The following is a 57,671-nucleotide window of genomic DNA, read 5'->3' on the forward strand; positions in this document are numbered from 1 at the left end:
GCCACTGGAGCCACTGGAGCGACTGGAGAAACTGGAGCCACCGGAGCCACTGGAGCGACTGGAGTCACCGGAAATACAGGAGCCACCGGAGCCACTGGAGCGACTGGAGCCACCGGAAATACAGGAGCCACGGGAGTCACAGGAGCCACTGGAGCGACTGGAGTCACCGGAGCCACTGGAGCGACTGGAGCCACTGGAGCGACTGGAGAAACTGGAGCCACCGGAGCCACTGGAGCCACGGGAGCGACTGGAGAAACTGGAGCCACCGGAGCCACTGGAGCCACTGGAGCGACTGGAGTCACCGGAAATACAGGAGCCACCGGAGCCACTGGAGCGACTGGAGCCACCGGAAATACAGGAGCCACGGGAGTCACCGGAGCCACTGGAGCGACTGGAGTCACCGGAGCCACTGGAGCGACTGGAGCCACGGGAGCGACTGGAGTCACCGGAAATACAGGAGCCACCGGAGCCACTGGAGCGACTGGAGTCACCGGAAATACAGGAGCCACGGGAGTAACAGGAGCCACGGGAGCCACTGGAGCCACGGGAGCGACTGGAGTCACCGGAAATACAGGAGCCACGGGAGTAACAGGAGCCACTGGAGCGACTGGAGTTACCGGAGTGACGGGAAGTACAGGACCAACAGGTCCAACCGGAAGTACCGGAATGACCGGAGTGACCGGATCCACTGGAGCCACGGGAGTGACGGGAAGTTCAGGATCAACAGGACCCACGGGAAGTGCCGGATTGACCGGAGTGACTGGAGCCACTGGAGCGACGGGAAGTACAGGACCAACAGGACCCACGGGAAGTGCTGGATTGAACGGATTGACCGGACCCACCGGAGCCACTGGAATGACAGGAAGTACAGATTCAACAGGACCAATGGGAAGTACTGGAGTTACTGGAGCCACGGGAGCTACTGGCACCGGAGTTCCTGGATATTTGTTTGTTTATGATACGACTACCCAAATGGTCCCTATTGGTGGGAGTGTTTCCTTTAATACAAACGGTCCAATTTCTGCTCCATTTACTCACATAGCAGGAACATCAACTATCATCATTGGTGCTACAGGTGTTTATCAAGCTGAATTTCGTCTCTCTGCTCGTGAAAACAACCAATTTTCCTTCTTTCTAAATGGATCACCTATTCCGGGAGGAAGGTTTGGTCAAATGGCAAACGATAATATAAATTCAGGGATAACCATTTTTACTGTTACTATTGCACCAAGTATATTCACTTTAGTAAATAATATTTCTTCAGCACCTGGGACTATTACTCTCGACCCAACTGAAGGTGGAATACTATTAGGAGATTCTGCAGCTGTTACCATTATAAAATTAGCTTAGTCTATTCTTTGAAAGAACAGTGATATAACTTATTGCTGTTCTTTGTGTTTCTCCCTAGATTTGAATATGGGGCTTTGCCATTTTGTAAAGCTGAAAAGTAAGCTGAACGAACATCAACCTTCCCCTAAAGTGAGGAAGATTGATGTTAAGTCGAGCTACATCTATTTGATGTTAGCCGGAATTTCCAGATAGTGGAGGTTGTGCATGATTCCCAAAATGTTTCCAAATGTGTTGACTACAGAAGCAGTGATAAATCCTGAAGAAGACAGCAGTTAAAGCTGAGAGGGCAGAAATGGGAGCAGTCTATCTTCTCTTAACTGCCTGCATTTTTATTGCTAGAATGACTTCCTCGTGTAGGACTACGGGTCTAAGCTTGTTCCATTTCTTTGAGCTGTTTATGGAATCCTCCATCTCTAAGTGTTAGCCGTAGTTTGAGAAGAGTGTTCAAAACATTCTTATGTTTTGGAGCTCGCAAAAGCAGAGAATATCCCTAGAGTAATATATAAATAACCAGTTATCTGATTCTGTAACTTTGAACCCGTTTTATTCCTCAAAATCCGCTTTCTAATACTTGCTGCTAAATACTCCTTTCCGTTGTTCACGCATCCACTGAGCAACCAGTATTTCTCCTTGATCATTTGATTTTTCAAGCTCTGAAACAATCGATTTGTAATCGGTATCATTGCGATTCTGACTCATTTTGGATGCAGCTTGAATAGAGGTGATTTCAATTTCAAAGCCAATTATTCCTTTTATCGCCCTCTCAAGCAACTTTGGATCAAATGTATCCCAGATCCGGCCATTTTCACGGTGAGACTCATAGTGATTCAGCATCGTATCCAAAGCCGATTTCAGCTCGTCTCCTGTGATTACACGTGATGTTCCATACGCATGTACAGCTAGATAATCCCATGTAGGAACTTCTTCGAGCTGATACCAACTTGACGAAATGTAAGCGTGCGGCCCTTGAAAAATGAGTAACACATCTCGATTAGTGTCTAACGTTTTTTTCTGCATGTTTCCGTATGCAAGGTGCCCAGTCGCATAGATTTTCCCATCATCTTCTCGAATTTCTAAAGGAATATGCGTAGCCAACGGACGTTGTTCATCAACAGTAATCAATAAGGCAAACGGATAAGACTTCATCATTTGAACTGCCTCATCAAGATCCATCTGATATTGCTTAGGAATATACATACTAACCATCCTTTCGACTGTATATGAGTTTTTAAAATGTAAGCATAAAAAATAAATATCCGACAAAAAAATAATAAGATACAAACTGACATATAAAAAGGTACAATATGAAATAAATATACATGTCAAAGGGAGGTAGCAGATGAAAAATACCATTTTTACTTTTAAAGGTGACACTCCTAAATACAAACAAATTTATGAGCAATTTAAATTATTTATTGAACAAGGTGACTTACTTACTGATGAGCAATTGCCTTCTATTCGTCAGCTTGCAGGCTCCCTTCAAGTAAGTCGTAATACGACATTAATGGCATATGAGCAGCTTGTAGCGGAAGGTTATATTCGCGGAGAAGGAAAAAAAGGTTATTTTGTAAATGAATTAGAACCTTATATTTTCCAAAAATCGTCAATCTCTCCTGACAAAAAACAAATAACATCAGTGAAACCTTATAGCGTTGATTTTCGGGCGGGTGCGGTAGATCAAACACATTTCCCTTTGAAAACTTGGAGAAAAATATCCAATCGAATATTAAATTTAAAAGAGAGCTTTTTTTATGGGGAACCTTTTGGGGAAGTGAATCTACGCCAACAAATAGCTGTATACTTGCTTCAATCCCGCGGGGTGAAAACAGATGCAGATGCCATAATTATTGGTAGCAGTACGCAACAGTTGCTTCTCTATCTTGGGCATATTCTGAAGGATGATGTTTCTAGTATTATCGTAGAGGATCCTGGATATGATGGCGCCAGAGAGGCTTTTCAATTAAATGGTTTTAAGCTTGAGACCCTAGCTGTTTATGAAACAGGTGCTGATTTTTCATCATTGGAACGAATGAAATCTCGACTCATCTACGTAGCACCTTCCCATCATAGTCCATACGGGGTGAGCATGTCCATTCAGCAACGACATGCGCTTATACATTGGGCTAACAGAAGGCATGGATACATTATCGAAGACGATTATGATAGTGAATTTCGCTATACACAACAACCATTTCCCGCTCTAGCATCAATTGATTCAGCAAGAGTGATTTATCTAGGGAATTTCTCCAAGTCCTTTCTTCCAGGAATTCGTTTAAGCTATATGGTGTTGCCACAGCCTCTGTTACATCGTTACAAAAATCAATTCCTTCATTTTGAAAGTACCACTTCTATTCTTAGCCAACTCACCATGGCTAAATTTATGGAAGAAGGAGAATGGAGTCGCCACATTAAACGTATGCGTCTTGTCTATAAACGAAAAATGCAGCACTTCGTATCTGTATTAAGAAAAGAATTCGAGCAAAATATATCTATCATTGGTGAGCAGTCTGGTTTGTACGTATTAATCAAAGTACACTTGAAACATTCAGAAGAATGGCTAATACATCGTGCTTCTTGTCATGGGGTGAAAGTGTATCCTACCTCGATTTACTTCATTAAAAATAATTCAGATGAACCAATGATTAAACTCGGTTTTAGTAACCTTTCTTGTGATGAGATGGAACTTGGTGTCGAGCTCTTAAAAAAGGCATGGATGTAATGAAAGGCAAATAGTTAAGAGGAAGGTACATACAATTTTAAAATATAGTACAATTTCTAAAAAAACGAAACGGCTTTAATCTCTTTAAAATTCAGGGATAAAGCCGTTTCGTTTTTTTATTTTTGTCCATTAATAGACAGAGGAAGTTCACCTTTAGTTCTGAATTTACTTCCTGATAAACGATCAAGCTTATGCTTTAAGCCCATTAAAGCAGGTAGTAGTACTGGAATACCAATGAGACTCAGTAATAACAGCCCAACGATAACAACAGATGCTACTTGGATAAGTGTTAACACACCAGAAGGTATTAAAGCTGCAAAGGTACCTCCCAAAATAATAGCAGCAGATAGTACTACTCCACCAATGTGACGAGAGGCATCTACCATTCGTGTTGCAAAATCTCCTTCAAGTTCGTTATACCGCATTATCCAGAAGATGCTATAGTCAACACCTAAAGCAACGATCATAATAAAACTAAAGAACGGAACATTCCAACTCATGATTTCTACATGTAAAAGATGGGAACTTATCCATTCCCCAATACCAAGAGAGGCAAAGTACACTAGAATTAAGGAAACAATAATCGATATGGAATTCGAGACAGAGCGAGTGATGACCAGAAGGACAAGTGCTATACCAATTAACATAATCGTTGCGGTACGCAAGAAATCTTTTTGGGTTACATCTTTTAAGTCCACATTTTTAGCTGTTGTTCCTCCGATTGCCACTTTTGCATCTTTTAAATCAGATCCACTTCGTTCTGCATCTACTTGTTTATTTATTTCTTTAATAATAGGCATAGCTTCTTGTGAATATGGGTTTACATCTAAAATGATTGTCATTTTAGCGGTTTTCCTATCATCTGACATATACGTATTCAAGGATTTCTGGAAATCTTTACTTTTTAATATTTTAGTTGGAACATAGAATTGTTCAGCACTATCCGATTTGCTTAAACCATTTAAATACTTTTGCGCATCTTTTAGACCATTACTTACTTTACTTAGTCCTTTCGTGCTGGAAGAAAGGCCGTACTGCAATTGTTTCATATTTGCTTGTAAATCTTTCAATCCATGTAATAATTGTACCTGACCATAATTAATTTGAGTTAACCCAGATTGAAGTTCACCTGTTTTACTCGCAATTTGACTCGAACCAGCAGCACCTTGGTTCAATCCTGTCTTCAAATCGGTTGCACCTTGATATAACTGAACAACACCTTTTTTCATTTGTTTTAAACCATCGTTTACTTTAGCTAGTGATTGATTCGCTTTTCGAAACGAAGCCATGGCCGATTGATGTTTGGCAGCAAGTTGATTCAATTGGCTGGATAGTTGATTCAATTGTACTTGTGCTGATTTCGCAATGCCTAGTGTCCGTTGCACGTTAGGGTCGTTTGCTAAGTCTGGTCTTGTTTGGATTAAGTTATTCATGGATACTTCGATCTGTTGGTACCCATTCTTTGCACCTTCGATTGCTTGAGAGATGCTATTGAAATATTGATTATAAGAACTCAATCCATTTTCTAATTGGTTGTAACCCGAGTATAGTTGGGAAGTGGCAATAGAAAGCGTATTGATATTTTGGCTTAAGGAAGCTAAACCGATTTCTAATTGTTTGGCTCCTGCTGCACCACTATTGATCCCAGTTGTAAGTGTATGGATGGCATCTCCTAATTTAGATACACCATTTTTTGCAGTGTTTGTTCCGTCAATCAATCTCTGTACATTGGAAAGGCCACTCATATCGCTGCTATTCATTTGATCCTTTGCAGAAGTTAATCCTTTGTTAATCTTTCCAATTCCTTTATTGGAAGCACTTAACCCTTTATCTAGTTCGTTTGCCTGCTTTTTTATATATAATTCCTTTATTTTATCCCCAGTTGGACGAGTAGGGGAGTAAACTTCCGCAACACCGTTGACTTTTGATATTTTATCCGCTAATTCATCTAACGTTTGTAAATAACTTGCTTGGTCCAATTTTTTGTTGGATTGAATGACCAGTGTTGCTGGAGAGGAAAACCCGGATGGAAATTGGTTTTCGATGATGTTAATCCCTTGCTTGGATTCATATTTATTGTCTACTTCCCACAAGTCATTGTAGTTAAGCACTCGAGAATAACTCAAAATAACCGAAATGGCTAAAGTAACAATCAGAACGACAGACATAAACGGCCTAACCACCGAGTTTTTCGCCAAAAATCCCCATAATTTACTTTCTCCATGTCCTTCAAATTTCTTAATGGGGTAGAACATCCCTTTTCCTAGCAATACCATAAAAAATGGATTCAACGTAGTCAATACAAGAAGCAGAACCCCGACTCCAATTGCTACTCCAGAAGTAGCTTGATACAATTTGAAATTAGCCAATAGGAGAGAGGCAAAACCGATAAAAACAGCTAAACCGCTGTATAGTACGGTTTTCCCTGCTGATTGAAAGGTTGCTTTTACAGCCGAATGTACATTTCTTTGTTTGCTGAGTTCTTCTTTAAATCGGGTAAACAACAAGATGTTATAGTCTGTGCCGACTCCAAACAGTACCACAACTAAAAATACTTGTGTGAAATTAGAAAATGGAAAATCAAACTTATCTACTAGATGAGCAATTGCTCCCAATGAAACCAAATAGGAAACTCCGACTGTCAAAAGAGAAATAATAGGAACAATCGGTGAACGGAATACAAGGATTAGCACAACAACAATGAAAATAATCGCAATGACCTCTGTCTTTTTTACTCCTTCTTGGGTCGATTTTGTAAAATCATCGTTGATCAAATCGCTTCCCGTTAAATACGTTTTCACACCTTTCATTTTAATCATATCGTTAAGTTCTTTAGCGACTTTTGATATGTCCCCCTGCTTTTTGTCTATGGAGATTTGCGTCAATATCGTAGTATTATCCTTTGAAACAAGTTGCTTTTCGATTTCTTTACTATCTAAATGCGAAACAATTTCGTTTATTCCCAGTTGTTTTTGCTGGGTTTTTAACTTATGGATAGCAGAGGCGATCTCTGCTTTTTGTTTGCTAGTCAAAGCTTTTTTACTTCCACTGGAAAAGACAGCTATTACGTCATATTTTTCTCCGCCCTTTTTATCCATTTGTTTGAGCATCTCATTCGCAATGTAACTTTGTTCCGTTTTTGGAGTTGTCACTTGTCCTTTTTCTTTCACCAGCTGATTCAGATTCGGCATTGTGGTTAATATAAGAGCAGTAACCATGATCCATAAGACAAAGGATAGTGTTCTCCAACTTTTTAACTTATTCAATGACATCACCTTATTCTTGTTGAAATTCGGTTTAAAGAGCAACGGAATGAATATTCATTCCGTTTATTCCAGAGCTATTGAATCAAATGACTCGAATAGCATTCCAAGAACTTTCTTCCAGTTGTTGTAGTAACTCTGGGGTTTCATTCAATTCCCCACATTGAAAAAGCTTAAATAACATCACACAAGATCCGTAAACAATGGCGATCAAAGCAGGGGAAGGTAATGGACGAATCATTTCCTTCTGCTTTCCATCTTCTATGATTTGGACAATAAAGTTTAAAAAATCCTGAAATGTTGTTTTGCTTTTCTCATTAAGGTAATAACCATCATGATGGGAATTGATAAACAGAAACGCTTGGTCATTGTCTTTTGCAAATGCAAACATCCGATAAAAAATGTGAGTAAACTTTTCACGGGTAGTGGAATGAAAAGGAAAATTATTTTTTAATGCATCTGAAAATTGAAGCACACATTTCACAAATAAAGAATTGACAAGTGATTCTTTATTATCAAAATAACGATAAATGGTCCCAGCGCCCACTTTTGCTTTGTCAGCTATCATCGGTATCGTTGTACCATCGTAGCCACGTTCAGCAAATAAAATCATTGCTGCTTCAAAAATATCCTCTTGTTTATTTTTAGACATTTATTTTCACCTCACTTAAAGGAATGAATGTTCATTCCGGATACTATTTTACTTTGTATATTACAAAAGTCAAGTGTATGAGAAAGATGTTCTTTCTTTGTTTAAATTTAAAACAGTTGGTTTTGGAAAAGATATAAATAAATTCATGACATCAGCTGCTGATAATTTTCGTTTACTTTCAGATTTATGAGTTAAGAAATAATATTTTTTTATCTAATGTTGTCAACGTATAAGAAAATTATTAGGAATTGTAATTCCTGGTAAGGGGCAGGATGGCAACGAGCAAGTCATGAAACAAATTTAGAAAGGATGCTTTTGTAATGGATGAAGCTAATATAATTCCGCAGCCTAAAACTTATGGTCCACTTGGGAATATACCACTAATTGATAAAGATAAACCAATTCTATCCTTTATGAAACTAGCCGAAGAATATGGCCCCATTTTTCGGCTTCAAACTCCAGGAGATTCAACCATTGTTGTTTCGGGGCATGAACTAGTAAAAGAAGTCTGTGATGAGTCTCGTTTTCTTAAAAGTGCAGAAGGACCTTTGGAAAAAGTTCGTGCCTTTGGGGGAGACGGATTATTCACTAGCTGGACTCATGAACCGAATTGGAGAAAAGCTCATAACATTCTTATGCCTACGTTTAGCCAGCGTGCGATGAAGGATTACCATGATATGATGGTGGACATTGCTGTTCAGCTTATTCAAAAATGGATAAGGCTTAATCCGGATGAAACGGTTGATGTGCCAGATGATATGACCCGTCTTACGCTAGACACCATCGGATTGTGTGGTTTTAATTACCGTTTTAACAGCTATTATAGAGAAACGCCGCATCCTTTCATAACAAGCATGGTTCGTGCCCTTGATGAAGCAATGCATCAAACTCAGCGCCTAGATTTGCAAGACAAGTTGATGATAAGAACAAAACGTCAGTTCCAGCATGATATTCAAGTGATGTTCAGTTTAGTAGATAGCATTATTGCAGAGCGTAGAGCTGGTAAAAATCAAAAGGAAAATGACTTGCTTTCTCGTATGTTGAATGTAAGTGATCCCGAAACAGGAGAAAAATTGGATGATGAAAATATCCGATATCAAATTATTACGTTTCTAATAGCAGGGCATGAAACAACAAGCGGTTTATTGTCATTTGCTCTTTATTTTCTATTAAAAAATCCTGATAAGCTGAAAAAAGCCTACGAAGAAGTAGATCAAGTACTCACAGGTTCCACTCCAACCTACAAGCAGGTTTTGCATTTAAAATATGTTCGGATGATTTTAAATGAAGCACTGCGCTTGTGGCCAACAGCCCCAGCATTTAGTCTTTATGCAAAAGAGGATACCATTATCGGTGGAAAATATCCTGTTAAAAAAGAACAAGAAAGGATAACAGTGTTAATTCCTCAACTGCATCGTGATAAAGAGGCATGGGGAGAGGATGTAGAGGAGTTTCGTCCAGAACGGTTTGAGGATCAAAATAAAGTACCACACCACGCTTATAAGCCATTTGGAAACGGCCAACGGGCATGTATTGGGATGCAATTTGCTCTTCACGAAGCAACACTTGTTTTAGGAATGCTTCTAAGACATTTTGAATTTATCGATTATAAGGACTATCAGCTCGATATTAAACAAACCTTAACATTAAAACCTGGGGATTTTAACATACAAGTTCAGCCGCGCAATCAGCCTGCTTTTCAGCAGTCTGTTTCGGTGACAGAAGATGTGGCAGCCGAAAGCAAGATGGAGATGAAGCAGGTCAAGGATCATTTTGATCAAAAATCTACCATTCAGGGGCTTAATAACCGCCCGTTGCTTGTTCTTTATGGATCAGATACAGGGACTGCTGAAGGGATAGCACGAGAACTGGCTGATACCGCTACTCTTCACGGTGTTCATACAGAAGTGGCTACTCTTAATGAACGGATAGGTGAGCTTCCTAAAGAAGGAGCAGTCTTAATCGTGACTTCTTCCTATAATGGAAAGCCTCCAAGTAATGCTGGCCAGTTCGTACAATGGTTAGAAGCGGTTCAAGCAGGCGAACTTTCTGGAGTTCAGTATGCGGTGTTTGGATGTGGAGACCACAACTGGGCTAGTACTTATCAGGATGTTCCAAGATTTATTGATAAACAGCTCGCTGAAAAAGGAGCAGTTCGATTCTCTGCACGGGGAGAAGGTGATGTAAGTGGAGACTTTGAAGAACAGTTCGATCAATGGAAAGAAAAAATGTGGTCGGATGCGATCGAAGCCTTTGGTCTGGAGATTAGTGATGATGTGAAAAAGGATCAAAACACACTAAGTCTTCAGTTTGTAAAAGGAACTGGAGGATCTCCTCTTGCGCGGTCTTACGAAGCGGTTTATGCCAAGGTGGTGGAAAACCGAGAATTGCAATCACCTGACAGCGGCAGAAGCACTCGTCATATTGAGATAACTCTGCCAAAAGGTGTGTCCTATCAAGAAGGAGACCATCTTGGAGTATTGCCTGCAAACAGCAAAGAAAATGTTCATCGTGTTCTTCAAAAGTATAAATTAAACGAAAACGACCAAGTGGTACTTACAGCAAGTGGACGCAGTATGGCTCATCTGCCTTTGGCTCAAGAAGTCAGTCTTCGTGATCTTCTCCTATATAGTGTGGAGTTACAGGATGCGGCCACCCGAGCACAAATAAGGGAACTTGCTGCTTTCACCGTTTGCCCTCCACATAAACGGGAACTGGAAGCCCTGCTCGAAGAAGGGATTTATCAGGAGCAAGTATTAAAAAAGCGTATTTCTATGCTAGATTTGCTGGAAAAGTATGAAGCGTGTGAAATGCCATTTGAGCGGTTCTTAGAACTTTTGCATCCCTTGAAACCGAGATATTATTCCATCTCCAGTTCACCACGACTGAATTCGGAGCGAGCGAGTATTACAGTGGCGGTGGTACGAGGTCCTGCTTGGAGCGGTTTGGGAGAATATCGCGGAGTAGCTTCTAATTATTTGGCTGACTGTAAGCCGGGCGAAGATGTCATGATGTTCATCCGCACTCCAGAATCCAACTTCCAGCTACCGGAAGAGTCTGAAACACCGATCATTATGGTAGGTCCCGGTACAGGATTGGCACCATTCCGAGGTTTCCTGCAAGCTCGGGATGCCATGAAACAAGAGGGAAAAACGTTGGGTGAAGCATACCTTTATTTCGGATGCCGTAATGAGGCAGATTTCATTTACAGGAAAGAACTAGAACAATATAAAAAGAACGGGATTATGACCCTTTATATTGCATTTTCCCGGAAAGAAGGAATTCCGAAAACATACGTGCAGCATGTAATGGCATCAAATGCAGAATCGTTAATTCGAATTCTCGATCAAGGTGGCCGGCTTTATATATGTGGAGATGGAAGCAGGATGGCACCAGAGGTAGAAGCTACACTGAAAAATTCCTATCAAGAGGTTCATGGAGCAGGGGAACAAGAAGCCTCCCAATGGCTAGAAAAACTTCAGAAAGATGGACAGTATGCCAAAGATGTTTGGGCTGGATTGTAAAGAACATTTTCATGCTTTCACCAAACAGTTTAGAAAAAAGTAAGATACAAAATTGTTCCTCTCTCATCTTCTTTGACTTCTTCTCTTTTGAATTCTACAAAAAAATAATAAAAAAGAGGAATCTTAATAAGGGATTTCCTCTTTCCTGTTATAATAGGTATTTGTACTATCTATTTTATGGGGAAGATATTGAAGCATGGGGGATGTAAATGAATCAAAAGAGATGGCTTGTGAACAGTTTATTGATGACGATGTTTTTATTAGCGGCTTGTTCTTCGAATTCTTTGAATGGATGGGAAAAGCCTGAGAATCTGAAGGAGTTTGAACAAGCTGCAAAAAAGGAATTAACAAAGCAATATAAGGAATCATTTGTTATTAAGTCATCCAAAAAGGAATGTATTGCGCTAACAGAGCAGGAAGAAAAGGAATGTAATAGAGAACTTTTTACCGCTGAAGCTTCACCTCAGTCCAACCCCAGCATTGTGTTTACAGTTGATTATCATCGCAGCTATGGGGGATCTTTTGATAATAATTATTTGGAGCAATATATGGACTATGACCTCCAGCAGCTTGTGCAATCACGTTTGAAGATCAAAAATATGATTTTGCAAGTGAACGTATCATACCATAGTACGGATAATAATCTTGTAAGTTATATAGGATCAGTAAAAGACTACCAAAAAATACTAAAGAAGATTCCCTCCCATACGTCTGTTTATGTGTATTTATTGGATGGGAAACAGAGTTTGGATCAGAAGGCAGAACAAATCTATCAGATCTCTCATATTCCACAACTTCAGACACTGGTAACCAACTATACTGTTAACTATTATGCAAATTTGCCGCAAAATCATAGGAATCCATACAGTCAAAATCCTTTGAGCTCATTTTCATTCACAATGAAAGATCTGGAATCAGTGCAATCGATTAAAGAAAAGCTAAAAATTTCGAACGGATACATAAATAGTTGAGAAACAACAATTTGCTGGTTTAGATAATATAGGGTAAAAGTGTTCCTTCTAGAATCGATGCAAGTGCAAAGTGTTGCGATTTTCTTAAATGATAAAGAAAATGCTGCGAATAACTACTAATCCATCAAAACATTGGCATAATAGATTTATAAATGGTTGAAGAATAGGATGTTTACTTTTTGAAAATATGAAAGCGGATACACGAAAAGGAGTGTGTTTTGTGAAGTATATAATAGGCATAATAGGTCTCATCATTATTTTAGGTATCACATGGCTTGCTAGTAATGATAGAAAAAAAGTCAAATATCGTCCTGTGATAATAATGATTGTATTACAATTTATTTTAGGTTTTGTGCTATTAAATACAAGCCTAGGAAATGTACTCATTGCTGGAATTGCTAATGGTTTTGGACAATTGTTAAAGTATGCTGGAGAAGGGATTAATTTTGTATTTGGCGGTTTGTTAAATCAAAAAGAATTCTCCTTCTTTTTAGGTGTATTAATGCCGATTGTGTTTATTTCAGCTCTAATTGGTATTTTGCAGTACATTAAAGTATTGCCGTTCATTGTGAAGTATATTGGTTTAGCTTTAAATAAAATAAATGGTATGGGAAAACTGGAATCATACAATGCTGTAGCTTCCGCCATTTTAGGACAATCAGAGGTGTTTATTTCTGTAAAGAAGCAGTTAGGTTTACTTTCTGAAAGAAGATTGTACACCTTATGTGCATCTGCGATGTCAACTGTTTCGATGTCTATCGTTGGTTCATATATGGTTTTATTAAAACCACAATATGTTGTAACTGCTCTAGTGCTTAACTTGTTTGGCGGATTTATTATCGCGTCCATTATCAATCCTTATGAAGTTACAGAAGAAGAAGATATGTTAGAAGTGCAAGAGGAAGAGAAGAGGAGCTTTTTTGAAGTATTAGGAGAGTATATAATAGATGGCTTTAAAGTTGCTATTACAGTAGCGGCTATGCTGATCGGATTTATTGCTCTTATTGCTTTCATAAATGCTTTGTTTAAAGGCATAATTGGTATCTCCTTCCAAGAAATTCTCGGTTATGTATTTGCTCCATTTGCCTTTATTATTGGAATTCCTTGGCATGAAGCGGTAAATGCCGGTAACATTATGGCAACAAAACTGGTATCAAATGAATTTGTGGCTATGACAAATTTAACGCAAGGAAATTTTCATTTCACAGAAAGAACAACCGCTATTATATCGGTGTTCCTAGTTTCATTTGCAAATTTCTCGTCCATAGGAATTATCGCTGGTGCGGTTAAAAGCTTAAATGAAAAACAAGGAAATACAGTAGCGAGGTTTGGATTAAAATTGGTTTTCGGAGCAACTTTGGTTAGCTTTTTATCCGCAACGATTGTTGGCTTAATAGTTTAAAAGGAGGGCTCATCAAATGAGAATAGTAGACATTATTGGGAAAAAACGAGATGGGAAAGAACTGACAACAGAGGAAATCAAATTTTTTATAAAAGGGTATACAGACGGAATAATTCCTGATTATCAAGTAAGTGCCCTTGCAATGGCTATTTATTTTCAGGATATGTCTGATCAGGAACGTGCTGATTTAACGATGGCCATGGTTGAATCTGGGGATACGATTGATTTATCTGCGATTGAAGGAATTAAAGTAGATAAACATTCAACTGGTGGAGTTGGAGATACGACAACATTAGTTTTAGGCCCTTTGGTAGCTGCATTAGATGTACCAGTTGCGAAAATGTCTGGACGAGGTTTAGGGCATACGGGTGGTACCATAGATAAATTAGAAGCAGTAGAAGGATTTCATGTTGAAATTACAAAAGAGCAGTTTATTGATATCGTAAACCGTAATAAAGTTGCGGTTATTGGACAATCAGGAAATTTAACGCCTGCCGATAAAAAGTTATATGCATTACGTGATGTGACGGGAACGGTAAATTCTATTCCATTAATCGCAAGTTCTGTTATGAGTAAAAAAATTGCCGCTGGTGCGGATGCAATTGTCCTCGATGTGAAGACAGGTGCTGGAGCATTTATGAAGACAGAAGAAGACGCGAGAGAATTAGCGCATGCAATGGTTCGGATTGGCAGTAATGTCGGTCGCCAAACAATGGCTGTTATTTCAGATATGTCACAACCTCTAGGTTTTGCGATTGGAAATGCTCTTGAAGTGAAGGAAGCAATCGATACATTAAGAGGAGAAGGTCCAGAAGACTTAACGGAATTGGTACTTGTATTAGGAAGTCAGATGGTTGTTCTCGCTAAAAAAGCGGATACATTAGAAGAAGCACGTGAAATGTTAAAAGAAGTGATGAAGAATGGCAAAGCAATTGAAAAATTTAAAGAGTTTTTGCGTAATCAAGGCGGAGACAGCTCTATAGTAGATCATCCAGAAAAATTACCACAAGCGAAATATGTAATGGATCTACCTGCTAAAAATTCAGGTGTTGTTTCTAACATTGTGGCAGATGAAATTGGCATCGCTGCGATGCTTTTAGGAGCAGGTCGTGCAACAAAAGAAGATGAGATTGATTTAGCTGTTGGCTTAGTGCTGCATAAAAAGGTTGGCGAGGCTGTAAAAGAGGGTGAATCATTAGTTACTATTTATGCAAATCGCGAAAATATTGAAGATGTAAAAGCTAAAATTTATGAAAATATTTCAATATCAAACAAAGCTGAGGCACCTAAATTAATTCATACGATTATAACTGGATAGCTGGGTTACATTCAGAAAAACATGGATTTACAATGATCTTATTTAAGGTTAGAGCAAAAAAGGTAAATCATGTTTTTTTGCTCTAAAACAGAAAAAGGGTGGTCCACTATGGAATGGAAACAGCTTATTGATGAAGCGATATCAGCGAGTAAACAAGCCTATGTCCCATATTCAAATTTCAAAGTAGGAGCAGCACTGTTGACAGCGGACAATACGATTTATCGTGGGTGCAATATTGAAAACGCCTCATATGGTCTGACAAACTGTGCAGAAAGGACAGCAGTGTTTAAAGCTGTTTCAGAAGGTGTAAAAAAAATCCAAGCGATTGCGGTTGTGGGAAATACAGACGGACCGATTTCACCATGTGGTGCATGCAGACAAGTCCTTGCTGAATTTTGCGGAGATGACACACAAATTATTTTGGCAAACTTAAAAGGAGATTTTGTTGTCAGAACGATCAATGACTTGCTGCCAGGGCATTTTTCAGCAAAAGACTTACAAAATAGTTAGCTATTCTATATTTAGTGGAATAATAAGATTTCTATCGTCCTTGTGGATTAGCTTTTCTAAACTGCAAGACGTGTGTAGCGAGCTCATTTTTATTTTCAAGAAGCCATTTCGGATAGCTACTAGGTGAAACAGATTGATTAGAACTGTGAATGGTATAAAAAGTGATAAAACGAACGCATCGAGTCAATCGATTCGATGCGTTCGTTTTCATGTTTCCTGCTGTTCTGGAAACCAATCCAATATTTTGCAAATCCCCTATTCTACTTTCTATAGTATAATACAGTCTAGTTCCCATGATCAAACAGATGAACCAATTAAAATTACTATCATTATTCGCGAAATATACACACAATAATCAATAGACAACTCATCAATTGAAATTTAACATGAATGGAAGGAATCTTTATCATTTGTATTGTCTAGGTTGATTCTAAACTTTGTTATTGTTAAACTCTGACGTATGCAAAGATACAAGATCTATTATGTTGGAAAGTGAATGTATAAAAGTTATCGAACGGGATCAACATTCATTTTATTTTGAATAGAGAAAGAAGGTTAGCAATATGTATGCAAGTACATCCACTGGGAAAAGAACACCTTCTCGAATGAAGAAATTGCACAAGAAAAATAAAAAGAAATGGATGATTCGAAGTCTAATTATTTTCTTTGTTATTCTTATTGGGATTGGTTGTTATATCTTTTTTACTTTCTGGAATGCATTGGGTAAAGGGTATAAAGATGCCCCTATCTCTCAATATCGTTCAGCTCCTGTAACCTTGGACAAACCATTTACTTTATTACTCATGGGGACAGATAACTATAATTCCGATAAAAAGAAACTAAATAATCCAGAAGCATTTGGAGAACGTACGGATGTGTTAATGTTACTTGCGGTTAATCCAGAAAAGAAGCAAGCGCTGATAGTAAATATTCCACGTGACACAATTGTACCTATTGCAAATACAAATGGAGTACGTACGAAAATCAATGCTGCTTATAACTACGCTTTTGGAGGCCTTACGAATAAAAAAGTAGATCCGACTCAAAATGTGCTTGATACGGTTTCCAATTTTTTGGGAGGAGTCGCTATCGACTATTATGCTCATATCAACTTTAAAGGATTTATTGATCTTGTAAATGCAGTTGGTGGGGTGGACGTATATGTCCCATATAGTTTTCATATTAGTACTTTTGATCGGGTTTGTAGGTTTAAAACGGGTCCCATGCACTTAAATGGGGAATGTGCTCTTCCTTATGTACGTCAACGTCATAATGATCCCAATGGAGACCACGGCCGGAATATTCGACAACAACAAGTGATTGAAAAACTCATCTCCAAACTAGGAAGTTTTAGTTCTCTTACAGATGTATCTGGAATTGCTAATGCAATAGGAGATAATTTATCTTATGATATTCCGCCGTCTAACTTCTTACCTTTGGCAAGCTTATATAAGTCTATTCCTAAGAAAAATATAGAACAGTTCCAAGGTGGTGTTTTGGGAGGAACTAGTGCGAATAATGGAGTTTCGCTTGGAAAGTCTGACTATGTAGTGATCAAGGCCTCAGATAAACAGAAATTATATGAGAAATTAGTGGAAATGGGAATTCCTCATGGAGCTAAGCCTGATTTTGTAACTTATAAGCATCCGTCATCAGGGAAGTAATTTAAAAAAAGGATAAAGGAAGCTATTATTATGTAGCTTCCTAAAAATAAATATCGGAAAATTATAATTAATTTGCGGAATGAGGTCCGTCCAGAACCTTAAGAAACCATCATCTCTATGCTTTCGTAAAGATGAATGAATGTTCATCAGCTAATGTCTTTTTTTTATCAAACTAGTTTATAATTAAATTCATAGTAATAATACATTTGTCTTTAAAGGTGTTTATCTACATAAGGATTAATGAATGATAAAATCAAAAAGTCTAGATTAATTTATTTTTTGTACCTAGGAGTGTGCTATTCATGACAGTGAAAAAAGGTTTGTCAAAAGAAATAACTCCACAATCTGAAGATTTTTCACGATGGTATATTGATACGATTCGAAAAGCAGATTTAATGGATTATACACCTGTACGAGGTTGTATAGTCTTTAAGCCTGATGGATATGAACTGTGGGAACGTATCCAACAGGCAATGGATAAAAGATTTAAAGCGACTGGTCATCGAAATGCTTATTTTCCTATGCTCATCCCAGAGTCATTTTTTGAGAAAGAAAAGGAGCACGTAGAAGGATTTAGTCCAGAATTACCTTGGGTTACAGAAGCTGCAGGAGAGAAACTGGAAGAAAAACTAGCACTTCGTCCTACCTCTGAAACGATGATTGGACATATGTACAGTCAATGGATACAAAGTTATCGGGATCTTCCTGTCTTGATCAACCAATGGGCTAACGTTTTTCGTTGGGAGAAAAGGACATTACCTTTTCTTCGTACATCCGAATTCCTTTGGCAGGAAGGGCATACTGCGCATGCGAATGAAGATGAGGCTCGTCACGAAACTTTGCAAATGTTGGAGATATATCGTGAAGTAATTGAACAAGAACTTGCTATTCCTGTTTGGATGGGACAAAAGACACCTAGTGAAAAATTTGCCGGAGCAGTAGATACTTATTCAGTAGAAGCAATGATGAAAGATGGAAAAGCAGTTCAAGCTGGAACTTCACACTATCTGGGAGATAACTTCGCCAAGGGATTTGATATCAAGTTTCTCGATCGTGACAATAAATTAAAATTTGTCCATACAACTTCTTGGGGAACTTCCACGCGATTGATAGGATCTATGATTATGGTTCATGGTGATGATAAAGGATTAGTATTACCGCCTCGAGTAGCTCCGACACAAGTAATTATTATCCCAATAGGATCTGGTAAGAAACGCGAATTGGTTATTAATAGAGTAGATAGTCTTGTTACGGAGTTAAAAAGAGAAGAATTAAGAGTGAAAATAGATACACGTGATGAGACACCCGGTTGGAAATTTAATGAATGGGAAATGCGTGGTGTGCCGATTCGTATTGAAATAGGACCTCGTGATTTAGAAAATAATCAAGTTATTATAGCTCGTCGTGACACAGGAGAAAAATTGACCGTTTCAATCGAACATTTGGCAGAAACGGTAAAAAGCCTATTAGATGAAATTCAAACCAATATGTACCACAAGGCTCTTCAATTCAAATCTTCAAACTCTCATGTACATATAAATACTCTCGATGAACTTAAAAAACACATTATGAAATCGGAGCAGGACCAAGTTAGTGCTGGCTGGGTATTGGCTGGATGGTGTGGTAATGAAGCTTGTGAAGCAAAAGTAAAAGAGGAAACAAGTTTCACGAGTCGGAATATACCTTTTGAACCACCATTAAAGAAGGAAACTTGTATCACTTGTGGTCAAAAGGCAAAACATACTGTTTGGTTTTCTAGAGCATACTAACAATACTTACTACAAAAAATTAGTAAAAAAAGCACTTGTGTAATTCGATAAATAAATGTTTAGGTGTCTAATATTTATTTTGATCATACAAGTGCTTTTTTAATGTCTAAATGCATGAAGGAATTTAGTAAAACTACTAATATGAACATTCTTTCCACCTATGCTGACACTTAAAGGTGGAGATTCTTGAATAGTCCTCAGGACACAAGAATGTATATATAATTTTTACATAATTCGAAAACTGGCTACTTTATTGAACTTCTTCCTTCTCCTAATAAATAGTCCAAAAAATAGAATGCAGTTCATTGTATGATATAGTCATTTAAGCCTCAAATATTACTAGGTATAGAATGGAAGACAAGAAATATGAGACTGAACCTAATGTTCCAATGTCACAATAGTAAAAGTGCATTTGTATTTGATTAACATTTTTTTCTATTTTATTAGTTGGTTGATAAGTGTTGTTTTATGCTAATCTATAAGAGGTTGTTGCATAAATAGATTTGAACACTGGATAAAGTCGCTTGATGTGTGTGTTTTCCGCGTCTGTTGTTGAAAAAACACAAAGGACGCTCCACCCACACACATCTGCGCTTTTGAGACGAATAATGCAACAGGCTCTATAAAAGTAATTAATTTTATGATTAAAATTCCGATGTTAGAGCTGCGTTTTATTATTCGGATATCAAGTCCAATATTGAATTTTAAAAAGGATAAGGAAATTAATCCATCTATATTTAAATAAAAATGAAGTAGAAAAGATAGGTAAATGAAGAGATTGCCTTGACATAAAAGAGATAAAAAAATAAAATAATGCAGGACACTCATTGATAAAGATTATCATTTTCAGTTTGTTATTTGGGGGAGAATGCATTGTTAAAAAAGGTATTCAACATAAAAACTATTCTCATAGCTGTTTCGTTACTCATAGTAATTGGTGTTATCATATGGCAAGGTGTAAATTTCCATGGAAATCCTGATCCTACTGCTAAAAATATCACACCAGGTTCTGCGATCATCAATACAGCTATTCTTATTTTTCGAGAGGGATTAGAGGCAATTTTAGTATTGTCTGCGATTATTTCTGGTTTAGTTCGTAAAAAACAAGATAATTATTGGAAACCCATTTCAGCAGGAGCAGGAGTATCTTTCTTAGCTACACTTGCAACATGGTTTATCGTTGTAGGGATAATTGCTTCTGTGAATGCATCTGAGCTAAATATACAAGCTGCGACAGGATTGTTAGCTGTTATTGTTTTATGCATCATTATGAATTGGTTTTTTCATAAGATATACTGGCAAGGGTGGATTAACCTTCATAATCGCAAAAAGATTAAAATAACGGATAATAGTAAAGAAGTAGTCGAAAAGAGTACTTTTTGGTCCCTCTTTATACTAGGACTTACATCTGTATACCGGGAAGGATTTGAAGTTGTTCTCTTCCTTCAAAATTTGCGATTAAAAGTTGGCTCTGGAGTTATTTTAAAAGGAGCCCTGATTGGGTTAGCTTTAACTATGATAGTAGGAGTACTTACTTTTCTAGGGCATCGCCGTCTCCCTTATAAAAAAATGTTGGTATTTACAGGTGGTCTTTTAGTGGTAGTCTTAGCTGTAATGGTGGGAGAAACGGTTCAAGAGATGCAACTTGCAGGTTGGATTGGTACAACTGTTATCCCATTACATTTTCCTGAATGGATGGGAACTTGGTTTTGTATTTTCCCAACAGTAGAGACGTTATCGTCTCAAGCTATAGCTGTGGTATATGTTCTTGGTTCATACTTAATCGCTCGTTTCCTAACCAAACAAAAAGCGGCTAAACAAAGTAAACAGCGGGCTCAGGTAGCAAGTTAATGGTACTTGTATAAGATAATAAATTAAAAGACAAAAACGCCTAGTAGGCGTTTTTTAGTCTTCTTTATCGAAAAACTTCGATATCGTCATCATTGTCTAACATTTTGGATAGTACATATTCTCCAATAGCCCTGAGAATCTTTACGATGAGATATCTTTGTCTCATTCGAAGTATAGTATAATTAAAAAACAAACTAATTTTCTGAAGCGTGAAAGGAGAATCAAGATTGTTTTTTCTTTCTTTAATAACCTTTTTCATTTTGATGATAAGTGGAGTACACTTTCTATTTGGAGGTGTAATATTCGAAGGAGCTTCCATTATGCTTTTGTCTGGGATAGTACCTATGTTCTTTTGGCGAAGAAGGCACCACCATCATCATCATCATGGACATCATCACCACCATCATCATGATGACAATAATTGCGGAAATTATCTTGTCTGTGGGAGCTGTGGATTTCTGAGTGGGGAAGCATGCGGCGATTGTAGCGATTTTGGAGATTGCGATTGTGGAGGTTGTGATTGCGGAGACGATTAGTTTTTGCAGATCATCTCAATAGATAAATGATGTCCCATTTGAGAAAAGAATCATGTTTTCCATTTCTTTTCTCAAATGGGTTTTTTGTGTTTTAGCAATCAAAAAGAAATTGATGCTTATTGACTAAATTAATTTCATTTTCCTAAACTGATTAAGATTAAAATTGATTTTTAATATCGAATAGCCAACACTTATCTTCTTACCCTCTGACTAATATCTCTTGATAGCCGATAATGCTAACATCATAAAGGGGGATTATTTTTGGAGGAATTTAGTTTTGCGAGGATCGACTTTTGAGAGATGACGGCTAGAGTATCATAACTTTTGGTGTCCTACTTGTTTTAGGCAGGATCTTGGGAAAAAAGCAAATGAGCCATATGACATTTTTCAACTACATAACAGGAATACATTGGTTCGATTGCTGCCGAAATTGCTGGTGAGAATGACACGGCATTTTGGGATGGAATAGTAAGTTTGATTTGGTGGACATTGTTAACATTTTTAATAGGTATTATAGGCTTGAAATCGATAAAGGCAAGGGTGTTATTGGATGATCAGCCTTCGATTATTATAAAAGACGGAAAAATACAGCGGGAAGTGCTAAAAACGAATCATTTGAATTTGGATGATCTGAGTATGATGTTACGTGAGCATGCTGTATTTAGTATTCAAGAAGTGCACTATGCTATTTTTGAGCCAAATGGCAAGTTGAGCATACTTAAAAAGTCAGACAAACAAACTGTGATAAAAGGAGATCTGGGTATTACCACTGCACCTATGCCTTACTTGCCTTCAGAGATAATTACAGATGGAAAAATTGTAAAAAAAATTTAGAAGAGCTTCATCTGAATGAGGAGTGGGTGTATAGCGAGCTGAATAAAAATGGAATTAAATCTGTTCAGGAAGTGTTTTATGCTGAAATTCATGGAGATGGGTCTCTATTTATTGATAGAGTGTAGTATTTTGACGCTCCCAACAGCTAAGCCGTAAGATTTTTTGTTTCGTTCTGTTACGTGTGTCTACTTCTGGTTTGTATAACTTTTGTTCATAATAACCAAGACGAAATCAACAGAGGCTTGGGGGTTTTGGAGTTTCTCGCTAAACAAGAAGTTGAAAATCATTAAGTAGACACGTGTTGATTCAAACCTGTTCGCTATCTCATACCGTAAAGGGAACAGGAGGTATCTTACGATGAACCATAATAGAACACTCTGTCGGAAGTTTGCAAAAATCATTGGTGGGCAACCTGGATTTGCGGGTGGGAAATGTGTAGCTACTATATCAAGAAATCAAATCCATGCAACCATTTTGGGGAAAAGGTTTGGAGTGACTTCTTCTTTCTCATTTGAGTCAAGAGATAAAAGAAGCGGTAGGGCTCTATGTTTAGGCAGAGTCGCATTATTACAGACTGAAGTCGAGCGATTTATTTCTGTAATTCGTAATCGAAAGATAAAAGTTTCCTCTATACACAACGAATGGTTATTTGATAGACCGCGTTTGATCTATGTCAACATTGAGTCGAATGAAAAACCATTAATTTTTGCAAGGAAAGTAAGGAAAGCGTTAAACACCATCAGATAAATATGCTTTTATCTTAGTAGAAATAAAGATGAGTGATTTTTGGCGGGCAAGCTAGACTGTCGAATCGACAGCCAGCTTGCCCGCACTTCTCCCACTGGAAAAAAGATTGATGAAATATTGTAACTGTTTTCATGAACTGATATGCAAAAGATTTGATACGTTAATTATTATTGTATTCAATTAAATGATAGGAGAGTCGAAGCTTTATGGCGGGTAACAAGCTGATGCATAGCATTCAAACACCTATAGAGAAATTATTTACCTTCATGGAGGAAAAAGAATTAGATGGTGTACTGTTAAGGAAAAGGGCAAATTATTTACGTCCGGATATATTGATCAGATCAATGCGCTAAAATAATAAATGTTCCTAAAATGGCTAATTAGAGCTATTTATACCAGAAAATAAAATATTATACAATATGTCATGAGCAGTTTAGGAGTTCGCCATGCATACGGTTGCTTTGACTCAGGACAATAAACCTATCTGTTTAAGAGAAGATTCTGATGGTCAATTTACTGTCACAGAAAACGGAGTGGAATATGTATACGCTGTCGAAAGCGTTGCTTTTTTCCTCTTCTGGATTAGTGCAGTTCTCGGGACAGAACAAGAAGTTAAAACACACTGTTCCTGTTGTGGCTTAAGTTGACATAGGAACCGTTATCCGAAACAAGGATAGCGGTTCAAAATATAGGTAGAAAGAGTCAACCGGTATATTTTAGTCAATAATTTTATGAATCTGTTGCATTATTCATCACAAAAGCGAAGATGTGGATAAGTGAAGTGTCCTTTGTGTTTTTCAGTGGGCAGTCGCGGAAAAAACACACACCAAGCGACTTTGTTCATAGTCCAGATTTTATTATGCAACAACCTTTTATGTAATAGTGAAGGATAATAAATGATGAATTACAAAACAAGGAATCACATGGGAAATATAGTGATCCCTCGTTTTGTTGTCAAAACTACCATGTCAAGACTTGCTGTTCAAGATAGCAGTATTTTTCTCAATGATATTGAACTTGAGTTTAAGAAGTTGCTTGCTTATTTCGTTTATCTATCCATGTTATGGTTGCCCATAATAAAATGGTTACTACAATCATAAAGAAGAAAAGTCCTCCAGCATGAATAAATAGAGCGATTAGCCAAATGTGACTTAAGATAAAATGAGAGGTACGAATATACTTATTCTTTACACGCTGATAGAACCAACCATAAATGGCAAGGGTAAGTAGGATTAAAAAAGCTGCAATGCCAGTTAATAGTTTAGGGTCATCAAACTTTGTAAATAAGTAGTAGGTACCATGAATAATCACAAGGATTAATGCGATCCATCCTGTAAAGGTATGAATAGCATATAGTCGTTTTCCCCATAATTTTAATGGTTTGAAAGGAGAAGCAAGTTTTTTCTTGAACAATAACCACCAATAACTGATTGCACCGAGCACAATTGCTGCGTTTCCAAAGATAGTAAAGTCAAATCCTTTTTGTTCGTTTAAGTTGTGTATACCATTTGGCGGTGTACTCTGATGGTTTCCAGGTGGCTGAAGGGAAGTTTTGTAGGCTGAATATGCAACAAAGAAAAGAAAAATTAGAGAGATTAATATAATTGGTATAAATACTCGTTTATCCTTTTTCAAAATAGTATCTCCTTTTAATCTATTGGTGAAGACTTTGAAAGAATGGGAAGTTTATAGTAAATCAAATAGCTTGGTTTTTAAAATCAACATAGATTTTTCTATGATGGAAGTCGAATGGATCTTTTGGTAATTGCCAGTCCAAGTTTTGGACAGATCAAAACTTGCTTTTCAAACATTACTCACTTTGACTTAGGTTTGTTGTCATCTTTTTTATTTATTTTGTTTTTCAAATCAAATATCCATACAATAACTTTCCAAGTAGGCGTCATATATTTCAAATAATGTTGTTCTACTAGTATAATTCTTTCAACTTTGTTCATCAAACTATACGTTATTTTGGATGAAAGTTTGTTTAAAGGTGAGATTATTTATCAGTGTCTGTTTCAGATCACAGCAAAGTATTAGCAGTAGTCAATAAAACAAGTCCTATTCTGTTCATAGAAAAGGATAAAGAGAATAGTTTGGAACAACAAAAAGAAAAACAAGATGAAGACATTATTTGAAGGAGAGGAGAAAAGATAGATGACATTTAAGATTATGGAACAAGGATAGTTACATTTTCAAATCATTCGAATAGAGGGAAATAAAAAAATAAGTTCGATATTGAATCGAACTTATAGCAGGGGAATTTGCATTATAATATGTATATTCTTTTATTTATCGTATTGATAGGTTTTGAGTGTTCCACCCGAGTAGTCATCGATTACAGATCCCTTTTTTTCAAGTTTATGATATTTTTCTTTGGATTCATCTGAGTAAATACGTGCAGTATTACCTGTGAAAAAGAAGATGTCTCCAGCATTTTCCGTTAAAGCTGTCTGCATCATTTGACCAATTTCTTGAGAGGTTAATACTTTATTCATGGTTTCTAGAGTTTCAAAGTGAGCTTCAATCATATATTGAACGTTGGCAGCTTTCTCGGACATATTTGGATTATCAAAAGTAATAGAAGTTACATCGGTACATACGAAACCCGGTAGATTGTAAAAAATGGGTAAAAGTTGTTCTAGATAAAGTTCTCTAAATTTTTCCTCCTCAATATTTCGGAAGAACGTGATTGTTTTGTACATGATTTTAACTTCCTCTCTTGGGAGCTTTGCTCCTTTTATTGAGTACATCTATCATTTCATAGTAAGAAAATGTGGTAGTACTACTCTAGAAGGCAATTTTTCAATATATAGAGAGTGATTGTTAAATAATAAGAATATATCCTAGTAAATGAATAAATGTAATAATAAATTAATTATACTGATAATTAATACAAAGTCCAACAAATATAAATATTAATCTGTAAAAAACTTATATTAATAGGAGCAGTTTGCCTAGTTGAGGAGATTCGAGTTGAATAAAAATATAAACGTATCTCGTTTATCTCGTTCTAAAAGGTCATGGATAGCGGGGATGAGTCTTAAAATGGAATTGGCTTTGGAATAAAAGGGTATATAAAAATATATAGTTCAAATGTCATGGATGATGTATGGAGTAATTTAGAGAGGTGAGTAAAATGCCATCAGAAAATGAAATCTATGATGTAACTGTCATTGGTGGAGGACCTGTAGGGCTATTTACAGCCTTCTATGCAGGCATGAGGAAAGCTAAGGTTAAAATAATAGAAAGTCTGCCACAATTAGGGGGGCAATTATCTGCATTGTACCCAGATAAATATATTTATGATGTGGCTGGCTTTCCAAAGGTGAGGGCACAAGAGTTAGTGAATAATTTAAAGAAACAAATGGAGCCGTTTCAACCAACTACTTGTTTGGATGAAGCCGTTGAAAAAGTGGAGAAACAATCTGATGATATTTTTAGATTAAAAACCAATCAAACTTTTCATTATTCAAAAACTATCATAATAACAGCTGGAAATGGTGCATTTCAACCAAGAAAAATCGAATTAGATAATGCAGAGAGGTTTGAGCTCACTAATCTTCATTACTTTGTCAAAGATATAAATGAATTTACTGGAAAGAAAGTGGTTCTTTTTGGAGGTGGAGATTCAGCTGTTGACTGGGCACTGATGCTAGAGTCAATAGCAAAACAAGTGACATTGATTCATCGACGTGATAAATTCCGTGCACATGAGCATAGTATGGAATTACTCCTAAATTCTGCTGTACAAATCAAAACGCCCTATATTCCAGTTGAGTTAATTGGAAACAAAAGCATTTCGAAAGTAGCTATTGAACATAGCAAAAATGGAAAGAAAGAGCTGATTGACGTAGATGATGTTCTTGTTTTTTATGGCTTTGTGTCTTCTCTTGGCCCAATTAAATCATGGGGTTTAAAGTTAGAGAAAAATGCAATTATCGTCAATTCCAAACAAGAAACAAATATTCCTGGTATTTATGCAGCAGGAGACATCTGTACCTATGATGGAAAAGTTAAACTTATCGTGACTGGTTTTGGTGAAGGTTCTACAGCTGTTAATAATGCAAAGGCTTACATGAATCCAGAATCGAAAGTTCAACCCATACACAGTACAACCTTATTCTCTTAAATTTTTCAGCTATTCATTTTATAAGAATGCAAATAAGTATGTGCAGTTTATTGATAATTCCAAATTCATTAAATGGTTTTATCCTCATTGAAATTGCATCTTTGTATTAAAATAGATTCGATTAGATTAGATAACATTTCATGGAGGTTGCAAAAATGCTTGATACGGACTTAACCCGTCTTCTTCATATTCGTTTTCCAATTATACAAGCTCCAATGGCAGGTGGACCTACTACTCCTACCTTAGTAGCTGCAGTTTCAAATGCAGGTGGACTAGGAAGTTTGGGGGCAGCATACTTAGCACCAGAACATCTTCGTAGTGAAATTCATAAGATCAGACAATTAACAGACCGTCCATTTGGAGTCAATTTATTTGTCCCTGAAAATCCCAAGGAATCGAAAGAAACCATTAGTAAAATGACAAATTATCTCAATAAATACCGGACAAAACTGGGCATCTCCCATAATCCTTCGATTCTAAAGTATCAAGAGGAATTTCAGGATCAGGTTCAAGTAATACTAGAGGAAAAAATCCCTGTATTTAGTTTTACCTTTGGTATACCTTCACAATCTCTTTTAGAGGAAATGAAGTCAAGAAAAATTGTTGTAATTGGAACTGCGACTACCGTTGATGAAGCTAGACTATTGGAACAAGCAGGAGTAGATGCTATTGTAGCTCAAGGAAGTGAATCAGGAGGACATCGTGGTACATTTCTAAAGGATAGTTCTCATTCTCTAATAGGAACGATGGCTCTTGTGCCGCAGATTGTAGATCAAGCGTCGATCCCAGTTATCGCATCAGGGGGGATTATGGATGGAAGAGGGCTTGTTTCAAGTCTTGTATTAGGTGCAGCTGCTGTACAAATGGGAACTGCGTTTTTGGCTTGTCCGGAAAGCGGTGCACATCGTGTTTATAAACAAAAAGTTCTATTGGAACATGAAGATGCTACAGAAGTAACTCGTGCATACTCAGGCAAAGATGCGCGTGGGATTCGAACAACCTTTATGAATGAAATGCAACATTTTCCAAGCACTATTCCTGCATTTCCCATTCAAAATGCAATGACAAAAGATATTCGTCAAGCAGCTGCAAAAGCGAATAACTCTGAGTATATGTCTCTCTGGGCAGGACAAGGTCTTCGCTTAGCCACTGATCACCCAGCGGAGACAATAGTTCAACTAACGGTTGATCAAGCAAGAAAGATCCTAAAAGAAATAGCTTCAATGAATACATTCAGCAAGGAGTAAGCTGTATCACTATTCTGCTATGAAAAAGGATCAAGTATACGGGTTAACTCCATTGAATGGAACAAAAATAAAAAAGAAACAAGGAGGATGGAATAAAAGGTTTCCTTGTTTCTTTTTTAGATAAGTTTGTTTTCTATTAATATCGCCTATGGTAATTCAGGTAATCGTAAATATTCTTGGTACGCATCATGGTAGATTTCAATCCATTTTTTTAAGCTGGAATGGGTGGGAATCATTCCAGATTGTTCAGCTTGATCATAAGTAGCTCCTGCATTCATTTGTTGTGCTGCTTTTTTATTGTAAATAGTGGCTATATAAACGGTATTACCCTGATTAGATAGGATGGAATAATCAAACGTTCCGATTTCCTTGTAAGCATCAAAACTTTGCTTTAGTTTTGGCCAATCTGATTTTTTAACAGCTGAAATCTCCGCCATAATGAGGAGTGTCAATTTGTTTTGTGGTAAAGGGAGACCAAAACTAATGGTGCGTGTATCAGGATTTATGGATGCTCGTATTTTTCCTCTCCATTGAGCCGGATAAGATATACGCAAGCCTAAGATATCATCTACATACTGCTCATAAACTAATTTTAATTGATTATTTTCACTCCAATTATACCAGCTATAGATGGATGGTTGCTCAGCATTGGATAAGCTTTGGCTATTATTGACCATCTCCGTAAAAGCGATATCAATAATACCATCATGATTGATATCTTGACTTTTTACATTGTATAGTCGATTGTTTTGTTCACTGTTTAAGCTGTCAAAGGCATCGTATAATTTCCCTTTTTGGATGTAGAAGATGCCAGCTTTCCCTCCATGAGCACCTTGAAATATATCTGCAACTATTCCTTGGCGATTTTTTTGTACTTTTCCAACAGTGATATAACTCATTTCGACGCTGCCGTCTATTTTTTTTGCATCCTTTATGTGAAGTTTATGTTGATAAGGTTTGTAAAGAATCATCTCTGTTTTCATATCTGGTAGTTGTTGAAAAACGATTAGATCTGGTTGATGATCTTGATCAAGGTCATCAAGTACAGAAGCGCTCGTTTTTTCATCAAGGATAGGAGATAATGTATGTTGCTTGCTCCATTGAAGTACTTTTGTTTGAGCTTCCAGCTCTGTTTCCCCTTGCATACTAAGAATGATTTCAGGTAACGTATCACCAGTCAAATCTTCTGCTCCCGCCAGTTGAAACTGATCTCCAGCGAAGGTTCGCTGTTCTATTTTTTTCCATTTTTGGCCTTCCTTTTCAATAATGATGATTCCTAATTGATTTTGAGCTTTAAATAGGCCAATCCCTTCTGCTTGTTGATCATGATTAAGATCTGCTGCAAAAAAGGGAGTGCGAATTTTTCCGAATTTTGGTGAGGTCCATTTCGCTCCAGTTGGCAAAAAAGGAGCAATAGCTTTTGCAATTTGTTTTGATGAGATATGATTCGTTTTTTCTTTTTGAGAAAGTAGGTTATTCGAACAAGCAATCAAAAACATAGGCAAGAGTAAGATACATATGAAAGAGCGTAGTTTTAACATAGAGTAGATACTCCTTATAAGGAAAATAAGTATAATTACATAATAATATACTTTTTATATTCATATGAACATATAATTTTCGTCTTTAAAGTTTTTTATGTTTATTTCAAATGTATAAAAAAACAGACATAGGTTTGTAATATTCGTTGTTTAAGGACATTTGAATATAGGGAAAGAATATGTTTTCATGGGTATTGGCGTTTCATTGCATAAGATGGCAATAATGTAATAGTAAAAGAAAGGTAAATATCTGAGTTTCATTTGCAAGAAAAAAACTTGTCTTTTTTTCATTCCTATACCAAGATAATTTTTTCCAAATAGAACTTATTGGAGGGACTCTTATGCATGATCAACAAGAAACAACACTACGAGGTCGCAGTATTTTAAAATCTTCCAGGTTAAATAAAGGGGTAGCTTTTTCAATGGAAGAACGGCAGGAACTTGGTTTAAATGGATTACTTCCACCTGCTGTTCTAACCCTTGAAGAACAAGTATCACGTTCTTATGAACAATTTAAAGAACAACCTGATGATCTTAGTAAATATGTTTATTTGAGTTTATTGCGTTCACGTAATGAGATTTTGTTTTATCGGTTGGTGGCTGATCATATAAGTGAAATGTTACCTATTGTATATACACCAACTATTGGTTTAGCAATTCAGAAGTATAGTCAAGTATATCGTGGGCCAAATGGACTATATCTTTCTATTGATGATCAAGATGGAATGGAAGAGGCATTCCAAAATTTAAGGGTTCATTCAGACGACATCGATTTAATTGTTGCTACAGATGGGGAAAGAATTTTAGGGATAGGAGACTGGGGAATTGGCGGGATCGATATTGCTATTGGAAAGCTCACCGTCTATACAGCAGCTGGAGGAATTGACCCCAGTAGAGTACTTCCAGTTATTTTAGATGTTGGAACGAATCGCGAAAGTTTATTGGAAAATCCATTGTATATCGGAAGACGTCATCCAAGAATTCGCGGAGAACAATATGATGCTTTTATTGATGCCTATGTAAAAACCGCTAATCGTATGTTTCCAAACGCTCTGCTGCATTGGGAAGATTTTGCACAGCCTAATGCGAGACCAATTTTAGAGAGATATCAAAATAAATATTGTACGTTTAATGATGATATACAAGGTACAGGTGCTGTTTCCTTAGCTGTTGTACTGGCAGCTGTTCGCGCTTCTAAGGTTCCATTGGAACAGCATCGGATTGTGGTGTTTGGTGCTGGTTCAGCTGGTATTGGCATTGTAGAGCAGATTCGAGATGAGATGGTTCGTAGTGGTCTATCAAAAGAGGAAGCCAACCGTAAGTTTTGGTGTATCGATAGATTTGGATTGTTAGTAGAAAATATGGAAAGCCTTGCTGATTTTCAACGCCCTTATGCTAGATCTACAGGTGAAGTAACCGGTTGGAGTTATACGACAGACAGGGCTATCAGTTTTCAAGAAGTGGTTCGCCAAGTCCATCCGACTATTTTGATCGGAACTTCAACAGTTGGTGGTGCATTTACAGAGGAGATCGTTCGTGAGATGGCAGCTAATGTCGACTATCCTATTATCTTGCCTATGTCTAATCCGACTAGCTCGTCAGAAGCAATTCCTAGTGACTTAATAAACTGGACAGAAGGTAGAGCTCTTATAGCCACTGGTAGTCCTTTTAAGCCTGTTTCCTATAATGGTATTACATATGAAATTGGTCAGGCTAATAATGCCTTTGTTTTTCCTGGCATTGGCTTAGGTACAATTGTCTCGCAAGCAGAGAGGGTAACAGATAACATGTTGGCAGCGGCAGCTGTTGCAGTTGCAGAGATGGTAAAAATTGCGGAACCGGGAACTTCTCTATTACCACCAGTGGAGAAATTAAGAGAGGTATCCATAACAGTGGCTACTCATGTGGTACAAGCTGCGATTCAGGATGGTGTCGCGCGAAAGATTCCAGATGATATTCAAAGAGCTGTTCAAGATGCTATGTGGCAACCAGTTTATCGTCCTCTTAAAGGGATATAAAAAACATGTTTGGAGAAAAAAGAGATTGGTGTTTATACATCAATCTCTTTTCGTCTACATGTCATGAAATCCATTTTCTGGGGTCGGATGAAGGTGGTTTTTCTCCGTTGCCATATCTTACTTCAAAATGCAAGTGAGGTCCAGTAACGTTTCCATTTGCTCCGACCGAAGAAATTCTTTCTCCAGCTTTGACTCTTTCTCCTGCATGTACTTTCACTTGATTAGGATAACTATGTGCATATCGAGTAAAGACATGTTTTCCATTTTTTTCACCATGATAAATGGTAATTAACCAACCATATCCGGAAGCTGGTGCACTGGATACTACAACTCCATCTCCAGCAGAATAGATGGGCGTTCCTGTTCCACCACCATAATCTGCACCTTGATGTAGGATAGGCCGTTTGTAAATGGGATGATTTCGATATCCCCATTGTGAGGTAGTAGGTCCATGGGAAGGACGCTGCATTTTACCATTGTACGGAAATCGAAGTTTCCCGTTTTTCCAATCTTCTAAATTGATTTGACTGAATTCATCCTCATGAAGTTCTTCAAAAGCCTCTAAATCATTCAGGTCCTTTTGACTTTTTTGAAATTCCTTTACTAATGCGTCATATGCAACTTTCGATTTTTTTATTTGTTCGTTTTGTTCGGAGACTAAGACATCAAATTTGCTTTTTTCTTTTTTGATTTTCTCTACTACTTTTCTTCTTTCTTCAATTAGGGCAGTGTCCTGTTTGATAATAATCCGAATTGTTTCTAGTTTGTTTAGAAATTGACCAAAACTTTGAGATTCAAGGAGTTGAGATGTATAGTTGAATTGGCCTTGTTCATAAAACATACGAATGCGCTTTTTTAGGATCTGATCGTATTTTTCCATTTCTTTCTCCGCATTAGTAAGTCTTTGTTCAATAGGAGCAGCCTGTTGTTGGATTTTTTTGATTTTTGTATTGGTTTGGTTTATCTCTTCTACAAAACGTTGTAATTCTTTATCTTGTTTTGCTAATTCATTCAATACGATTTCTTTGTTTTGTAAATGTTGTTGAATTTTTTCGCGTGTTACATCTTCTGCATCAGCATCAGATAAAGGGAGTAAAGGGGAGATAAGTATTGTAATTAGCAGAGAAAATACTAGTTTCTTAGGTAATATTCGCAAATCAAATCAATCCAATCTCTTGTAAGCTTTTCTCATTATGTAAAAATAAGTGAACTTATAATGAAACTATATATTTTACTTACCTTGTAATTCCTCCTTTGTAGATAATTTTATTCTTATTCGTTTACTCCATATTAGGTTATATGAAAATGGAGTTTTAGAGTAGAAGATATATATGAAGAAAGTGTGTGTTTTCATAGTTGGATGGAGACCTCACACATTCAAATCATTGATCAGAAAATTTCGTATAGACCGTGCTTTCTTTACTTTTATATTAAATGCTCATATATTTATATAAATAGAAAATAAAACAATTATATATGTAGTAAAAAAATAGGCTTGTGCTGAGAGGCATTTGAATAGTTTGCATCAAAGGGGAGATATCAATCGATATTATATCTACTATTCATCAGATTTCCCCGGACAGCTGGAATTCCTTAGTTAGACCAGGTGGTTTTTATTCTACTTATGAATGGATACAATCTTTAGAATTAGCGCATGGTCAAAATCCTATTTTTGTTGTAAAAAACGAAGATAAATTTCTAGGTGCTATTCCTACTTGGAAAGGTCCATCTGTTGAAGATAATCTGTTCTCGCTTTCCAAATTGGTTGGTGATTTACCAGGTATTTGGGACGAGCAGTATTTATGGTTGGGGGGACATAGGGTTACAGCTAATTCTCTAATTTGCATAAATGGTAGACAGGAAAAACTTGTTGCTAAAAAATTAATTCAATCCGCACGAGTATATGCAGCAAAAAAAAATTACTCGGGTGTAATCTGGCCTTTTCTGTCTGTAAATGATGCAAATAAAATAGCTGAATACTGTCCAGATGCAAGAGTTATTTTACATTCAGCAGACCCAATCCTACATGTTCCCGCTGGAGGATTTCTCCAATTAACAAGATCTGCTAAGCGAAGTGATCGAAAAAAATGGTTACAGGAAATCAAAAGCTTTCATTCCTATGGGGCAACAGTTGAGTGGAAATCTTTAGACATTGAAATGATGCAATTTGCAGGTAGACTCATTGCAGAAAATCGGAGAAAGTATGGATCTAGCGGGGGATTGGAATGGATGACTCGCACTTTTTCTGCTCAATTAGAGAGTAAGGTCGCAGAAAAAGCAGTGGTGGCACTTTGTCGTCTCGGTAGTTCTGTTAAAGCAATTGCTATTTTTTATCGACATCGCGATTGGTTGTATGGAAGATACTGGGGATCAGAAAAAGACCATCCACCTTATTCTTATTATGTTCTCACCCAATATGCGGCTTTAGATTGGGCTTCTCAACATGGTTTTCGGCATATACATCTGTCTATTTCTGCATGGGAGTCAAAAGTCAGAAGAGGAGCTGTACTCTATCCTTTAGCTATGGTTATCCTTCCTATACAGAACAAACCGAATTTGGTAAGTAAGCAGGTAGCATATGAACACAACATGTCTGTTGTGGAGCATTGGAAGAATCGATTTGCTACTAGACCCGAAGGACTTGATCTATCATGGTCAAATTGGTAATAAAGCTCAAACACATCAGCGAGGATGATATCAATGTTATATTTAGTTTACAGATTTAAACCTACAGCATATGCTCGTGCAAACCTTCGTGAATTTTGGAAATGGATGCAGGATCGTGAGGCATGGTTTTATGATGGGCTTGAGATGGTATTAAAAACAGAATGGTATGTTAGAACCATTGGTGTGGATGTACACAGTGTGGAACATATTGTGTTGTTTGAAAATGAAGAGGCTTGGGGTGCATATCGCGATAAAGTAAGACAAAAAAGCCAAGATACCAATTGGGAAGCACGACGAACGGAACAAGAGAAATGGTATGACATTTTGGATTCAAGTCTGCTTTCAGATCCACCAGTTCAAATGGGTTTAGATCGAAGAAGATCCTAAAAAAGTATATTGTAAGCAACTATATCTATGTACATTCCTAGACAAGATAGATGAGAGCCACCCACTTGTGATGGTTTTGCATCCTCATCAGTAGATCGATGAGGAGGTTTGAAGCTTTCATTTTGTTATTGCAAAAGATTTAAACGATTAATAGGGAAATATTCACAAATTAAAAATACGTTTTTTGCCTGATGGATGGTACTGCAAACTTTGTAAATCATCCAATCATTCTTATCCACTCCAAGATGTTTGGCTATTCTTGAATCTTGGATGAATCCATATTCTAAAATTTCCCGATAAAATTCCAGCTTATTCTCTTCGATAATTTTGCCAATTGGAGTTTCTGTATCATAGAGTTCATTTACGATATTAACACTGATATTTTCTTTATAAAAAAGTGTCTCGGCATAGATGAAGGGACGTTTAGCGGAATCAATTAAACAAATTTCACGCAAAATAGGCTTATCTGATTGGATCTTATGGTGTTTTTTAAGGTGTTTTGGGCATTCAATCATTTCATGTTGATTGATCAGTTTTACTTTTAGTTGTACCTCGAAAAATATCTCAATTAACTTCGTGATGGAAGATGTTGTCTGAACGATAAATTTTCCAAGTTTATTTAAGTGAATTTGATTCACTTTCATATGATGCTTTCAACACTTCACTTAAATTTATCATTATCATCTTTTATTACGGTTTAAAATAGCCAACATAGTCTTCAGCAAATAATGTTGCATATGAGCCGTTTTTCTGCAATCTTTCAAGTCTGGCTTGACGCAGGCGATCCGAAAAGGCTAAATATTTGTTTTCGTTTGAGTCGACCGTATTGTGAATCAATCGAATCATCCAATCTGAAAATTCTTGTGTTTTCCATATATGAGGTAATCGCATAGTTGAATATTGGTTCAATAGCGTTTCGTCTCTATTGTGATAATAATGGATGATAGCTTTTGCTAAGGCATCAGAATCGGCAATAGCTAGATTCATTCCTTTTGCTCCTACAGGAGTAATAATGTGAGCAGCATCACCAGCGAGAAAGAGTTTTCCAAATTGCATGGGTTCCATCACAACACTGCGCATGTTAAGAACGCGCTTTTCAATCAATGGTCCTCTAACTAAGTTCTCATCCCCTTCAATAGATAAGCGTTTATTGAGTTCCTCCCATACTCGATCATCAGACCAATTAGAGGCGGTGTCATTTGGGGGACACTCTAAGTAAAACCGAGTGATTTCAGATGTTCGTGGCATTTGTCCAGCAAATCCAGATTCATGTAGTGCATACACGATTCTTTCCATTGTAGATGGTACTTCTGCTAGAATGGCTAACCATCCAATTCCATATTGTTTGGAAAATATTTTTGCTTTGTTTTGCGGAATTGATGATCGGCTGATACCATGAAATCCATCACACCCAGCTATGTAATCGCATTCTATTTCCAAAAGTGTATTAGTAGATATTGGGGAAGAACAAGTTACTACTGGACGACTACTTTCCAATCCTTTTAATTCTACGGCCGGGTGAGAAAATAATATCTGTCCTCCGCGTGAGATGAATAGCTGAATGAAGTCTTGTACAACAAATTGTTGGGGGTATACCCAATGGGAGCCACTAGCGACTTCACCATATGGGATTTCATAACTATGTCCATTGTGCCGAAATTCGCATATAGTATGAGGGACACCTTTGTTATCTAATCCGTCTGAAAACCCATTTTTTCTCATGAATTTTACAATGTGGTGCTCAATAAATCCTGCTCGAGCTCTAGACTCTACATAATCCCGGGATTGGCGTTCGACTATAATACAATCTATTCCTTCTTTTTGGAGCAGAAGACCTAATACCAGTCCTGCTGGACCAGCTCCTAATATAGTAACTTTTGTACTTGTCCGTTTTACATCAATATGATTGTGCTCCCCATCTTCAGTATGGAAAGGAAGAGACGCTATCATGAACAAACCTCCCAGAGGACTTGAAAATTATTCAATATTCCAAAAAATGATTTGCTTCTCCACATCGGGTGAAAGTTATAACAATATCTATTATATCTTTTGTTATTTTATTTGGAAATGCTTTTATTGATAGATCGCGATTTGGGAATAAAAACAAGAATAGTACAAAATCAGAAATTACTATGATAAGTAGCTTTTTTGAATCTTAATTAACAGGATGGATAATAATCAGACTGGGTAAGTTAAGAAAAAGGGAGGGAAATATGACCACTCGAAGAAGAGCATTTTTAACTGGTTTCACCTTGTCCACAATTGGTTTTGCTACTTTTTTACTAGCAGACAAAAGGAATAGACATAGACTATTCTACAAACTTCAACACTTATTTGAACCGAATGCATCTACATCATACCAAGAGCATAACCAAGAATTAAAAAGAAAGATAGGAAACCCGGAACCTTGTGATGAAAGGGATAACAATATGGTATGGGAAGGATCTATGTATTCAGTCAAATATTATAACGAGGAAAAAGATAGTCATGATCAATGATTTTCATAGTCAAAGCCTTCTGTAGTTGGAGGGCTTTTTGTTATTTAAAAGTTTATTGGATAAGAATACCCAAGCTGTACATTTCTATTGGAAAAGTGTTGAAATTTATTTCATCATGTATTTTCATAATGTAAGAAGGATTAAAACAATAAAAGGATGTTTTCATTTTTCAAATATGTGTATTAGTTGAAGGGTGGTATTCTATGAACAAAATCTATTATAAATTGCCATATACCATTTGCATCATAAAAAGAGCGGATAAGATTCTTTTGATAAATAAAGATGCAAAAGTTTGGATGGGTAGATGGAATGGGGTCGGTGGGAAAATAAAAAAAGAAGAAACGCCTGAAGAGTGTATTATCCGAGAAGTTCATGAAGAAACAGGGATACAAGTCGCTCAAGTAAATTTTAAAGGCATAGTTACATGGCCAGAAGAAGAAAATACAAGAGGAGGAATGTATCTATTTTTTGTAGAACTGCCTCCTGAATATATATTGGAAACACCGATTAAAAACCGAGAAGGAATCCTAGATTGGAAAGAAGTTTCGTGGATACTTCATTCGGATAATAGAGGAGTAGTAGATACGCTACCTAAGTACTTGCCTACTGTTTTGCGCAGAGTGGAATTATTTGAGTATTATAGCGTTTTTCAAGAGGGACGATTGCGAGAATGTACTTCCATACCAATAACATCAAACCAGTTTCCGATTAATTAGTGAGAACTATTATGGATTATTATTTTCTTTGAAAACGGAGAATAAAAGTGGTGTCTGTAAAGATAGAGTTCTCATTTATGAATGGTTACAGGTGTACCAATACCAACTTTTCGACTGAGGTCTTCTACGTCCTTATTGTACATACGGATACACCCTTTTGATACCATTTTACCAATCGAAGAAGGACGATTTGTACCATGTATCCCGTAACCTTTGCGGGATAGTCCCATCCATAAGGTTCCATAAGGGCTAAGGGGACCACCTGGTCTGCTGTAGGGATAAGTTACTTTATTGATAATGACGTAATTGCCAATAGGAGTTTTGGTGAGCATTTTACCAATTCCTATCGGATAACTTTTTATGAGTTTCGTTCCTTTGTATAAATAAAGCCTTCTTTTGGATAGGGAAATATCTATGTTTGGCAAATCCAACACACTCCTTTTACCTTAGTATATGGATCATAGGCCCCGAAGGTGATATTACGAACTGAATGAAAAAGTTATAGCAGAAAGGAGTTCCGACAATGAAACTTAAGGAGGAATTTTTGTGAAAGAGAAAGAAAATAGCGCTTATTCAGCAGGTGATGTGATTGAAGATGGGAAATTTCGCATTGAAACTGATTCTATGGGAGAAGTAAAAGTACCAGCAGATCAATTGTGGGGAGCTCAAACACAGCGATCATTGATTCATTTCTCGATTGGAGATGACCGTATGCCTCTGGGGATTTATCATGCATATGGGTATGTGAAGAAAGCTGCAGCAAAAGTAAATGGAGTAGCTGGTGTTTTATCAAAAGAAAAAGCTGAGATAATTATGGAAGTAGCCGATGAAGTGATTGAAGGTCAGTTGGATGAGGAATTTCCATTGTATGTTTGGCAGACAGGTTCTGGCACACAAACTAACATGAATGTAAATGAAGTCATTTCCAATCGAGCTATCCAGAAGGTAGGAGGGGTTTTAGGCTCGAAATACCCTATTCATCCGAATGATCATGTTAACATGTCTCAGTCTTCCAATGATACGTTTCAAACTGCCATGCATATTGCTACAGTATTAGAATTCTCCAATCGTCTGATTCCTTGTGTGGAAGCATTGATAAAAGAAATGTGGACGAAAGCTGTGCAGTGGGTGGATGTGGTTAAGATAGGTCGAACACATCTACAAGATGCTACACCCCTGACGGTTGGACAGGAATGGTCTGGTTATGTCACTCAATTAAGAGATGCTCTCCAGCTCGTTAAAGACTCTATGTCTGGATTATATAAACTTGCTGCCGGAGGGACAGCAGTAGGAACGGGAATCAACACACTTCCCGATTTTGGGATAAATATAGCGAAAGAGATCGCTAAGCTTACTAGCCATCCATTTATTACAGCACCTAATAAATTTGCAGCCCAAGCATCTTTGGATGCAATGGTAAATGCTAGTTCAGCAGTGCGTGCACTTGCAGTAGCGCTCATGAAGATTGCCAATGATATCCGTTGGCTCGGTTCTGGGCCAAGAGCTGGGATTAATGAGCTAAGACTACCTGCAAATGAGCCTGGGTCATCGATTATGCCTGGAAAGGTGAATCCGACCCAAGAAGAAGCTATGATAATGGTATGTATACAAGTAATTGGTAACGACAATGCAGTTGCTATTGCCGGTTCACAAGGGAATTTTGAACTAAGTACAATGAGACCAATTATTACCAAAAATGTGCTGCATTCCAGTCGAATCCTTGCTGATGCATGTGAAAAATGGCGTAAATACAGTATCGATGGGATACACCTTAACGAGCAAAGAATTGAGAAATATGTAAATGAATCGCTCATGTTGGTTACTTCTCTAAGTCCACTTATTGGTTATGATAAGGCTTCTGCCATTGCACACAAAGCATTTATAGAAGATATAACACTGCGTGAAGCAGCTATTGCTAGTGGCTTTATTACAGCACAAGAATTCGATAAACATATCCATCCTTCAAAAATGGTAGGAAATCCTCGAGAAGACTTAGGATTAAAAGAATAAAAAGATGTAAAAGAAGGGTCACACCGTTTCTAGCGACAAGAAATGGTGTGACCCTTTTAATTTGGATTTTTATCCTTCTAATAACAACAACTCTGGATCTTCAATTAGTTTTTTTACGGTAGCTAAGAAGCCAACAGCTTCTCTGCCATCTACAATACGGTGATCATAAGAAAGAGCAATGTACATCATAGGACGATGTTCTAGTTTATCACCATCTGCTGTAGTTATGGTGACTGGTCTTTTTTGTATCGTATGCATACCTAAAATTCCTACTTGTGGTGCATTGAGGATCGGAGTAGAGAATAATGATCCAAATACACCTCCATTAGTAATGGTAAACGTACCACCTTTTAATTCATCTAATGTTAATTTATTGGTACGTGCTTTATTAGCTAATGAAGCAATTTGCCGTTCTATTTCTACGAAAGTAAGAGAATCGACATTTCTCACAACTGGAACCACTAGACCTGCATCATTAGCTACAGCTATTCCAATGTCGTAATACTTTTTGTAAAGAATATCTTGTCCGTCAATTTCGGAGTTAAGAATTGGAAATGCTTTTAGGGCACCGACAACTGCTTTGCTGAAAAAAGACATAAACCCTAAATTAATATCATGTTTCTCGATAAATGCTTGTTTTCTTCTTTTGCGTATGTCCATTACCTTGGTCATATCTACTTCATTGAAGGTAGTGAGCATTGCTGCATTATGTTGTGATTGTACCAAATTAGTTGCAATAGTTTGTTGTCTACGCGTCATTCTTTTTCGTTCTATAGGTTTTGTATTCACTTCTTCTTGTGCAGGGGAAGTTGGCTCTGAGATCTGCTGTGTGCTTTTCTGATCGTTTCCATCGTCTTTTTTGTACAATTCAGCTTGAAGTTCATCCACATCTACGCCTTTTTCTCTGGCCAATTTTCTCATTGCAGGTGATGCGTTTGTTCTCTTTTTGTTAGAATCTTGTTTATCAGAAATGGATTGAGTTGATTTCGTTTCTTCCTTTGTCTGGGGAGCAGGAGTTTTGGCTTCTGAACTTTCGCTAGTTTTTGATTCAGAAGTAGCTTCCGTACTAGCGTTTTCATCAAGATGGGCGATTACTTCTCCAACTTCTACATTTTCGCCTGCTTGTTTGATGATTTTCTTAACGACCCCAGCTTGTTCTGCCGAAATTTCCATGTTTACTTTATCTGTTTCAAGTTCTAGTAAGATATCGCCTTGTTTAACATAATCTCCTTCTTTTACTACCCAGTTCGAAATCGTTCCTTCTGTAATAGATTCTGCCAAATTTGGTACTTTGACCTCAGTCATGTTTGGTCCCTCCTGAAATTAAGCAATTATGGTTCAACATGCAAAGCTTCTGTGAGAATTCGCTGCTGCTCGATATCATGTACATTTGCTTTTCCTGTCGCTGGGCTTGAACGATCTGGACGTCCGATATAAATGGTGGAAACATGATCAGATACTGTTTCTCGAATTTTAGGTTCCATATAAGTCCATGCGCCCATATTTTTCGGTTCTTCTTGTACCCACACAACTTCTTGTAGATTTTTGAAACGTTCGATTACTGCTTGGATTTCTTTTTTAGGATACGGATATAATTGTTCCACACGGATAATATGCAGCCAGTCTTTTTGATCTTGAGATGCCTCTAGTTCCGCTGATAGGTCAATTGCAATTTTCCCGCTACATAAAACTAATCGTTTTACCCGATTGGTTTTTTCTCCTAAGTCCGTTTCTTCTTTGATAGCTTGGAAGGAGCTGTTTTCCAATTCGATACTAGGTGAAATCGTTCGTTTGCTCCGAATAAGGCTTTTAGGAGCCATTAAAATCAAAGGACGAGCTTCTTCTTTTCCAATCATAGAAGCTTGACGACGCAAAAGATGAAAATATTGAGCTGCACTTGTTAAATTCGCGATGACAACATTATTTTCAGCAGCTAATTGTAGATAGCGTTCCAAGCGTGCACTAGAGTGTTCAGGACCTTGTCCTTCGTAACCGTGTGGTAACAACATGACTAAACTAGAATCTTGTCTCCATTTTGCACGTCCAGCTGACAGGAATTGATCAATGATCACTTGTGCAGCATTGGCAAAATCTCCATACTGTGCTTCCCATAGAGTGAGGGTTTTTGGTGCAAAAAAGTTATAACCATATTCAAATCCGAGTACGGAAGCCTCTGATAACGGACTATTGTGGATTCCAAAAGCTGCTTTCACTTGTGGAATGGAATGCAATGGACTAAATGTTTTCCCTGTTTTGCTATCATGTAATACAAGATGTCGGTGAGCGAATGTTCCTCTTTCGGTATCCTGACCAGTAAAGCGAATTGCTGTACCTTCATTTAAAATCGTAGCAAATGCTAATGTCTCTGCTAATGCCCAATCCACTTTCTCTTCATCATCTAATAAGTTGATACGTCTTGATAATGTACGTTCTAATTTTGGATATGAGGTAAAAGATTCAGGTCTCTTTAACAGAGAATGATTGATTTCTTTGAGTAATTCAATCGAAACGCCAGTATTTATTTCTGTTGCTGGTTCTAACTCTGATTTAGGGTAGTGATCTGATCCTACATCGGTGCCTTGTTTCATTTTTTTATGTGCAGCTTGTAATTTTTCTCTTATGTTGTCTTGCCATTGTTTTATGTCCGTTTCTTTGATTATCTTTGAAGAACTTAGTTTTTCTGCATATTGTGCACTGATAGTAGGATGATTATGGATAATTTCATACATGAGTGGTTGGGTAACGGTTGGATCATCCATTTCGTTGTGCCCAAATCGACGATACCCTATCAGGTCAATTAGGAAATCTTTTTGAAATCGTGTCCGATATTCGCAAGCAAGGCGAATCGCAGCTAGACATGCTTCAGGATCATCCGCATTTACATGGACAATTGGGATTTCAAAACCTTTGGCAAGATCACTTGAGTAAACAGTGGATCGTGAATCTCTTGTATCTGTAGTAAAGCCCAACTGGTTGTTTGCGATAATATGGATGGTTCCACCTGTTTGGTATCCTGTCAATTGGCTTAAGTTTAGCGTTTCTGCTACTACTCCTTCTCCAGGAAAGGCGGCATCTCCATGGATCAATAACGCAATAGCTTTGCTTGTATCTTGCACAGGGTAGCCTGGTTGGCTTCGGTCTTCTTGAGCTGCTCGAGTAAATCCTTCCACTACAGGATTTACAAATTCCAAATGGCTTGGGTTATTGGCTAAGGTTAAACGGATATGAAAACTGTCTTTGCCATCTATATTTCGATCTCCACCTAGGTGGTATTTCACATCGCCAGTCCAACCAAAATTAATTCCCATGGATCCTTCAGAAGGAACAATATCTTTGTTGGTGGAGTGGTGAAATTCGGAAAATATTTTTTCATATGGTTTTCCAAGAATATGAGCTAGTACATTTAATCGACCGCGGTGAGCCATCCCCATCATGACATGACGAACACCCATTTGAGAACTAGTTCGAATCAGTTCATCAATCATGGGTACTAACATGTCCACACCTTCTATGGAAAAACGCTTTTGACCAGTAAATGTACGCTGCAAGAACTTCTCAAATTCATCTACTTCCATCAGTCTTTTCAGTAGTTCTGATCGTATTTCGGTAGAAAAGTCAGGATAGAATTTTTTCGTTTCTACACTTGAATAAAGCCATTCTCGTTCTTCTTGATTATGCACATGGCTAAATTCATACGCCAGCGACTTTGTATAAACATTTTGTAGATGATGAATTACATCTAATGCAGTGGATACGTGTTCAGTAGAACCCGTCCAAATTAATTCAGCTGAGATTTTACTTAAATCTTCTTCATTCAAACCATATTCATTATGGTTAGGGAGAGCATGTTCTTGTTTTACTAGTGGATTAATATTTGCAGATAAATGACCATAAGTGCGGATATATTGCACTAATTTTTCTGCTGAAATAACCTTTTTTACGTCTGTTTCCATCTCTAATGTTGGTTGGTTGTTCTCCACCATGACTGGAGAACCCCACTGTTCAAAAAGAACTTTTAAGGTGGAGTCTACAGATTCTGGATCTTTGTTGTATTGTTCATACTGGCCTAAGATGTAAGCCAAGTTAGGTCCATGCAAATCTTTCCATGGTGTCTCCTTTTTAGCTTGATCATTTGGCATTTGGATAGCTCCTCCTATTTTTACATTTCTCAAAACTATTATGTACCAAAATAAAGGTCAGAAATCTCACTGCTAATCCTTATTTTGGCGTAAAAGGTTAGTAATGCTGTCACATCATATTATTATAGCTCTTGGAATGACATGAAAATGCATTTTTCGTTTCCTTTCAACTAGAATTCTAACAAAATTTCTAATCAATTGTACTGTTTGGTCTTTATTTTTTTAAAAAGCTTTATTCTGAGGGGACTCATATTTTACAATCACGACTAATTCAACTTCATTTCTAGTATACACTTCCTTTATAAGGGATGTTTATCAGTTATATTGGGATTTAGTGGAAGTGTCTATAGCTTATTATACGAGATTATAAAAAGTTCTAGTTATTCATATCAAAACCCCACTTTCGATTCTTCAATCAAAAGTGGGGTTAGTGTCTAAATCTTAAATTACAGTTGCTTTAAATTGTTCTACTTGTGATTGAATCGCAACTTCTGTAGCTAGCCGTTCAATACTAGAAGCACCAAAGAAACCAGCAATTCCATTGGTTAATTCAAAGATTTTTTCTACATCCGATGGTTCTGCAATAGGTCCTCCATGACATAAAATCAAGATCGATGGATTAATCTTTTTTGCTGAGTCGTGGATCGCTTGAATTCGCTCAGCAGCTTTTTCTAGTGTTAAAGCGGTTTCAGCTCCTATTGAACCTTTCGTTGTTAATCCCATATGGGCTACCAACACATCAGCACCTGCTTCTGTCATTGCGATAGCTTGTGCTTCATCAAATACATAAGGACATGTAAGTAAGTCAAGCTCATGGGCAAGCCGGATCATTTCTACTTCTAAATCAAATCCCATTCCTGTCTCTTCTAAATTCTGGCGGAAGACCCCATCAATCAATCCTACTGTTGGAAAATTTTGCACCCCGTCAAAACCGGTTTCTTTTAATTGCCGCAAAAAAACGGGCATCTGTCGGAATGGATCAGTACCACAAACACCTGCGAGTACAGGAATAGATTGTACAATTGGTAAGACCTCGCCAGCCATTTCCATGACAATTGCGTTTGCATCTCCATAGGGTAGGAGACCGGCAAGAGAACCTCGTCCTGCCATCCGATAACGACCAGAGTTATAAATGATGATGATATCAGCTCCACCGCGTTCTGCAAATTTCGCTGACATTCCATTACCTGCACCACAACCAATGATAGGTTTGTTTGATTGTAGGGTAGCATCTAGTTTTTTTAATGATTCATCACGCAAGATAAATGGCATTTTTAGTCCCTCATTTCTTCTTCAATAAATTCAAGTAATTTTTCAGTTATTCGATTAGAAAATTCTTCATCATTAATATTGCAATCTATCTCATAAACGGGTATATTGTTGCGGATTTTATCTTTAATGGTCTGAAAGAGAGCATCATTTGCATTTGGATTCCAAAATAGTCCATCTGGAGAATCTAATTCGGAAATTCCTTTTAGAGGTAAAAATACAGCGACAGGTCCTGCTGCCTGATTTAATTTTTTTGCTAGCAGAGAGCCTAATCTTTGATTCTCATCGGGGGTGGTGCGCATCAAAGTAACATTGGAATTCCATTCGTAGAGCTGTCGATTTTTAAATCGATCAGGAACGGTATTTATTCCCCAAAAATTAACCATGTCAAGGCACCCAGGTGCTATTACTTGGGGAATGCCTATTTTTGCTGCAGAATCTAAACGCGTTGGACCCGCACTTAAAACACCACCAACTAAATAATCTGCTAACTCAGTTGGTGTTACATCTAGCACACCTCGTATAAAACCCTTTTCAATAAGTGACTCCATTGTTTTCCCGCCAGTTCCAGTAGCATGAAAAACCATGATTTCAAATCCTTTTTCTTCTAGTTTGTTTTTGCATCGGTTTACGAGTGTTGTTGTATTTCCGAACATCGAAGCAGTAATAATCGGTCTGCTTGGTATTTCGGGAACACCCGTCTGAAGCATGCCGACAAGTGCTCCGACAGCGTTTGCATATATTTGAGCACTTACACGATTTAATCCAGAAACATCTAAAATGGAAGGGAACATGACTACATCACTAAACCCAACGTAAGGAAGGGTATCACCAGCAGCTACTGTACTAACCATTACTTTTGGTATTCCAATGGGAAGTTCTCTTAATCCAGCTGAGCCAATAATGGTACCATTCGTTCCTCCCATTGAAAAGCCAGCATGAATTTGACCTTTTTCAAATAACTTTTTCATTATGACAGCGATTCCTTTTGTCATCACATTCATAGCTTTTGATTTATCTCTTTGTTTGCGGAGTTCTTCTAGATTAGAGCCCCCAGCATTAGCAACTTGGCTTGCTGGGATATCAGGTTCTAAAGTCGGTTCACCGAGTACTCCTGTGTTAATGATTAATGTTCGGTAACCTCTTTGTTCTATTTCACTTTGGATAAAAGCATAATCGCTTCCTTTTGTATCCATTGCTCCAATAATGGCTACAGTTTTAGTCACGGTTTTCTCCTCCTCCGATAAAATGAGTAATTAAATAGTAGTAAAAATAAAAATGCGCAATTATTCAAGAATGTTGCTCTTGGTGTAATTATTATATTATTAAAACAACTATTTTCATATATAAAGAGCAAAAAAAGGAAAATTAACTAAATATAACAAGTTTTCAGGAAAATATTATAAATAATAATATAAATAGATGATAAAAATAAATTCGTATAATAAAATGAAGTTTTGTTTCTCGTGGGAAAATGCTTGAGCGTTAACAAATATATGTTTTGCCGATACTCTTGTAAGTATTGTTGCGCATTCTCATCAAATCCTCACAATCTTTTGGTATCGTCTTTAATAAATGGTTATTTGTCATTTAGAAGGTGTGAATTTACGAGAAGGTGTGTGAGGATATGAAAAAAACTTTTGTGTGTTTCTCTCTTGTTATCATTTTCATACTCAGTGGATGTGCAAATGATCAATCAAACAGTACTTCAGTTAAAAATCCAACTGAATCGAAACAGCATGAAATGGATCATTCGCAAATGAATCATTCTAATATGGATCACTCTAGTAGTGATGAACTTCCTAAGGGATTAAAAAATGCCATAAATCCAAAATATAAGGTTGGCAGTAGAGTTAGAATATTAGATAGTCATATGACAGGAATGAAAGGGTCGATAGCTACTATAGTAGGTGCTTATGACACAACCGCTTACATTGTTTCTTACAATCCTACAACAGGTGGACCAGTTGTAAAGGATCATAAATGGGTAATCCAAGAGGAAATTCAAAATGCCAGTAACCAACCCCTAAAAAAGGGAACAGCAGTAAAACTAAATGCGGATCATATGAAAGGCATGCAAGGCGCAACAGCTATTATTGAATCTGAGGAAAAGACAACCGTATATATGGTGGATTATACTCCTACAACAGGCGGACCAATGGTAAAGAATCATAAGTGGGTAACAGAAGAGGAACTTTCAACTAATTGAGATTTTATATTTAAAAGTGACAAGTCTGTCAGTTAGCAGGCTTGTTTCTCTTTGTAAGTGAAATAGATAGAAGGAAGGGGTAGGTTAAATTTGCAAAATGTACTAATTGTAGACGATGAGGACAAAATTCGAGACGTTTTGGCCTCGTATCTAGGTCAAGCGGGATTTAAAACGTTAGAAGCAGTAAATGGAAAAGAAGCATTGCATATTGTTCATGAAGTACAATTGGATTTTGTTATTCTCGATCTTATGCTGCCAGATGTTTCTGGTGAAATAATTTGCCAGCAGATAAGAGCATTATCTCCAATTCCAATTCTCATGCTAACTGCCAAAGTATCGGAATCAGATCGAATAACAGGATTGTCTATTGGAGCAGATGATTATGTGATAAAGCCTTTTAGCCCAAAAGAAGTAGTGGCTAGGGTAAAAGCAATTCTTCGACGTTCCAAACATGATCTACTAACAAATAAAGTGGTTTTTCGAGATGGGGAACTAGTTATTGACGTGGGAAAGCAAATGGTTTTAAAACATGGAAAAGAGGTTCATCTAACACCGGGTGAATTCAAATTACTAGTTGTTTTAGCACGTCATCCAAATCGACCTTTCTCTAGGGAAGAATTGATTGGGAAAGTTTTTGGGTTTGATTATGAAGGCGATGACCGAATCATTGATCAGCATGTCAAAAACTTACGACATAAAATAGAAGATAGCCCAAAGAAGCCTCGATATTTAACTACCGTCTATGGTTTAGGTTATCGATTTATGGGAAGGTAACTTATGGAGAAATGAAAAAAAAATTATTATGGACATTCATCACTGTGGCATCTGTCATGGTAGCTTTAGCAAGTGTCATTTATTTGATTGAGATGCACCATCATGTATCGATGTATCAAAAAAAATTCCCTTTACCAAACTCACATCAAATCTATTATGATTACCATTTTGAGCAAGCGATCATTCAATCTACTGTATGGACAGCAATTGGGACTATTTTTTTAGCTGTTTTGGTCAGTTATTACATAGCAAATCGGATTTCTTCTCCCTTGACAGAAATGAGACATGTAGCAGAACAGATGATCAAAGGTAATTGGGAGTCACGAGTGAAAGTAAAAGGTAATGATGAAGTAGCCAATTTAGGGGAAGCATTAAATGTATTGACCTCTCAGCTACAAGAACATGAGGTGCTAAGACAGCATCTCACTTCAGATATCGCACATGAACTTCGTACTCCATTAGCTACATTAAAAAGCCATATGGAGGCATTCGAAGATGGGGTTTGGAAGCCGACACCTGAACGGATTCACTCCTGTCAAGAAGAATTGGATCGCTTGATACATTTGGTTGGAGATTTAGAGCAATTAACCAAAGTAGAATCTCCAGGTTTTAGCCTAAAATGTAAAGAAGAAAATTTAGTGGACATTGTAAAGCAAATATTTATTTCAATGGAAGCGAACTTTAAACGAAAACAAGTAAGGTGGAAATTAGAAGCACCTCATCAAGCCATCGTATGGGTAGATCGAAATCGAATGTCGCAAATCATTATCAATCTATTAACTAATGCACTAACTTATACACCTTCTGGTGGTATAGTTACGATTTCAATTATCATAATAGAAAAGAAAGTAAAGATAATAATCCAAGATACCGGTATAGGTATACCAGATGCTGAATTAGCGAGAGTTTTTGAACGTTTTTATCGAGTAGATAAGTCAAGGAGTCGTAAGCTGGGCGGAAATGGAATCGGATTAGCTATTGTAAAGAAATTAGTGGAAGCTCATAAGGGTATAATCAGGATAGAAAGCAAAGTAGGAGAAGGAACGAGTGTTACGATTTCTATTCCTACAGCTAAATGAAGCTATCTTATCTAACATTGTATGGAAACAGGAAAAGGAGTATGAAAATGGATCTAGGATTAAAGGGTAAAGTTGCGTTAGTTACAGGCGGCAGCAAGGGGATTGGTTTACATACAGCTATACAACTTGCTAAGGAAGGGGCTGATGTAGCAATTTGTGCTAGAAATCAAGCATCACTAGAGGAAGCAGCAGAGCAAGTCAACCAGCGGACAGGTTGTAAAGTATATTATTTACTAGCGGATATGGCGAAAAAAGAAGACTGTGAAAAAATCGTACAGCAAACAGCTGAACATTTTGGACGATTTGATATCTTAATTAATAATGCGGGTACCTCTTCTGCAAATCCCTTTGAACAAGTAGAAACAGAACTTTGGCAGCAGGATCTGGATTTAAAGTTATTTGGGGCTATCCATTGTTCACAGCATGCCATTCCTTTTATGCGTCAAGCGGGAGGAGGTGCGATTGTAAATGTAACAGCAGTTATTGCCAAAACACCTCCAGCATCTTCTTTACCTACAACTGTTAGTAGGGCGGCAGGAATGGCTTTAACGAAAGCGATGAGCAAAGATTTAGGGAATGATAACATTCGTGTTAATACCGTTTGTATTGGATTGATCCGCAGTGATCAAATCGAAAAGCGATGGAAACAACAAGCACCAGAACTAAGCTGGGAACAATTTTCGACCAAAGCCGAGCACCAAATTCCACTTGGTCGTATTGGGGAGACAGAGGAAGCTGCCAAAGTGATTGCTTTCCTAGCATCAGATGCAGCCTCTTATGTAACGGGAACATCGATCAATATCGATGGCGGTGTTTCAGGAGTTTTGTAATTGTACTAATGTTTTAGAACAAAAAAGTGACTCTATGTGCATAAGTAGTCACTTTTTTGTTGTATAGTTGCTTCCTGTATATAGCTAGGTTGGACGGATCACATGGAATGCGATTCGTCCAGCCCCAACAGCAGGTTGACCTACTGCTGCGATGCACCCAGAACCATGTGCCAAGTGTGGATGGCAGATCGCTGGTCCGGCGTGAGTTTCTTTGCTTCCAGATGTGTGAAGAAGGAGACTTCACCCTCGTTCTGAGTAACAAAGTACAGCGTACCGTCATGGATGAAGCTTTGATGTTGTTCCTCTTGAGGGTCAGAAGGTAGCTCTTCACACGTTCCTTGTAGAGATCCTTCTGAGAGACTTGAGAAGCGAGGAGTTTCGTGAAACGTTCTCCTTCGGACTCGAAGTCTAGCTCTGTCGGGGTGAGGTACTCCTCCTCATCAGGAACGACGAACCGAAGAACGCCTTCTTCTTCCTTGAAGGTGAAGAGGAATACTCCGCTTTCTGCCAACCCCCGAGCCACTTGTATGAGTTCGTTGTGCATGCGCATTCCTTTCACTGGAATGGGACGGTTGTCTTCCTCATTAAGAGGGAGTATCAATAGTATATAAAAATTGAATATTCCGATCAATCTTACATAAGGAAAAAGGAGTTAAAATGTATTTTTTAGAGATAAAAACTTCATTTTTTTAAATGCTTTTTAAGTTATTTAATTGTAATATAACAATACAAGATGCTATCCTTAGTGAGAGTGGTACCATGATGATTTTCGAAATAAGTTTGCTTTTGGTGCTTTTGGCACTGACTGTACTCTTTGAGCGTGCCAATGTGTCTCGAATTTGGGGATACATCTTTGGAGGCTTCTTTACGGTCGGGTTTCTCTACTTCTTTTTCACCCTTCCGAGGTAGGAGCCAGGCCAACTCGTTTAGAGTTTGGCCGCAGTAAATTAGCTCTTTGTAGCTCTATATAAGTAGAAAAGAAGCTAGCAATTGCTAGCTTCTTTTCTAGAGTTTTACTTTATATTTTTTTCCTCTGTTTTTTTCACCAAGATACGTTCAATACTCTGTTTGTTTACTTTCTCAATAATAAAGGTAGTATTTCTCCAGACTAATTCTTCCCCAACACTAGGTATCCTTTCGAATTGAGAGAATAACCAACCACCAATGGTATCATTTTCATCATCGTCTATCTGAAGGTGAAAATATTTATTCACATCTTCAATTAATAATCGAGCCTCAATCGAAACTCCCTTTTCTGTATCCTGAAAGAAAGGGCGTTCGTTATCGAATTCATCTTGAATTTCACCAAATATTTCTTCGATGATATCCTCTATTGTGACTAAACCAGATATACCACCATACTCATCAACTACAATTGCCATGTGACTTTTTGCTTTTTGCATTTGCATAAAGGCATCTTTTATTTCAATTGTTTCAGGAATGAAGTGTATAGGGCGCATAAGTGACTGGATTGGGATATTTCTTTTCTCTTTGACTATTGTTTCAAAGAAATCTCTAAGAAGAACAACTCCTAAAATCTGGTCTTTATTTCCATCATAAATAGGGAACCGGGTTAACTTTGTATGAAGTATGGTTTCTAAATGTTTTTCGGAGGAGTCCCGTATATCTAACCCAATTATTTTGATGCGAGGCACCATGATCTCACGTACGACGCGATCCGTAAATTCAAATACATTATCAAAGAGGGTGAGTTCTGCTTTATCAATAATGCCGCTTTTATGGCTTTCTTTGATTACCATCCGAATTTCTTCTTCTGTATGTACTTGTTGATGATCATCTTGTAGTTCTATTCCGAGCCATTTAAGAACAAAGTTGGCTGAACTATTTAAAGCAATAATGAAAGGTTTAAATACAATATAAAACCAATGTAGTGGGGTAACCGTCCATAAAGTTGTTGTTTCAGAACGGCGAATAGCTAATGATTTTGGAGCCATTTCGCCTAAAACAATATGCAAAAAGGTGATAACTGAAAAGGCTATGACGAAAGATATGGTGTGGTTCAACCATACAGGTAGATGAAAATAGTGAAAGAAAGGTTCTAATATTTTTGCAAGTGTGGGTTCTCCGATCCAACCTAGTCCAAGTGATGCGAGCGTGATACCAAGTTGAGTAGCGGAGAGATAAGCATCTAAGTTTTTCAAAACAGTTTGGGCCATTTTTCCCCGTTTGGTCATGATTTGGGCAATGCGGGTTGTGCGTACTTTTACCAATGCAAATTCTGCTGCGACAAAAAAGCCATTTAATAGTACCAGTATAAAAACTAAGACTAAATTTAAGATGGTAGATGTGACGGTGTCCATTTTCTGAGTTTGTCTCTCCTCGGTTTATTTCATATACATTTATCTTACACAAGAATAGTAGAAAATAAAAATAGCCAAATAAATGGTTGAAGGTTGATTAAAATAGGTATGAGATAAAATAAGGTTGAAATAGATGACAATTCATAATTTAATATGTAAAAATAATATCTTATAATATAAAATGTATACGAAAACAAAGATTTTTTGTAGATAAGAAAGGATGTCATCATGACGAAACAGATCAGAAGGTTAAGTATCGTACTCATTTTGATGTTATTATTTCTATCTGCTGCTTGTGGAAAGTCTTCGGAAGAGGCAGCACTAAAGCAAACAGTTGAAGATAATTTTCAAGCTATGAATGACAAGGATCTTACGAAGTATATGAGTATGTTGTCGAAAGATGCTGATCCAAATGTCATTACTCAGACGGAAAGTACAATGAAAAATGCGTTTGAAAATTTTGATCTTCATGCAACTCTGAAAAGGTTTAAAGTTATTTCTATTGATGGTGATACTGCTGTGATTGAAGTAGAACAAGATACGATTAATAGCAACGATAATCCTCAATTTAAAAATAATCGCATCATAGCGGAACATACTCTGAAAAAAGAAGATGGTCAATGGAAATTCAAATCTACCGTGATCCGATCAGCAAAACAGATCGATAAATCAGGAAATGTAATTGGGGAACTACAATAAAAACAAAAACCAACCTCTCTATTTTTTAAGTAAGGTTGGTTTTTAGTTTGTTAAAGAAATACTGTTATGATTATCTTTTTCGAAGTTGTTACAGAATTGACACTCCTTACGGCTGAAGCCGTAGGATTCTTGGGACGGTAGTCTTAAGACTACTTCATTACCAAAGCTAACCCCGTGAGCCCCACGGTTGAACTGAGTTTTGTTACAACAGGCTCTATTTGTGATTTATATTATTAATATGGATATCAGTGTTCCAGTCGAATTTATAAGAAAGAATAAATAGGTGATGAAATTGGATAAAAAGCAATTCGATAAACAAGATAGATTATTATTCTGGACTTGTATGATCATTGCTGTTGTAATGGGATTGTCTTTTGTTAGTAAATTTTTTAGAGGAGAAAAGACTATTGTGGAACATTAGGATTGGGATATCCATGTGACATTTTGTAAGAAGGAAAAGTGCCATTGGGCATGTGATTTACATGGTATCCTATCAGTTGATAGGAATACTCAACCAAATTCTTTTCTTTGTATATGTATTACATTAAAAGAGATTTTACTAGCATCCATACTTTAGGTATAATAGAGCAGTGTGGTAAGTGTGAATTTACAACCTAAAAAATTATTTACCAATATATGACGTTAACCTCTAGCTGAGCAGACCTGAAGGGTATACGCTCATTTTTATTGTTCCTTTTTTTTATTTGGAATTCGGATAATAACTTTTTCAACAGGCAAGTTATAGTGTTCACAAATGCGATCAATTGTTTCCGTAGTTACATTCCCGTCTTTCCAGATGCGTTGGTATGTGCGGGCGTTGAGGCCTAAATCTTTCGCTAGGTCTGTTTTTTCTTTTCCTTCACCTGCCATCCACATACGAAGGGGTTTAAATGATATCATATGTACTCTCCTTTGTGCTGAAGAACAATTTTTTTGTGTAATAGTGCAAAAAATAAGTGCTGGAGCGTTGATTATTGCATACTATATAGTATAATCTGAAACCAGAATCAACGAAAGGATGAGAATGTTTTGAAAGATATTGAGCCATGGGGAACTTGATCTACCCAAAGTAATCATAGTAGTGACTACGGATGGCTAATGATATGCTGCAAATTCAACTCCCTTCTAGATATAGCTTTACTGCATCTTCGCGAATGATAAATTGATATACATGTTTGTTATATGTTCTCATAGGTATAAAAATAACTCTTCTCAGTAACAGAACAGAAATTCGATTTTCTACGAGTTGAATGGTTAATCCGTAATGAATGAAAGCAGAAAAACTACTCTTTCTTGAGTAGTTTTTCTGCTTTCTAACTAGATTTACGCTGTGAAGGTAGTTTAACTTGAATAAAAAATGAAGAGGAGTGGTGACATGCAAAGTCACAAGGCAGTCTTCTTGGATCGTGATGGAACAATAGGAGGAGGAAAAACTGTTCAATATCCTGGTGAGTTTATTTTATTTCCATATACACTTAAGTGTATACACTTTCTAAAACAAGCAGGTTTCTTCGTTTTTACTTTTACGAATCAACCTGGGATTGAAAGAGGTGAGGCACAGCTTGGGATGTTTGAGAAAGAATTAGCATCATTTGGATTTGATGCACTATATATTTGTCCTCATAAACCAGAAACAGGATGTACTTGTCGGAAACCTGGTACAGGTTTATTAGAGCAGGCAGCGAAAGATTACCAATTGAACTGGGATGAATGTTTTGTTATCGGAGATCGCTGGTCAGATATGGTAGCAGGAAATCGAATGGGATGTCATTGCATTCTTGTACGGACAGGTGCTGGGATGGAGGCATTAAGGGAATATCGACATAAATGGATGGAAATAGAACCTGACTATATAGCTAATAACTTAGAAGATGCTGTGCAATGGATTTTAGAGCAAGATTAATCATCTCTTGCAAAGGACATTTCTTTTGCTGCTAATGTTTGTTGTAGTTGAGTTAACGTTTTTGCCCCTCATTCCATGTAGTTGGTAAGCTTGGATTCTGTAACTTCTGTGGATTGTTCAAGATGTATATGTCCAGCGTTTATCAGTACGCGTTGTACTGTTTGCTAATTTAAAACTGTTTCACTTCCTTTTAAGTGAGTCAAGCATCTTAACTGAGGAGAGAACTATGGAAACCAAGATACAATTTTTAGGAACTAGTGATTCTCAAGGAGTACCGAGAATGTTGTGTAGTTGTGCTGTATGCAAAAGCACAGACAATAAAAGAAGTAGGCCTAGCGTTTTTATTCATACGAGCCGAAAAATATTAGTTGATGCTTCACCAGACTTTCGCCAACAATTTATTGATGGTGATCTCTGTATTCCTGATATCCTTTGTATCACCCATGCACATAATGATCACATAGCTGGATTAGGTGATCTTGCGGATTTATGTTTTTGGCACGAATCGAAGTTGACCATTATCAGTCCTCCTGATGTCATAGATATTTTGAAACAACGATATCCCTACCTTACACCAAAAAGAAATATATTTTTCACTCCTCTTCATCAAATGGATGTAGATGGTGTGCATATTTCTTTTCATCGTGTGAATCATGGAAACAATGGTTACTCTTATGGCATAAGATTTTCCAATCAAACGAGTAGTTGGGCTTATGTGTCCGATGTTATAAACATGACTACTGAGCAAATGGTACCATTCTATCACCTCTCCCTATTAATTTTAGGTGCTTCTTACCTAGATGAATCCAATTATCCATTTCAATATAAACGGTCTATTTATGATGTAAGAGAGGCTTTATTACTAAGAGAAAAGCTACAACCAGAGAAACTGATTTTAACTCATATGTCACACAATATTGATATCACAAAAAATATTTTGCCAGAAGGTGTTTGGTTTGGAAAAGACGGGATGTGTATTATGCTCTAAGTGGCTTTATGGCGTCTAAGATTAAGGATACGAAACCTAATTTACCCTTTTGATTCCGATGATCAAACGGAAAAGATCGATAGATAACTCCATCATTTGGATTCCAAGGATAATGATGAAAATGACCATTTTCATCGCAATACTCTAATAATTTAGTTTGGAATCCAGCTGTATGAAACATTTTTTGTAATGTTTGGTAGGTAAATACGATTTGGTGAGTAGCAGCAGGGTGGTCTTTTGGCCCAGGTCCACCTATTTGGACAAGCTGTTGATACATTTGATCCGGAAAATTTCCATCTGGAACAGCACATCGGATGTAGCCGCCAGGTTTCAAAAACTCAAAACAAGTTGTAGCAGCTTGTATTCCTTGTTCATATGTTAGATGCTCCCATACATGTTCTGCTAAGATAGCTGAGATATTATTTTTTTCAAATTGTTCTAGCCAGTGACCTCGATTAAGAAGATCTAAATCGTCTTTTTGAGTATGTATCCAATCAGGATTATTTCGGTAAGAACTAGCCCCGATAACAATACGGATAGAAGAAGATTTCATTTTCCTCACCTCATAGGAAGATTTTCAGAGGGAAATATTATCTATTACCTTAGTCAGGTCTGTCTGCATATTTTCTTTTAACCAATAAGATGCCTTCCTTTCCAATCTTTAAGTAAATATTCTATTCATGATATGATAAGCTTAGCAAAAAAAGTGGACAATCAAACTGAATAGGTCCATTCCTATTTTAAACCATAAGGGAGAATGAAAATTAGTATGGAATCTGACCCTACTGAAGGAGATACAATCATCGAAGAAATTAGTGAAATTCAATTGGAAAAGAAGGTCAATTCATCAAAAATAAACATTCTACAGATCCCCGAATCCTTCAAAGTGATTGGAATAGGTACAGATGCGGCTGTAGTACAGCATGAATCTGACTCGGATACAGTTTACAAGATTTTTGTAGAAGAGGCAGAGTGGAAATGTGAAGTTGAGTTTTCGATTTATGAGCAATTAAAGGATTGTATGACATATGCAACCTGCTATGAAAAGGGTCCTAATTTTTTAAAACTATCTTATGAGAAAGGACCCACTCTTTATCAATGTTTAGAACAAGGTATTGTGATAAACCCAGAAGT

At 37.2% G+C, this 57,671-nt stretch carries 47 protein-coding genes and 1 pseudogene (1 of these 48 running past the window's edge); 30 read left to right on the top strand and 18 right to left on the bottom strand.

Features of this window, described 5'->3' with window-relative positions; translation table 11 throughout:
* The coding region (locus MK805_RS17050) for a collagen-like protein (RefSeq protein ID WP_240877123.1) at positions 1 to 1,350 on the top strand (1,350 nt) is incomplete at its 5' end.
* A 564-nt stretch (positions 1,351 to 1,914) separates the two neighbouring features.
* Here the strand turns inward: MK805_RS17050 and MK805_RS17055 are convergent.
* Positions 1,915 to 2,547 (bottom strand): FMN-binding negative transcriptional regulator, encoded by a 633-nt coding sequence (locus tag MK805_RS17055; RefSeq protein WP_240877124.1) that lies wholly within the window; start codon positions 2,545 to 2,547, stop codon positions 1,915 to 1,917.
* A gap of 142 nt (positions 2,548 to 2,689) precedes the next feature.
* Between MK805_RS17055 and pdxR the strand changes: the two genes are divergently transcribed.
* Positions 2,690 to 4,069 carry a MocR-like pyridoxine biosynthesis transcription factor PdxR gene (gene pdxR, locus MK805_RS17060; RefSeq protein WP_240877125.1) on the top strand — a complete coding sequence of 460 codons (1,380 nt, stop codon included), beginning with the start codon at positions 2,690 to 2,692 and terminating at the stop codon, positions 4,067 to 4,069.
* Positions 4,070 to 4,185: 116 nt separating this feature from the next.
* Here the strand turns inward: pdxR and MK805_RS17065 are convergent, their stop codons facing one another.
* Both MK805_RS17065 and MK805_RS17070 read right to left on the bottom strand, forming a co-directional pair.
* On the bottom strand, positions 4,186 to 7,335 hold the full coding sequence (locus MK805_RS17065; protein ID WP_240877126.1) for an MMPL family transporter: 3,150 nt from the start codon (positions 7,333 to 7,335) through the stop codon (positions 4,186 to 4,188).
* 82 nt (positions 7,336 to 7,417) lie between these two features.
* Complete coding sequence (locus MK805_RS17070) at positions 7,418 to 7,984, bottom strand: TetR/AcrR family transcriptional regulator (protein ID WP_240877127.1); 567 nt, start codon at positions 7,982 to 7,984, stop codon at positions 7,418 to 7,420.
* A gap of 320 nt (positions 7,985 to 8,304) precedes the next feature.
* On the opposite strand from MK805_RS17070, the gene MK805_RS17075 reads away from it, so the two are divergent.
* The 5 genes from MK805_RS17075 to MK805_RS17095 all read left to right on the top strand — a co-directional run bounded on the left by MK805_RS17075 (position 8,305) and on the right by MK805_RS17095 (position 15,709).
* Positions 8,305 to 11,508, top strand: a complete 3,204-nt coding sequence (locus MK805_RS17075; protein ID WP_240877128.1) for a bifunctional cytochrome P450/NADPH--P450 reductase — start codon at positions 8,305 to 8,307, stop codon at positions 11,506 to 11,508.
* Positions 11,509 to 11,717: 209 nt separating this feature from the next.
* Positions 11,718 to 12,479, top strand: coding sequence for a hypothetical protein (locus tag MK805_RS17080; RefSeq protein WP_240877129.1), 762 nt, complete (start codon positions 11,718 to 11,720; stop codon positions 12,477 to 12,479).
* Between the two features lie 220 nt (positions 12,480 to 12,699).
* Positions 12,700 to 13,881, top strand: a complete 1,182-nt coding sequence (locus MK805_RS17085) for a NupC/NupG family nucleoside CNT transporter (RefSeq protein WP_240877171.1) — start codon at positions 12,700 to 12,702, stop codon at positions 13,879 to 13,881.
* 16 nt (positions 13,882 to 13,897) lie between these two features.
* The gene (locus MK805_RS17090) at positions 13,898 to 15,199 is read left to right on the top strand and encodes a pyrimidine-nucleoside phosphorylase (RefSeq protein ID WP_240877130.1); all 1,302 of its coding nucleotides are present in this window, start codon (positions 13,898 to 13,900) and stop codon (positions 15,197 to 15,199) included.
* Between the two features lie 108 nt (positions 15,200 to 15,307).
* Positions 15,308 to 15,709: a cytidine deaminase gene (locus MK805_RS17095; RefSeq protein WP_240877131.1), complete on the top strand. Its 402-nt coding sequence runs from the start codon at positions 15,308 to 15,310 to the stop codon at positions 15,707 to 15,709.
* Between the two features lie 31 nt (positions 15,710 to 15,740).
* Here MK805_RS17095 and MK805_RS17100 read toward each other — a convergent pair whose 3' ends face one another.
* Positions 15,741 to 15,920 (bottom strand): hypothetical protein, encoded by a 180-nt coding sequence (locus MK805_RS17100; RefSeq protein WP_240877132.1) that lies wholly within the window; start codon positions 15,918 to 15,920, stop codon positions 15,741 to 15,743.
* A gap of 352 nt (positions 15,921 to 16,272) precedes the next feature.
* On the opposite strand from MK805_RS17100, the gene MK805_RS17105 reads away from it, so the two are divergent.
* The 6 genes and pseudogenes from MK805_RS17105 to MK805_RS17130 all read left to right on the top strand — a co-directional run bounded on the left by MK805_RS17105 (position 16,273) and on the right by MK805_RS17130 (position 23,757).
* Positions 16,273 to 17,373 carry an LCP family protein gene (locus MK805_RS17105; protein WP_240877133.1) on the top strand — a complete coding sequence of 367 codons (1,101 nt, stop codon included), beginning with the start codon at positions 16,273 to 16,275 and terminating at the stop codon, positions 17,371 to 17,373.
* A gap of 302 nt (positions 17,374 to 17,675) precedes the next feature.
* Positions 17,676 to 19,142 (top strand): proline--tRNA ligase, encoded by a 1,467-nt coding sequence (gene proS, locus MK805_RS17110; RefSeq protein ID WP_240877134.1) that lies wholly within the window; start codon positions 17,676 to 17,678, stop codon positions 19,140 to 19,142.
* 873 nt (positions 19,143 to 20,015) lie between these two features.
* Complete coding sequence (locus tag MK805_RS17115) at positions 20,016 to 20,993, top strand: FTR1 family iron permease (protein ID WP_240877135.1); 978 nt, start codon at positions 20,016 to 20,018, stop codon at positions 20,991 to 20,993.
* Positions 20,994 to 22,069: 1,076 nt separating this feature from the next.
* Positions 22,070 to 22,488, top strand: a pseudogene (locus tag MK805_RS17120) (DUF421 domain-containing protein).
* Between the two features lie 232 nt (positions 22,489 to 22,720).
* Entirely contained in the window at positions 22,721 to 23,110 is a 390-nt protein-coding gene (locus MK805_RS17125; RefSeq protein ID WP_240877137.1) for a DUF1259 domain-containing protein, read from the top strand.
* Positions 23,111 to 23,556: 446 nt separating this feature from the next.
* On the top strand, positions 23,557 to 23,757 hold the full coding sequence (locus MK805_RS17130; RefSeq protein WP_240877139.1) for a hypothetical protein: 201 nt from the start codon (positions 23,557 to 23,559) through the stop codon (positions 23,755 to 23,757).
* A 376-nt stretch (positions 23,758 to 24,133) separates the two neighbouring features.
* Here the strand turns inward: MK805_RS17130 and MK805_RS17135 are convergent, their stop codons facing one another.
* Positions 24,134 to 24,745: a hypothetical protein gene (locus tag MK805_RS17135; protein ID WP_240877140.1), complete on the bottom strand. Its 612-nt coding sequence runs from the start codon at positions 24,743 to 24,745 to the stop codon at positions 24,134 to 24,136.
* 374 nt (positions 24,746 to 25,119) lie between these two features.
* On the opposite strand from MK805_RS17135, the gene MK805_RS17940 reads away from it, so the two are divergent.
* Entirely contained in the window at positions 25,120 to 25,248 is a 129-nt protein-coding gene (locus MK805_RS17940; RefSeq protein WP_255724738.1) for a hypothetical protein, read from the top strand.
* A gap of 150 nt (positions 25,249 to 25,398) precedes the next feature.
* On the opposite strand, the gene MK805_RS17140 is transcribed toward MK805_RS17940, so the two are convergent.
* Positions 25,399 to 25,815, bottom strand: a complete 417-nt coding sequence (locus MK805_RS17140; RefSeq protein ID WP_240877141.1) for a hypothetical protein — start codon at positions 25,813 to 25,815, stop codon at positions 25,399 to 25,401.
* A gap of 434 nt (positions 25,816 to 26,249) precedes the next feature.
* Here MK805_RS17140 and MK805_RS17145 point away from each other — a divergent pair, with 434 nt between their 5' ends.
* Positions 26,250 to 27,242: an NAD(P)/FAD-dependent oxidoreductase gene (locus MK805_RS17145; RefSeq protein ID WP_240877142.1), complete on the top strand. Its 993-nt coding sequence runs from the start codon at positions 26,250 to 26,252 to the stop codon at positions 27,240 to 27,242.
* Positions 27,243 to 27,397: 155 nt separating this feature from the next.
* Positions 27,398 to 28,489, top strand: a complete 1,092-nt coding sequence (locus MK805_RS17150; RefSeq protein WP_240877143.1) for an NAD(P)H-dependent flavin oxidoreductase — start codon at positions 27,398 to 27,400, stop codon at positions 28,487 to 28,489.
* 146 nt (positions 28,490 to 28,635) lie between these two features.
* Here MK805_RS17150 and MK805_RS17155 read toward each other — a convergent pair whose 3' ends face one another.
* Positions 28,636 to 30,030, bottom strand: coding sequence for a hypothetical protein (locus MK805_RS17155; protein ID WP_240877144.1), 1,395 nt, complete (start codon positions 30,028 to 30,030; stop codon positions 28,636 to 28,638).
* 341 nt (positions 30,031 to 30,371) lie between these two features.
* Between MK805_RS17155 and MK805_RS17160 the strand changes: the two genes are divergently transcribed.
* Entirely contained in the window at positions 30,372 to 32,048 is a 1,677-nt protein-coding gene (locus MK805_RS17160; protein WP_240877145.1) for an NAD-dependent malic enzyme, read from the top strand.
* A gap of 61 nt (positions 32,049 to 32,109) precedes the next feature.
* Here the strand turns inward: MK805_RS17160 and MK805_RS17165 are convergent, their stop codons facing one another.
* Positions 32,110 to 33,204 (bottom strand): murein hydrolase activator EnvC family protein, encoded by a 1,095-nt coding sequence (locus MK805_RS17165; protein ID WP_240877146.1) that lies wholly within the window; start codon positions 33,202 to 33,204, stop codon positions 32,110 to 32,112.
* A 605-nt stretch (positions 33,205 to 33,809) separates the two neighbouring features.
* On the opposite strand from MK805_RS17165, the gene MK805_RS17170 reads away from it, so the two are divergent.
* Complete coding sequence (locus MK805_RS17170) at positions 33,810 to 34,715, top strand: GNAT family N-acetyltransferase (protein WP_240877147.1); 906 nt, start codon at positions 33,810 to 33,812, stop codon at positions 34,713 to 34,715.
* A 33-nt stretch (positions 34,716 to 34,748) separates the two neighbouring features.
* A complete protein-coding gene (locus tag MK805_RS17175; RefSeq protein ID WP_240877148.1) occupies positions 34,749 to 35,102 on the top strand; it encodes a hypothetical protein in 354 nt (117 codons plus the stop codon).
* 125 nt (positions 35,103 to 35,227) lie between these two features.
* Here MK805_RS17175 and MK805_RS17180 read toward each other — a convergent pair whose 3' ends face one another.
* A complete protein-coding gene (locus tag MK805_RS17180) occupies positions 35,228 to 35,746 on the bottom strand; it encodes a chorismate pyruvate-lyase family protein (protein WP_240877149.1) in 519 nt (172 codons plus the stop codon).
* Between the two features lie 46 nt (positions 35,747 to 35,792).
* Positions 35,793 to 37,052: a 4-hydroxybenzoate 3-monooxygenase gene (locus MK805_RS17185; RefSeq protein ID WP_240877150.1), complete on the bottom strand. Its 1,260-nt coding sequence runs from the start codon at positions 37,050 to 37,052 to the stop codon at positions 35,793 to 35,795.
* A gap of 263 nt (positions 37,053 to 37,315) precedes the next feature.
* Here MK805_RS17185 and MK805_RS17190 point away from each other — a divergent pair, with 263 nt between their 5' ends.
* Together MK805_RS17190 and MK805_RS17195 are read left to right on the top strand one after the other, a co-directional pair.
* Positions 37,316 to 37,600 carry a hypothetical protein gene (locus tag MK805_RS17190; RefSeq protein WP_240877151.1) on the top strand — a complete coding sequence of 95 codons (285 nt, stop codon included), beginning with the start codon at positions 37,316 to 37,318 and terminating at the stop codon, positions 37,598 to 37,600.
* 203 nt (positions 37,601 to 37,803) lie between these two features.
* A complete protein-coding gene (locus MK805_RS17195; protein WP_240877152.1) occupies positions 37,804 to 38,316 on the top strand; it encodes an NUDIX hydrolase in 513 nt (170 codons plus the stop codon).
* A gap of 71 nt (positions 38,317 to 38,387) precedes the next feature.
* On the opposite strand, the gene MK805_RS17200 is transcribed toward MK805_RS17195, so the two are convergent.
* Positions 38,388 to 38,741, bottom strand: coding sequence for a L,D-transpeptidase (locus tag MK805_RS17200; protein ID WP_420833104.1), 354 nt, complete (start codon positions 38,739 to 38,741; stop codon positions 38,388 to 38,390).
* A 121-nt stretch (positions 38,742 to 38,862) separates the two neighbouring features.
* On the opposite strand from MK805_RS17200, the gene fumC reads away from it, so the two are divergent.
* Positions 38,863 to 40,326 (top strand): class II fumarate hydratase, encoded by a 1,464-nt coding sequence (fumC, locus tag MK805_RS17205; RefSeq protein ID WP_338057530.1) that lies wholly within the window; start codon positions 38,863 to 38,865, stop codon positions 40,324 to 40,326.
* Between the two features lie 69 nt (positions 40,327 to 40,395).
* On the opposite strand, the gene odhB is transcribed toward fumC, so the two are convergent.
* From odhB to MK805_RS17225, 4 genes are all read right to left on the bottom strand, one after another.
* Positions 40,396 to 41,631, bottom strand: coding sequence for a 2-oxoglutarate dehydrogenase complex dihydrolipoyllysine-residue succinyltransferase (gene odhB / locus MK805_RS17210; RefSeq protein ID WP_240877154.1), 1,236 nt, complete (start codon positions 41,629 to 41,631; stop codon positions 40,396 to 40,398).
* Positions 41,632 to 41,657: 26 nt separating this feature from the next.
* On the bottom strand, positions 41,658 to 44,465 hold the full coding sequence (locus MK805_RS17215) for a 2-oxoglutarate dehydrogenase E1 component (RefSeq protein ID WP_240877155.1): 2,808 nt from the start codon (positions 44,463 to 44,465) through the stop codon (positions 41,658 to 41,660).
* 441 nt (positions 44,466 to 44,906) lie between these two features.
* The gene (locus MK805_RS17220; RefSeq protein ID WP_240877156.1) at positions 44,907 to 45,737 is read right to left on the bottom strand and encodes a phosphoenolpyruvate hydrolase family protein; all 831 of its coding nucleotides are present in this window, start codon (positions 45,735 to 45,737) and stop codon (positions 44,907 to 44,909) included.
* Between the two features lie 2 nt (positions 45,738 to 45,739).
* Entirely contained in the window at positions 45,740 to 46,960 is a 1,221-nt protein-coding gene (locus MK805_RS17225; protein ID WP_240877157.1) for a Tm-1-like ATP-binding domain-containing protein, read from the bottom strand.
* A 401-nt stretch (positions 46,961 to 47,361) separates the two neighbouring features.
* Here MK805_RS17225 and MK805_RS17230 point away from each other — a divergent pair, with 401 nt between their 5' ends.
* The 4 genes from MK805_RS17230 (at position 47,362) to MK805_RS17245 (ending at position 50,626) form a co-directional block, all read left to right on the top strand.
* Complete coding sequence (locus MK805_RS17230) at positions 47,362 to 47,943, top strand: YdhK family protein (RefSeq protein ID WP_240877158.1); 582 nt, start codon at positions 47,362 to 47,364, stop codon at positions 47,941 to 47,943.
* Positions 47,944 to 48,033: 90 nt separating this feature from the next.
* Complete coding sequence (locus MK805_RS17235) at positions 48,034 to 48,717, top strand: response regulator transcription factor (protein WP_240877159.1); 684 nt, start codon at positions 48,034 to 48,036, stop codon at positions 48,715 to 48,717.
* Positions 48,718 to 48,728: 11 nt separating this feature from the next.
* Positions 48,729 to 49,796: a sensor histidine kinase gene (locus tag MK805_RS17240; RefSeq protein WP_240877160.1), complete on the top strand. Its 1,068-nt coding sequence runs from the start codon at positions 48,729 to 48,731 to the stop codon at positions 49,794 to 49,796.
* A 47-nt stretch (positions 49,797 to 49,843) separates the two neighbouring features.
* A complete protein-coding gene (locus MK805_RS17245; RefSeq protein WP_240877161.1) occupies positions 49,844 to 50,626 on the top strand; it encodes an SDR family NAD(P)-dependent oxidoreductase in 783 nt (260 codons plus the stop codon).
* A gap of 1,013 nt (positions 50,627 to 51,639) precedes the next feature.
* On the opposite strand, the gene MK805_RS17250 is transcribed toward MK805_RS17245, so the two are convergent.
* Positions 51,640 to 52,947 carry a hemolysin family protein gene (locus MK805_RS17250; RefSeq protein ID WP_240877162.1) on the bottom strand — a complete coding sequence of 436 codons (1,308 nt, stop codon included), beginning with the start codon at positions 52,945 to 52,947 and terminating at the stop codon, positions 51,640 to 51,642.
* Between the two features lie 228 nt (positions 52,948 to 53,175).
* On the opposite strand from MK805_RS17250, the gene MK805_RS17255 reads away from it, so the two are divergent.
* Complete coding sequence (locus MK805_RS17255; protein WP_240877163.1) at positions 53,176 to 53,646, top strand: nuclear transport factor 2 family protein; 471 nt, start codon at positions 53,176 to 53,178, stop codon at positions 53,644 to 53,646.
* Positions 53,647 to 54,330: 684 nt separating this feature from the next.
* On the opposite strand, the gene MK805_RS17260 is transcribed toward MK805_RS17255, so the two are convergent.
* Positions 54,331 to 54,546, bottom strand: coding sequence for a helix-turn-helix domain-containing protein (locus MK805_RS17260; RefSeq protein WP_240877164.1), 216 nt, complete (start codon positions 54,544 to 54,546; stop codon positions 54,331 to 54,333).
* 475 nt (positions 54,547 to 55,021) lie between these two features.
* Between MK805_RS17260 and MK805_RS17265 the strand changes: the two genes are divergently transcribed.
* Positions 55,022 to 55,549 (top strand): HAD-IIIA family hydrolase, encoded by a 528-nt coding sequence (locus MK805_RS17265; protein ID WP_240877165.1) that lies wholly within the window; start codon positions 55,022 to 55,024, stop codon positions 55,547 to 55,549.
* Positions 55,550 to 55,775: 226 nt separating this feature from the next.
* Positions 55,776 to 56,537 (top strand): MBL fold metallo-hydrolase, encoded by a 762-nt coding sequence (locus tag MK805_RS17270; RefSeq protein ID WP_240877166.1) that lies wholly within the window; start codon positions 55,776 to 55,778, stop codon positions 56,535 to 56,537.
* Here the strand turns inward: MK805_RS17270 and MK805_RS17275 are convergent.
* Positions 56,527 to 57,090: a class I SAM-dependent methyltransferase gene (locus tag MK805_RS17275; RefSeq protein ID WP_240877167.1), complete on the bottom strand. Its 564-nt coding sequence runs from the start codon at positions 57,088 to 57,090 to the stop codon at positions 56,527 to 56,529. The two genes, MK805_RS17270 and MK805_RS17275, sit on opposite strands and share 11 nt — an antisense overlap.
* 204 nt (positions 57,091 to 57,294) lie before the next feature.
* On the opposite strand from MK805_RS17275, the gene MK805_RS17280 reads away from it, so the two are divergent.
* A protein-coding gene (locus MK805_RS17280) for a serine/threonine protein kinase (RefSeq protein WP_240877168.1) crosses the window boundary here: on the top strand, positions 57,295 to 57,671 show its 5' portion. It continues 304 nt past the right edge of the window; 377 of the gene's 681 nt are visible here — the first part of the coding sequence; its start codon is at positions 57,295 to 57,297; its stop codon lies beyond the right edge, outside the window.

Origin of the sequence: Shimazuella soli, assembly GCF_022511585.1 — a bacterium.
In the GTDB taxonomy this organism is placed as follows: Bacteria; Bacillota; Bacilli; order Thermoactinomycetales; family Thermoactinomycetaceae; genus Shimazuella; species Shimazuella soli.

Excerpts from the sequence above, each read along its gene's own strand:
- MK805_RS17055 (WP_240877124.1), bottom strand. The coding sequence starts at position 2,547 with ATGTATATTCCTAAGCAATATCAGATGGATCTTGATGAGGCAGTTCAA.
- pdxR (WP_240877125.1), top strand. The coding sequence starts at position 2,690 with ATGAAAAATACCATTTTTACTTTTAAAGGTGACACTCCTAAATACAAA.
- MK805_RS17070 (WP_240877127.1), bottom strand. The coding sequence starts at position 7,984 with ATGTCTAAAAATAAACAAGAGGATATTTTTGAAGCAGCAATGATTTTA.
- MK805_RS17075 (WP_240877128.1), top strand. The coding sequence starts at position 8,305 with ATGGATGAAGCTAATATAATTCCGCAGCCTAAAACTTATGGTCCACTT.
- MK805_RS17080 (WP_240877129.1), top strand. The coding sequence starts at position 11,718 with ATGAATCAAAAGAGATGGCTTGTGAACAGTTTATTGATGACGATGTTT.
- MK805_RS17090 (WP_240877130.1), top strand. The coding sequence starts at position 13,898 with ATGAGAATAGTAGACATTATTGGGAAAAAACGAGATGGGAAAGAACTG.
- MK805_RS17095 (WP_240877131.1), top strand. The coding sequence starts at position 15,308 with ATGGAATGGAAACAGCTTATTGATGAAGCGATATCAGCGAGTAAACAA.
- MK805_RS17100 (WP_240877132.1), bottom strand. The coding sequence starts at position 15,920 with ATGAAAACGAACGCATCGAATCGATTGACTCGATGCGTTCGTTTTATC.
- MK805_RS17105 (WP_240877133.1), top strand. The coding sequence starts at position 16,273 with ATGTATGCAAGTACATCCACTGGGAAAAGAACACCTTCTCGAATGAAG.
- proS (WP_240877134.1), top strand. The coding sequence starts at position 17,676 with ATGACAGTGAAAAAAGGTTTGTCAAAAGAAATAACTCCACAATCTGAA.
- MK805_RS17125 (WP_240877137.1), top strand. The coding sequence starts at position 22,721 with ATGAACCATAATAGAACACTCTGTCGGAAGTTTGCAAAAATCATTGGT.
- MK805_RS17130 (WP_240877139.1), top strand. The coding sequence starts at position 23,557 with ATGCATACGGTTGCTTTGACTCAGGACAATAAACCTATCTGTTTAAGA.
- MK805_RS17140 (WP_240877141.1), bottom strand. The coding sequence starts at position 25,815 with ATGTACAAAACAATCACGTTCTTCCGAAATATTGAGGAGGAAAAATTT.
- MK805_RS17145 (WP_240877142.1), top strand. The coding sequence starts at position 26,250 with ATGCCATCAGAAAATGAAATCTATGATGTAACTGTCATTGGTGGAGGA.
- MK805_RS17150 (WP_240877143.1), top strand. The coding sequence starts at position 27,398 with ATGCTTGATACGGACTTAACCCGTCTTCTTCATATTCGTTTTCCAATT.
- MK805_RS17155 (WP_240877144.1), bottom strand. The coding sequence starts at position 30,030 with ATGTTAAAACTACGCTCTTTCATATGTATCTTACTCTTGCCTATGTTT.
- MK805_RS17160 (WP_240877145.1), top strand. The coding sequence starts at position 30,372 with ATGCATGATCAACAAGAAACAACACTACGAGGTCGCAGTATTTTAAAA.
- MK805_RS17175 (WP_240877148.1), top strand. The coding sequence starts at position 34,749 with ATGTTATATTTAGTTTACAGATTTAAACCTACAGCATATGCTCGTGCA.
- MK805_RS17180 (WP_240877149.1), bottom strand. The coding sequence starts at position 35,746 with ATGAAAGTGAATCAAATTCACTTAAATAAACTTGGAAAATTTATCGTT.
- MK805_RS17185 (WP_240877150.1), bottom strand. The coding sequence starts at position 37,052 with ATGATAGCGTCTCTTCCTTTCCATACTGAAGATGGGGAGCACAATCAT.
- MK805_RS17190 (WP_240877151.1), top strand. The coding sequence starts at position 37,316 with ATGACCACTCGAAGAAGAGCATTTTTAACTGGTTTCACCTTGTCCACA.
- MK805_RS17195 (WP_240877152.1), top strand. The coding sequence starts at position 37,804 with ATGAACAAAATCTATTATAAATTGCCATATACCATTTGCATCATAAAA.
- odhB (WP_240877154.1), bottom strand. The coding sequence starts at position 41,631 with ATGACTGAGGTCAAAGTACCAAATTTGGCAGAATCTATTACAGAAGGA.
- MK805_RS17215 (WP_240877155.1), bottom strand. The coding sequence starts at position 44,465 with ATGCCAAATGATCAAGCTAAAAAGGAGACACCATGGAAAGATTTGCAT.
- MK805_RS17220 (WP_240877156.1), bottom strand. The coding sequence starts at position 45,737 with ATGCCATTTATCTTGCGTGATGAATCATTAAAAAAACTAGATGCTACC.
- MK805_RS17230 (WP_240877158.1), top strand. The coding sequence starts at position 47,362 with ATGAAAAAAACTTTTGTGTGTTTCTCTCTTGTTATCATTTTCATACTC.
- MK805_RS17240 (WP_240877160.1), top strand. The coding sequence starts at position 48,729 with ATGAAAAAAAAATTATTATGGACATTCATCACTGTGGCATCTGTCATG.
- MK805_RS17245 (WP_240877161.1), top strand. The coding sequence starts at position 49,844 with ATGGATCTAGGATTAAAGGGTAAAGTTGCGTTAGTTACAGGCGGCAGC.
- MK805_RS17250 (WP_240877162.1), bottom strand. The coding sequence starts at position 52,947 with ATGGACACCGTCACATCTACCATCTTAAATTTAGTCTTAGTTTTTATA.
- MK805_RS17255 (WP_240877163.1), top strand. The coding sequence starts at position 53,176 with ATGACGAAACAGATCAGAAGGTTAAGTATCGTACTCATTTTGATGTTA.
- MK805_RS17260 (WP_240877164.1), bottom strand. The coding sequence starts at position 54,546 with ATGATATCATTTAAACCCCTTCGTATGTGGATGGCAGGTGAAGGAAAA.
- MK805_RS17265 (WP_240877165.1), top strand. The coding sequence starts at position 55,022 with ATGCAAAGTCACAAGGCAGTCTTCTTGGATCGTGATGGAACAATAGGA.
- MK805_RS17270 (WP_240877166.1), top strand. The coding sequence starts at position 55,776 with ATGGAAACCAAGATACAATTTTTAGGAACTAGTGATTCTCAAGGAGTA.
- MK805_RS17275 (WP_240877167.1), bottom strand. The coding sequence starts at position 57,090 with ATGAAATCTTCTTCTATCCGTATTGTTATCGGGGCTAGTTCTTACCGA.